52 protein-coding genes and 1 pseudogene (1 of these 53 only partly in view) are annotated in these 53,727 nt (G+C 72.2%); 22 read left to right on the top strand and 31 right to left on the bottom strand.

Annotated elements, in window-relative coordinates:
* A protein-coding gene (locus ACGFR7_RS25750) for a PIG-L family deacetylase (protein WP_393323674.1) crosses the window boundary here: on the top strand, positions 1 to 363 show its 3' portion. 471 nt of this gene lie to the left of the window's left edge; only the last 363 of its 834 coding nucleotides appear in the window; its start codon lies beyond the left edge, outside the window; the stop codon is at positions 361 to 363.
* A gap of 277 nt (positions 364 to 640) precedes the next feature.
* On the opposite strand, the gene ACGFR7_RS25745 is transcribed toward ACGFR7_RS25750, so the two are convergent.
* The 4 genes from ACGFR7_RS25745 to ACGFR7_RS25730 all read right to left on the bottom strand — a co-directional run bounded on the left by ACGFR7_RS25745 (position 641) and on the right by ACGFR7_RS25730 (position 4,977).
* On the bottom strand, positions 641 to 772 hold the full coding sequence (locus ACGFR7_RS25745; RefSeq protein WP_393323672.1) for a hypothetical protein: 132 nt from the start codon (positions 770 to 772) through the stop codon (positions 641 to 643).
* Between the two features lie 243 nt (positions 773 to 1,015).
* Complete coding sequence (locus ACGFR7_RS25740; RefSeq protein WP_393323670.1) at positions 1,016 to 2,839, bottom strand: PTS transporter subunit EIIC; 1,824 nt, start codon at positions 2,837 to 2,839, stop codon at positions 1,016 to 1,018.
* A gap of 98 nt (positions 2,840 to 2,937) precedes the next feature.
* The gene (gene murQ / locus ACGFR7_RS25735; protein WP_393323668.1) at positions 2,938 to 3,876 is read right to left on the bottom strand and encodes an N-acetylmuramic acid 6-phosphate etherase; all 939 of its coding nucleotides are present in this window, start codon (positions 3,874 to 3,876) and stop codon (positions 2,938 to 2,940) included.
* Between the two features lie 153 nt (positions 3,877 to 4,029).
* Positions 4,030 to 4,977: a MurR/RpiR family transcriptional regulator gene (locus tag ACGFR7_RS25730; protein WP_393323665.1), complete on the bottom strand. Its 948-nt coding sequence runs from the start codon at positions 4,975 to 4,977 to the stop codon at positions 4,030 to 4,032.
* 151 nt (positions 4,978 to 5,128) lie between these two features.
* On the opposite strand from ACGFR7_RS25730, the gene ACGFR7_RS25725 reads away from it, so the two are divergent.
* The 3 genes from ACGFR7_RS25725 (at position 5,129) to ACGFR7_RS25715 (ending at position 6,574) form a co-directional block, all read left to right on the top strand.
* Positions 5,129 to 5,491, top strand: coding sequence for a hypothetical protein (locus ACGFR7_RS25725; RefSeq protein WP_088802267.1), 363 nt, complete (start codon positions 5,129 to 5,131; stop codon positions 5,489 to 5,491).
* Between the two features lie 90 nt (positions 5,492 to 5,581).
* Positions 5,582 to 5,857: a DUF4031 domain-containing protein gene (locus ACGFR7_RS25720; protein ID WP_328385160.1), complete on the top strand. Its 276-nt coding sequence runs from the start codon at positions 5,582 to 5,584 to the stop codon at positions 5,855 to 5,857.
* Between the two features lie 174 nt (positions 5,858 to 6,031).
* Positions 6,032 to 6,574, top strand: a complete 543-nt coding sequence (locus tag ACGFR7_RS25715; protein ID WP_393323663.1) for a pyridoxamine 5'-phosphate oxidase family protein — start codon at positions 6,032 to 6,034, stop codon at positions 6,572 to 6,574.
* Positions 6,575 to 6,665: 91 nt separating this feature from the next.
* Here ACGFR7_RS25715 and ACGFR7_RS25710 read toward each other — a convergent pair whose 3' ends face one another.
* From ACGFR7_RS25710 to ACGFR7_RS25690, 5 genes are all read right to left on the bottom strand, one after another.
* Positions 6,666 to 8,069, bottom strand: coding sequence for a Cmx/CmrA family chloramphenicol efflux MFS transporter (locus ACGFR7_RS25710; protein WP_393323660.1), 1,404 nt, complete (start codon positions 8,067 to 8,069; stop codon positions 6,666 to 6,668).
* 231 nt (positions 8,070 to 8,300) lie between these two features.
* The gene (locus ACGFR7_RS25705; RefSeq protein ID WP_393323657.1) at positions 8,301 to 8,984 is read right to left on the bottom strand and encodes a hypothetical protein; all 684 of its coding nucleotides are present in this window, start codon (positions 8,982 to 8,984) and stop codon (positions 8,301 to 8,303) included.
* Positions 8,985 to 9,038: 54 nt separating this feature from the next.
* Positions 9,039 to 10,016, bottom strand: coding sequence for a transporter substrate-binding domain-containing protein (locus ACGFR7_RS25700; RefSeq protein WP_393323655.1), 978 nt, complete (start codon positions 10,014 to 10,016; stop codon positions 9,039 to 9,041).
* Positions 10,017 to 10,078: 62 nt separating this feature from the next.
* Complete coding sequence (locus ACGFR7_RS25695; protein ID WP_393323653.1) at positions 10,079 to 10,804, bottom strand: hypothetical protein; 726 nt, start codon at positions 10,802 to 10,804, stop codon at positions 10,079 to 10,081.
* A complete protein-coding gene (locus tag ACGFR7_RS25690) occupies positions 10,801 to 11,310 on the bottom strand; it encodes a hypothetical protein (RefSeq protein WP_393323650.1) in 510 nt (169 codons plus the stop codon). Before ACGFR7_RS25690 ends, ACGFR7_RS25695 begins: the two co-directional genes overlap by 4 nt.
* 351 nt (positions 11,311 to 11,661) lie before the next feature.
* On the opposite strand from ACGFR7_RS25690, the gene ACGFR7_RS25685 reads away from it, so the two are divergent.
* Positions 11,662 to 12,387: a copper homeostasis protein CutC gene (locus tag ACGFR7_RS25685; RefSeq protein ID WP_393323647.1), complete on the top strand. Its 726-nt coding sequence runs from the start codon at positions 11,662 to 11,664 to the stop codon at positions 12,385 to 12,387.
* Between the two features lie 173 nt (positions 12,388 to 12,560).
* Here ACGFR7_RS25685 and ACGFR7_RS25680 read toward each other — a convergent pair whose 3' ends face one another.
* Positions 12,561 to 14,540: a HelD family protein gene (locus ACGFR7_RS25680; RefSeq protein ID WP_393323644.1), complete on the bottom strand. Its 1,980-nt coding sequence runs from the start codon at positions 14,538 to 14,540 to the stop codon at positions 12,561 to 12,563.
* 652 nt (positions 14,541 to 15,192) lie between these two features.
* On the opposite strand from ACGFR7_RS25680, the gene ACGFR7_RS25675 reads away from it, so the two are divergent.
* Positions 15,193 to 15,465, top strand: coding sequence for a hypothetical protein (locus ACGFR7_RS25675; RefSeq protein WP_393323641.1), 273 nt, complete (start codon positions 15,193 to 15,195; stop codon positions 15,463 to 15,465).
* 147 nt (positions 15,466 to 15,612) lie between these two features.
* On the top strand, positions 15,613 to 16,899 hold the full coding sequence (locus ACGFR7_RS25670; RefSeq protein WP_393323638.1) for a glycosyltransferase 87 family protein: 1,287 nt from the start codon (positions 15,613 to 15,615) through the stop codon (positions 16,897 to 16,899).
* Positions 16,900 to 17,048: 149 nt separating this feature from the next.
* On the opposite strand, the gene ACGFR7_RS25665 is transcribed toward ACGFR7_RS25670, so the two are convergent.
* Together ACGFR7_RS25665 and ACGFR7_RS25660 are read right to left on the bottom strand one after the other, a co-directional pair.
* Positions 17,049 to 18,701 (bottom strand): DNA repair helicase XPB, encoded by a 1,653-nt coding sequence (locus ACGFR7_RS25665; protein ID WP_393323636.1) that lies wholly within the window; start codon positions 18,699 to 18,701, stop codon positions 17,049 to 17,051.
* 201 nt (positions 18,702 to 18,902) lie between these two features.
* Positions 18,903 to 21,524 carry a helicase-associated domain-containing protein gene (locus ACGFR7_RS25660; RefSeq protein WP_393323633.1) on the bottom strand — a complete coding sequence of 874 codons (2,622 nt, stop codon included), beginning with the start codon at positions 21,522 to 21,524 and terminating at the stop codon, positions 18,903 to 18,905.
* A 313-nt stretch (positions 21,525 to 21,837) separates the two neighbouring features.
* Between ACGFR7_RS25660 and ACGFR7_RS25655 the strand changes: the two genes are divergently transcribed.
* Positions 21,838 to 23,094: a hypothetical protein gene (locus ACGFR7_RS25655; RefSeq protein WP_393323630.1), complete on the top strand. Its 1,257-nt coding sequence runs from the start codon at positions 21,838 to 21,840 to the stop codon at positions 23,092 to 23,094.
* A gap of 121 nt (positions 23,095 to 23,215) precedes the next feature.
* Positions 23,216 to 23,863: an HAD family hydrolase gene (locus ACGFR7_RS25650; RefSeq protein ID WP_393323627.1), complete on the top strand. Its 648-nt coding sequence runs from the start codon at positions 23,216 to 23,218 to the stop codon at positions 23,861 to 23,863.
* On the opposite strand, the gene ACGFR7_RS25645 is transcribed toward ACGFR7_RS25650, so the two are convergent.
* On the bottom strand, positions 23,818 to 24,078 hold the full coding sequence (locus ACGFR7_RS25645; protein ID WP_393323624.1) for a hypothetical protein: 261 nt from the start codon (positions 24,076 to 24,078) through the stop codon (positions 23,818 to 23,820). The genes ACGFR7_RS25650 and ACGFR7_RS25645 overlap by 46 nt on opposite strands.
* 235 nt (positions 24,079 to 24,313) lie before the next feature.
* Between ACGFR7_RS25645 and ACGFR7_RS25640 the strand changes: the two genes are divergently transcribed.
* A complete protein-coding gene (locus tag ACGFR7_RS25640; protein WP_018089689.1) occupies positions 24,314 to 24,697 on the top strand; it encodes a cold-shock protein in 384 nt (127 codons plus the stop codon).
* A 49-nt stretch (positions 24,698 to 24,746) separates the two neighbouring features.
* Here ACGFR7_RS25640 and ACGFR7_RS25635 read toward each other — a convergent pair whose 3' ends face one another.
* The 4 genes from ACGFR7_RS25635 to ACGFR7_RS25620 form a co-directional block, all read right to left on the bottom strand.
* Positions 24,747 to 25,598, bottom strand: coding sequence for a 1,4-dihydroxy-6-naphthoate synthase (locus ACGFR7_RS25635; protein ID WP_393323621.1), 852 nt, complete (start codon positions 25,596 to 25,598; stop codon positions 24,747 to 24,749).
* Positions 25,599 to 25,608: 10 nt separating this feature from the next.
* Positions 25,609 to 26,376: a futalosine hydrolase gene (locus ACGFR7_RS25630; RefSeq protein WP_393323619.1), complete on the bottom strand. Its 768-nt coding sequence runs from the start codon at positions 26,374 to 26,376 to the stop codon at positions 25,609 to 25,611.
* A gap of 17 nt (positions 26,377 to 26,393) precedes the next feature.
* Positions 26,394 to 26,897: a hypothetical protein gene (locus tag ACGFR7_RS25625; protein WP_393323616.1), complete on the bottom strand. Its 504-nt coding sequence runs from the start codon at positions 26,895 to 26,897 to the stop codon at positions 26,394 to 26,396.
* A 70-nt stretch (positions 26,898 to 26,967) separates the two neighbouring features.
* Positions 26,968 to 28,470, bottom strand: coding sequence for an MFS transporter (locus ACGFR7_RS25620; protein ID WP_393323614.1), 1,503 nt, complete (start codon positions 28,468 to 28,470; stop codon positions 26,968 to 26,970).
* A 319-nt stretch (positions 28,471 to 28,789) separates the two neighbouring features.
* Here ACGFR7_RS25620 and ACGFR7_RS25615 point away from each other — a divergent pair, with 319 nt between their 5' ends.
* Positions 28,790 to 29,695: a DUF3027 domain-containing protein gene (locus ACGFR7_RS25615; protein WP_393323611.1), complete on the top strand. Its 906-nt coding sequence runs from the start codon at positions 28,790 to 28,792 to the stop codon at positions 29,693 to 29,695.
* Between the two features lie 821 nt (positions 29,696 to 30,516).
* Complete coding sequence (locus tag ACGFR7_RS25610; RefSeq protein ID WP_393324099.1) at positions 30,517 to 33,723, top strand: sacsin N-terminal ATP-binding-like domain-containing protein; 3,207 nt, start codon at positions 30,517 to 30,519, stop codon at positions 33,721 to 33,723.
* Positions 33,724 to 33,813: 90 nt separating this feature from the next.
* Here ACGFR7_RS25610 and ACGFR7_RS25605 read toward each other — a convergent pair whose 3' ends face one another.
* Together ACGFR7_RS25605 and ACGFR7_RS25600 are read right to left on the bottom strand one after the other, a co-directional pair.
* The gene (locus tag ACGFR7_RS25605) at positions 33,814 to 34,029 is read right to left on the bottom strand and encodes a DUF397 domain-containing protein (protein ID WP_393323609.1); all 216 of its coding nucleotides are present in this window, start codon (positions 34,027 to 34,029) and stop codon (positions 33,814 to 33,816) included.
* Positions 34,013 to 34,852 (bottom strand): Scr1 family TA system antitoxin-like transcriptional regulator, encoded by an 840-nt coding sequence (locus ACGFR7_RS25600; protein ID WP_393323607.1) that lies wholly within the window; start codon positions 34,850 to 34,852, stop codon positions 34,013 to 34,015. The genes ACGFR7_RS25605 and ACGFR7_RS25600 overlap by 17 nt, the downstream gene beginning before the upstream one ends.
* A gap of 162 nt (positions 34,853 to 35,014) precedes the next feature.
* Here ACGFR7_RS25600 and ACGFR7_RS25595 point away from each other — a divergent pair, with 162 nt between their 5' ends.
* A complete protein-coding gene (locus ACGFR7_RS25595) occupies positions 35,015 to 35,380 on the top strand; it encodes a hypothetical protein (RefSeq protein ID WP_393323605.1) in 366 nt (121 codons plus the stop codon).
* 39 nt (positions 35,381 to 35,419) lie between these two features.
* Here the strand turns inward: ACGFR7_RS25595 and ACGFR7_RS25590 are convergent, their stop codons facing one another.
* The 4 genes from ACGFR7_RS25590 to ACGFR7_RS25575 all read right to left on the bottom strand — a co-directional run bounded on the left by ACGFR7_RS25590 (position 35,420) and on the right by ACGFR7_RS25575 (position 38,856).
* Positions 35,420 to 35,602: a hypothetical protein gene (locus tag ACGFR7_RS25590; RefSeq protein ID WP_393323603.1), complete on the bottom strand. Its 183-nt coding sequence runs from the start codon at positions 35,600 to 35,602 to the stop codon at positions 35,420 to 35,422.
* A 220-nt stretch (positions 35,603 to 35,822) separates the two neighbouring features.
* Positions 35,823 to 36,026, bottom strand: a complete 204-nt coding sequence (locus ACGFR7_RS25585) for a hypothetical protein (protein ID WP_393323600.1) — start codon at positions 36,024 to 36,026, stop codon at positions 35,823 to 35,825.
* Positions 36,027 to 36,102: 76 nt separating this feature from the next.
* The gene (locus tag ACGFR7_RS25580) at positions 36,103 to 38,517 is read right to left on the bottom strand and encodes an HAD-IC family P-type ATPase (RefSeq protein WP_393323598.1); all 2,415 of its coding nucleotides are present in this window, start codon (positions 38,515 to 38,517) and stop codon (positions 36,103 to 36,105) included.
* Between the two features lie 66 nt (positions 38,518 to 38,583).
* A complete protein-coding gene (locus ACGFR7_RS25575; RefSeq protein WP_336050531.1) occupies positions 38,584 to 38,856 on the bottom strand; it encodes a DUF2530 domain-containing protein in 273 nt (90 codons plus the stop codon).
* Positions 38,857 to 39,129: 273 nt separating this feature from the next.
* Between ACGFR7_RS25575 and ACGFR7_RS25570 the strand changes: the two genes are divergently transcribed.
* Positions 39,130 to 40,602: an NCS2 family permease gene (locus ACGFR7_RS25570; protein ID WP_393323595.1), complete on the top strand. Its 1,473-nt coding sequence runs from the start codon at positions 39,130 to 39,132 to the stop codon at positions 40,600 to 40,602.
* Here the strand turns inward: ACGFR7_RS25570 and ACGFR7_RS25565 are convergent.
* Complete coding sequence (locus ACGFR7_RS25565) at positions 40,595 to 40,798, bottom strand: hypothetical protein (RefSeq protein WP_393323592.1); 204 nt, start codon at positions 40,796 to 40,798, stop codon at positions 40,595 to 40,597. The two genes, ACGFR7_RS25570 and ACGFR7_RS25565, sit on opposite strands and share 8 nt — an antisense overlap.
* 130 nt (positions 40,799 to 40,928) lie before the next feature.
* On the opposite strand from ACGFR7_RS25565, the gene ACGFR7_RS25560 reads away from it, so the two are divergent.
* The 3 genes from ACGFR7_RS25560 to thpR all read left to right on the top strand — a co-directional run bounded on the left by ACGFR7_RS25560 (position 40,929) and on the right by thpR (position 43,562).
* Complete coding sequence (locus ACGFR7_RS25560; protein ID WP_393323590.1) at positions 40,929 to 41,393, top strand: MarR family winged helix-turn-helix transcriptional regulator; 465 nt, start codon at positions 40,929 to 40,931, stop codon at positions 41,391 to 41,393.
* A 28-nt stretch (positions 41,394 to 41,421) separates the two neighbouring features.
* Positions 41,422 to 42,873, top strand: a complete 1,452-nt coding sequence (locus ACGFR7_RS25555; RefSeq protein ID WP_393323587.1) for an MFS transporter — start codon at positions 41,422 to 41,424, stop codon at positions 42,871 to 42,873.
* 119 nt (positions 42,874 to 42,992) lie between these two features.
* Positions 42,993 to 43,562, top strand: coding sequence for an RNA 2',3'-cyclic phosphodiesterase (thpR, locus tag ACGFR7_RS25550; protein ID WP_393323584.1), 570 nt, complete (start codon positions 42,993 to 42,995; stop codon positions 43,560 to 43,562).
* Positions 43,563 to 43,882: 320 nt separating this feature from the next.
* Here the strand turns inward: thpR and ACGFR7_RS25545 are convergent, their stop codons facing one another.
* From ACGFR7_RS25545 to ACGFR7_RS25535, 3 genes are all read right to left on the bottom strand, one after another.
* A complete protein-coding gene (locus tag ACGFR7_RS25545; protein ID WP_393323581.1) occupies positions 43,883 to 44,881 on the bottom strand; it encodes an aldo/keto reductase in 999 nt (332 codons plus the stop codon).
* A 52-nt stretch (positions 44,882 to 44,933) separates the two neighbouring features.
* Positions 44,934 to 45,137, bottom strand: coding sequence for a hypothetical protein (locus ACGFR7_RS25540; protein ID WP_393323578.1), 204 nt, complete (start codon positions 45,135 to 45,137; stop codon positions 44,934 to 44,936).
* Positions 45,138 to 45,535: 398 nt separating this feature from the next.
* Positions 45,536 to 46,249 (bottom strand): GDSL-type esterase/lipase family protein, encoded by a 714-nt coding sequence (locus tag ACGFR7_RS25535; RefSeq protein WP_393323575.1) that lies wholly within the window; start codon positions 46,247 to 46,249, stop codon positions 45,536 to 45,538.
* A gap of 179 nt (positions 46,250 to 46,428) precedes the next feature.
* On the opposite strand from ACGFR7_RS25535, the gene ACGFR7_RS25530 reads away from it, so the two are divergent.
* The gene (locus tag ACGFR7_RS25530; protein ID WP_393323572.1) at positions 46,429 to 47,424 is read left to right on the top strand and encodes a hypothetical protein; all 996 of its coding nucleotides are present in this window, start codon (positions 46,429 to 46,431) and stop codon (positions 47,422 to 47,424) included.
* Positions 47,425 to 47,590: 166 nt separating this feature from the next.
* Positions 47,591 to 48,235 carry a dihydrofolate reductase family protein gene (locus tag ACGFR7_RS25525; RefSeq protein ID WP_393323570.1) on the top strand — a complete coding sequence of 215 codons (645 nt, stop codon included), beginning with the start codon at positions 47,591 to 47,593 and terminating at the stop codon, positions 48,233 to 48,235.
* Between the two features lie 77 nt (positions 48,236 to 48,312).
* Here the strand turns inward: ACGFR7_RS25525 and ACGFR7_RS25520 are convergent, their stop codons facing one another.
* Both ACGFR7_RS25520 and ACGFR7_RS25515 read right to left on the bottom strand, forming a co-directional pair.
* Positions 48,313 to 48,750, bottom strand: a complete 438-nt coding sequence (locus ACGFR7_RS25520; protein ID WP_393323567.1) for a PPOX class F420-dependent oxidoreductase — start codon at positions 48,748 to 48,750, stop codon at positions 48,313 to 48,315.
* 37 nt (positions 48,751 to 48,787) lie between these two features.
* A complete protein-coding gene (locus ACGFR7_RS25515) occupies positions 48,788 to 49,558 on the bottom strand; it encodes a TetR/AcrR family transcriptional regulator (RefSeq protein WP_393323564.1) in 771 nt (256 codons plus the stop codon).
* 96 nt (positions 49,559 to 49,654) lie between these two features.
* On the opposite strand from ACGFR7_RS25515, the gene ACGFR7_RS25510 reads away from it, so the two are divergent.
* Entirely contained in the window at positions 49,655 to 50,725 is a 1,071-nt protein-coding gene (locus tag ACGFR7_RS25510; RefSeq protein WP_393323561.1) for an ATP-binding cassette domain-containing protein, read from the top strand.
* Positions 50,722 to 51,588 carry an ABC transporter permease gene (locus ACGFR7_RS25505; RefSeq protein WP_393323559.1) on the top strand — a complete coding sequence of 289 codons (867 nt, stop codon included), beginning with the start codon at positions 50,722 to 50,724 and terminating at the stop codon, positions 51,586 to 51,588. The genes ACGFR7_RS25510 and ACGFR7_RS25505 overlap by 4 nt, the downstream gene beginning before the upstream one ends.
* Here ACGFR7_RS25505 and ACGFR7_RS25500 read toward each other — a convergent pair.
* Together ACGFR7_RS25500 and ACGFR7_RS25495 are read right to left on the bottom strand one after the other, a co-directional pair.
* A pseudogene (locus tag ACGFR7_RS25500) lies at positions 51,585 to 52,078 on the bottom strand (integrase core domain-containing protein); the annotation flags it as partial. The gene ACGFR7_RS25505 and the pseudogene ACGFR7_RS25500 overlap by 4 nt on opposite strands.
* A 78-nt stretch (positions 52,079 to 52,156) precedes the next feature.
* Complete coding sequence (locus ACGFR7_RS25495) at positions 52,157 to 52,522, bottom strand: VOC family protein (RefSeq protein ID WP_393323556.1); 366 nt, start codon at positions 52,520 to 52,522, stop codon at positions 52,157 to 52,159.
* Between the two features lie 95 nt (positions 52,523 to 52,617).
* Here ACGFR7_RS25495 and ACGFR7_RS25490 point away from each other — a divergent pair, with 95 nt between their 5' ends.
* The gene (locus ACGFR7_RS25490; RefSeq protein WP_393323553.1) at positions 52,618 to 53,583 is read left to right on the top strand and encodes a helix-turn-helix transcriptional regulator; all 966 of its coding nucleotides are present in this window, start codon (positions 52,618 to 52,620) and stop codon (positions 53,581 to 53,583) included.
* Positions 53,584 to 53,727: the final 144 nt, after the last annotated feature.

The following is a 53,727-nucleotide window of genomic DNA, read 5'->3' as shown; positions in this document are numbered from 1 at the left end:
ATGACCGAACTGACACCGAAGGTGTACTGGACGACGATGCCCCGCTCGATGATGCAGCGGTTCGCGGAGACCATGCGCGAGTTCCAGGAGGACATGCCGGAGCCGGATCCTGCCGAGGCCGCCGCGATAGCCGAGATCGGTCTCCCCGACGAGGAGATCACCACGTGGGTGGACACCGCCGCATTCAGCGGTCAGAAGTTCGACGCGCTGGCCGCACACGCCAGTCAGGGCGAGAACATCTTCTTCCTCAAGATGGGCAAGGAGAGGTTCGGCGAGTTGATGGGCATGGAGACCTTCGTACGTGTCCAGGACGCCACCGGCGCGGCCGTACCGGAGAACGATCTCTTCGCCGGACTGCGCTGACTCGACGGTCCGGCCGGGGGCGCCCGATTCGAGTTGATCGCCAGGCTGCTCGGTGCTCCCTCGGCACCCTGGGCACTCCCCGACTTGCGTGAACTGCGCGCTGCCCGGGTCCCGGAACAGTTGCCGGCCTGTACCCGGTGTTCCTCGGCCCGCACCAAGCGCGGCGCACTCCGGCTCGGTCCCCGAACCGCGGGAGGGTGACGATCACCGGTCGACCGGCGCGGGCGGCGCTCCCGGCGACCGGTGATCAGGGTCGGTTGGCGGGAGCGCCGGTGGTTCAGCCGGTGCCTTCCTCGGTGGCGGTCCGTGCTTGCGTTTCGTCGCTGTCGCTGTCGCTGTCGCTGTCGCTGTCGCTGTCGCTGTCGGTGCCGGTGCCGGTGCCGGTGCCGGCGGCGCGCTTGCCCCCCACGTCAATGCCCTCAACTGACCTCTGGCCTCCGGCGCCGCGCCGAGCCACGGTCTTCTTCCGGGCGGGTCCGCTTCCACTGGCGCTCCTGGCCATTCCTGGCCGTTCCTGGCCGTTCCTGGCCGTTCCTGGCTGATCAGTGGGTGGTGTTGCCCTCGGCAGGGGGCATTCGGGCATTCGGGCATTCGGGCATGGTGCAGGGGGTGCCGGGAGCCCGGCAGCGCAATGACAGGCCGGGGCCTGGCCTCAGCGTGTCCCCAGGCCGGCGGGCGTGCCCGGTGTGTTCGGCGTGCCCGGTGTGGCTGTTGGCGGGGTCGGGGCTCCGGTGGTTGCGGGATCGGTGGTCTGCGGGGGGTGGGGAGCGGTGGCGGTGGCAGCGGCGTCGGGGTCTTCGGGGTCCGTGTTCAGGTCCGCCCGCAGTTGTTTGCTGAAGCCGAAGAAGTAGGTGGCGAGGAAGCCGGTGAGGTAGCCGACGGCCAGGCCCAGGGCGTAGACGACGAGGGTGGTGGTGACGGGTTGGTTGCCCTTGACCAGGGGGAAGAGGGCCCAGCCTGAAGGGCCGATGGCGGTGGAGCCGACGGCGTCGCCGAGCTGGTTGAAGAGGCCGATGAAGCCGCCGCCGCACGCGCCGCCGATGCAGGCGGTGATGAAGGGGCGGCCCAGGGGGAGCGAGACGCCGTAGATGAGGGGTTCGCCGACGCCCAGGAAGCCTGCGGGGAGGGCGGACTTGATGGTCGTACGGATCGAGCGGTTGCGGGGGAGCCGGAGGTAGACGGCGAGGGCGGCGCCGACCTGGCCTGCGCCCGCCATGGCGAGGATCGGCAGCAGGACGGTATAGCCCTGCTGCTCGATGAGGGTGGTGTGGATCGGGATCAGGGCCTGGTGGAGGCCCAGCATCACGAGGGGGAGGAAGAGACCGCCCAGGACGAAACCGGCGAAGGCCCCGCCGTGGGCCAGCAGCCAGGTGGCGAACGTCCCGATGGCGGTGGAGACCTCGCCCGCGACGAACATCAGGCCGAAGATCGTGACCAGCCCCGTGACCAGGACGGTCAGGGTGGGAGTGAGAAGCACATCCAGCGCGTCGGGGACCTTTCCCCACGCTCTCGGCTTCGCCCGGCCGGGGAAGACCCCGTTGCGGCAGCACTTCTCCACCTGGACGGCGAGCAGTGCCGCGGCGAGTGCGCCGAGTACTCCGCCCTGGCCCGGGGCGAGTTTCTGGCCGAAGGCCGTGACGTGGGCGATGCCAGGGAAGACGATGATCGCGGCGACCGCGCCGCCGAGGATCGGTGTGCCGCCGAACTCCTTCGCGGTCTGGTAGCCGACGAAGACGGCGATGAGGGACATGAAGCCGGAGGCGATGGCGGCCAGCGCCGGGACGACGGACGGCAGCCAGCCGAGGTTGGCCAGCAGGCCGTTGATACCGGCGACGATGCCGCAGCCGATCAGGGCCGGGATCAGCGGGACGAAGATATTGGCGATCCGGCGCAGGAACAGCTTTACGGGAGTGGCGTTCCGGGACTTCTGCCGGGCCTTGAGGGCGGCGCCCTGGGCGGCCAGCTCCTCGGCGGTGGTGGCGGTGAGGGCGCCGGTCGGGGTGCAGGTCGGGGCGCCGGTGGAGGTAGCGGCCTCGGGTGTGGATTCCGGTGCGGAGGGTGGTGTGGCGGCCCCGGGGGCGGCGGTCTGCGCGAGGGCCTCCGGCGCTCCGGCATCCGGTGCTCCGGCATCCGGTGCTCCGGCCTCCGGTGCTCCGGCTCCTGGCGCTCCGGCCCCCGGCGCTCCGGCCTTCGGTTCCGGGGGCGGGGCCGTGGTGCGGGCCTGCTCGACCAGGCGCTCGAACTCGGGGGTGACCCGGGCAACCGTTCCGGGGCCCAGCACGATCTGGTACGTGTCGTCCTCGACCACGCCCATGACGGCCGGGAGCGCCTTGAGGGCTTCGTCCTGGACCAGGGAGCGGTCCTGGACGCCGAGGCGGAGGCGGGTCATGCAGTGGGCGATGGAGGTGAGGTTCTTGGCACCGCCGACGAGAGGGAGGATCGCGGCGGCGGTGGCGCGGTTCTTGTCTTCGGGCATATGCGGTGCCTTGCTGTGGAGACAAACCAGGAGCAGGGGTCGGGGAACGGGGGGCGGGGAACGGGGGCGAGGTCCGGGGGCAGGGGATCCCGCGGGCCTCAGGGGTTCTTGGCGGCCTGGAGGGCTTCGCGCAGATGGCCGTTGGAGGCATCGAGAAGGCGGGCGGCGGTGGGGCCGTCGACATCGCCGAGGAGGGTGAGGATGGCGTTCTTCACCTCGCCGTCCGTGATCCTGAGCGCCGTCTCGATCTCCGGGTCGGTGGCGCCGGTGGCGAGCGCGACGATACGGCGCGAGCGGGCCCGCAGCTTTTCGTTGGAGGCGCGGACGTCCACCATCAGATTCCCGTAGGTCTTGCCCAGGCGGATCATGGTGAGGGTCGAGAGCATGTTGAGCACCAGCTTTTGGGCGGTGCCCGCCTTGAGCCGGGTGGAGCCGGTCAGCAGCTCCGGGCCGACCACGATCTCGATGCCGTGCTCGGCGGCCGCGGCCAGCGCCGAATCGGCGTTGCAGGACAGGCCGATGGTCAGCGCGCCCAGCTCGCGGGCGTACTCGACGGCCCCGATCGCGTACGGCGTGCGGCCCGAGGCGGAGATGCCAACGACGGTGTCCAGGTCGGTCAGGCCGATGCCGGTCAGATCCTCGACGGCGAATTTTGTGCTGTCCTCGGCGCCCTCGACGGCGGTGACCATCGCGGACGGCCCACCCGCGATCAGCCCGAGGACCTGGGAGGGGTCGGTGTTGAAGGTCGGCGGGCATTCGCTGGCGTCCAGCACCCCGAGGCGGCCGGCCGTGCCGGCGCCCGCGTAGATCAGGCGGCCGCCGCTCGCCATGCGCGCGGCGGTGGCGTCGATGGCGGCGGCGATCTCGGGGAGCCGCCGGGCGACGGCGGCGGGGACGGTGGCGTCCTCGTCGTTCATCGTGCGGGCGATGTCCAGGGTGGAGCGGCGGTCGATGTCCGCGAGGTCGGGCCGGAACGCTTCGGTGGTGAGGGTGTCCAACTGGGCGCGCAGATGGGCGTAGTCGGCGGTGGAGGTCATGGCAACGATGGCTCTTTTCGGGTCGGGCTCGCGGGGAGGCCGGTGCTTTCTTCGGCTGTGCTGCCTCGTCTCGGGGTTGCTGCCGCCCTCGCCGACGTCGCGGGCACGGGCCCGGCATGGGCACGGGCCCGCACAGTGGCGGGCGGCGCGAGGTCAGCGCTGGTTGTGGCGTGGTGAGTGGCGGTGGGCAAGGGCCTCGTAGGAGGCGGAGAGCGCCGGGGCCGCGGTCTCGTACGTACGCTGCGCGACCCCTATGAACAGGCAGTCCACGACCAGCAGCTGGCTCGTCCTGGACGACATCGCGGCCGGGCGCAGCTCGCTCTCGCGGGCCGTGGACGTGGTGAGGATGTAGTCGGCGTAGGAGGCGATCTCGCCGTCCGGACGGCCGGTGATGGCGAGGGTGGTCGCGCCGTGATCGAAGGCCACCCGCAGCGGCTCTATGACATCGGTGGTCCGCCCGGAGTGCGTGATCGCGATGGCGACGTCACCGGTCCGCATCTGCACCGCGTTCGTCACGGCCAGATGCGGGTCCGCGTGCGCATGCGCGATCAGGCCGATGCGCAGCAGCTTCTGGACGAGGTCCTGGCCGACGAGGTTGGAGGCCCCGATGCCGTACACATCGATGCGGCGGGCCCCGGCGAGCGCGGCGACGGCCGCTTCGAGCTGGGTGACGTCCAGTGCCGCGGCGGTGTCGGCCAGGCACTGCTGTTCCTCCTGCGCGAGCTTCGCGACGACCTCGACGAGGGAGTCGTCGACCGCTATGTCGGCGGTCACCGCGGGCGCGCCGCCGGCCGCCTGCTGCGCGGCGAGCGCGGCGAGGGCGAGCCGCAGGTCGCGATAGCCCGGGTAGCCGAGCAGCCGGGACGTCCGTACGACGGTGGCTTCGCTGGTGCCCGTGCGCTCCGCGAGGCCGGTGACGGTGAGGGCGGCACAGCCGGCCGGGTCGCTCGCCACGGTCTCGGCGACCCGCTGCATGGAGCGGGTCATCGTCGGGGCGAGGGTGCGGACCTTGGCGGCCAGTGCGGCGGGGGCGGGTGGGGCCGGGGCCGGTCGGGTCTCGACGGCCGCGTCCTTGAAAGTTTCCTTCACGCTGCTGCTCACGATTGAAAAGTAATTTCATCGCCGCGCGGCGTCAATACCCTCGGTGAGTGCTGTGGACAGAGCGCAGGATCCGCACGGGGCGAGCGCGGGATGTGTGCCGGGGCTGTGGACAACGTCTTCGCCGGTGGGTGGCCGGGGGACAATGGGCAGCATGGAGCTGGAACAGGCATTGCACGCCGCGCGGGCGCTGGTGCTCGCCGACCTGATGGCGGATGAGGTGGCCGACGCCGACATCGTCTCGCTCGTGGAGGACGCGGTCGTCCACCGCCGGTGGTGGGTGGAGCAATGGCCTGAAGGCGCGGCATTCGTCGCGGGACTGATAGCGCAGGACGTCCAGGATGCCCTGCTGGACCGGTACGGCCGCTGGCCGCTGTGCCCCGTGTGCACGGAGTCGGGCGATCCCCATGCGCTCGACGTCGAGCCGGAGTTGGGACCCGACCCGCATTGGGTCTGCCCCAAGACGGCGGTCGCCGTGGCCCGGGTCGGGCGGCTCGGCACTTCCCTGGAGGGGTGAGGTGGTGGATGGCGCGAGGTGGTGCATGGAGCGAGGCGAGGCGGTGGACGGTGCGGCGGGCTGACCCAGTGACCCGGCCGGAGGACTGACGTGGCGATCTATATCGATCCCCCCACCTGGCCCGGGCACGGCCGGATGTGGTCGCACCTGGTCAGCGACCACTCCTTCGACGAACTGCACGTCTTCGCGGCGGGGATCGGCGCGCCCCGGCGGGCGTTCGAGCGCGACCACTACGACCTGCCGGCGGAGCGGTACGGCGATGCGGTGCGGGCCGGCGCCGTGGAGGTCGGCAGCAAGGAGCTGCTGCGCCGCCTGACGGCCGCGGGGCTGCGCCGCCCCAAGAACCGGCCGGCGCCGCGCGTGTGAGCGCCGGCCGGTGGATGGCCCGCCGGATGGAGCCGGCCCCCCGGATGGAGCCGCACTCGTAGAGCCCCCCCCGGTGGCCCCCTGCGGCGCGTCGTAGCGGGGGCGGGACGGGGGGCCGCCGGACGATGGGCCTGACCGTGCGCCGTACGGAAGCCGTATGGGAAGGGGACAGCCATGTCCGTCAGCGAACCGGGCCGGGAGCCGGCCACCGATCTCGACCCCGACTACAGCAGTGAGGACGCCACGGCGACCGGATGGCCCACGGCCGTCGGCGGCATGACCGAGGCGGAGATCTTCTGGCTCACCACCGTCCGGCCCGACGGCCGCCCGCATGTCACCCCGCTGCTCGCCGTCTGGTCGGACGGCGCCCTCCACTTCTGCACCGGCCCCGGCGAACGCAAGGCCAAGAACCTCGAAACCAACGCGCACTGCGTGCTGACCACCTCGACGGCCGGCGGCAACGATCTGCACGCCGGGCTCGATGTGGTGGTCGAGGGCGACGCGGTGCAGGTCAGGGACGAGCCGACGCTGCGCCGACTGGCCGGTCTGTACACCGAGAAGTACGGGAGCGACTGGCATTTCGACGTCCGCGACGGCGCGTTCCAAGGGCAGGGCGGCCGGGCCGTGGTCTTCCGCGTCGAGCCGGTCACGGCCTTCGGATTCGGGCGGGGAGAGACCTACAGCCAGACGCGGTGGAGGTTTGACGGCGGGGCGTAGGACGCTGCGGTGGGGGCACGGGGGCGGGCGCCGGCTCAGGGACTCAGGAGCTCAGGGACTCAGGAGCTCAGGGACTCAGGAGCTCAGGAGCTCAGCGCCGTCCCGTCGCATCCCCGGCCGCCGCTGTCTTTGATGCTGTCGCCGCCGTGGGCGCCCCCGTGGGTGCCGTCGTGGTCTGCATTGCCTCCGCTGCCGCCACTGCCTCCGCTGCCTCCGCTGCCTTCATTGCCCCCACTGCCGCTGCTGTCTTGTGTGCCGCCGTTGCGGCATTGGCGCCAGTGGCGGCTGCCGAGGAGGCGATCAGCCGGGAGCGGCTTGTCGCGCGGTGCAGCCGGAAGGCGAGGGCGGTGGTGACGACGGCCGCCGCGGCCAGCGCGGCACCGGTCCAGGCGACGGACGGGTAGCCCCAGCCCGCGCCGATGGCCAGGCCGCCGAGCCAGGGGCCGAGGGTGTTGCCGATGTTGAAGGCGGCGGTGGTGGTGGCGCCGGCCAGCGTCGGCGCGGCGTTCGCCACGTTGAACATCCGGGCGTTGAGTGCCGGGGCCGTGGTGAACGCGGTCACCCCGAGCATCAGCGAGAGCGCGATGGCGGCGACCGGGCTGTGCGCGGTCAGCGCCAGGACGGCCAGCACGACCGTGGAGGCGCTGATGCCGCCGAAGAGCGTCCCGAAGAGGTGCGCGTCGGCGATCCGGCCGCCGATGAACGTACCGATCAGTGCGCCGACGCCGAACAGCGCAAGCACCGTCGGCACCCAGCTCTCGGCGAGGCCGGCGGTGCCGGTCAGCAGCGGTGACAGGTAGGAGAAGAGCGCGAAGACCGCGGCGCCGTTCAGCGCCGTGGCGGTCAGCGCCAGCCAGACCTGCTTGTCCTTGTAGATGGCCAGCTCGCGGCGGAGCTGCGGGCGGTCGTCGCCGGTGGGCACGGCCGTACGCGGCACCAGCGCGACCACGCCGATCAGGCCGATCGCGGCCAGGCCGGCCACCGCCCAGAACGCGGCGCGCCAGCCCGCGTGCTGGCCGAGCAGCGCGCCGGCCGGGACGCCCGCGATATTGGCGATGCTCAGGCCGCCGACCATCACTGCCATCGCGCGGGCCCGTGCGGTCACCGGTACCAGCGAGACGGCGACGGCCGCGCCGACGGCCCAGAAGCCGGCGCAGGCCAGCGCGCTCACGACGCGTGAGACGAACAGCACGCCGTAGGAGGGTGCCAGCGCGCCTTCCACCTGGCCCAGGCCGAAGGCGGCGAGCAGCGCGATCAGGGTGGTCCGGCGCGGGAGGCGGAGCGTTGCGGCGGCGAGGACCGGTGCGCCGACCACCATGCCGATCGCGAAGGCGGAGACCAGGAGCCCGGCCTGCGGAATCGAGACGTGCAGGTCGCGGGCGAGCGGCTGGAGGATGCCGGAGAGCATGAACTCGGACGTGCCGAGTGCGAAGACGGACAGGCCGAGGACGTACACGGCTATGGGCAGGCGGGCGCGGTCGGACGGTGCTGGCATGTCAGCTACTAACAGCGGTAGGACGGCTTACATTCCCGGGCGCATTCCCGGTCCCTTTCCTGGTTCGCGTCCCCGGCTCGCCTTCCCGGTTCGCCTTCTCGGTCACATCCCGGCTCGCTTCGCCGGTCACATCCCCGGGCGCATTCCCGGTCAGGTTCCTGATCGCATTCCCGGTAGCTGGTGATAGGGGAGGCACCCCCTCTGGCGTCAGCGGAAGCACCTCCTGAAGCCCTACGCCCCGCGCAGCAGATCCAGCTCCGTGGCGAGGTTGCGGCGGGCGAGGTGTTCCCAGCGGTCGTAGCCGCGGGGGGTCCGGAACAGGCGGGGGAGGGAGAGGAGTTGGGACAGTATGGCGGAGCGGCCGGCGAGGAAGTCGGGGTCGGGCACGAAGGAGTACTCGGCGCGGACCGCGGCGGCGTAGGCCGCGTACTCGTCGGGGGAGCCGGCGAGCACGGCGAGGTCGGCGTCGCACAGGACCTCGCCGTCGGGGTCGTCGGGCGCCGGGTCATGGGTGACGGTGAGCCGCACCAGGCGGGCGACCTCGGCCGTGCGGGCCGGGCCGATGCCCAGCTCGGGCAGCGCGCGCTCGGCGAGGGCCGCGCTGCGCTCCTCGTTCTCGGAGCGGTCCGGGCGGTAGACGGCGTCGTGGAACCAGGCCGCCAACTGGACGGTGGGCAAGTCGTCGGCGTGCTGTGCCAGTTCGTCGATGCGGTAGAGGACCGCGGTCAGATGCTCGACGGTGTGGTAGCGGCGTTGCGGTTCGCGCCAACGGGACAGGAGGTTGTCCGCGTACGGGGCGGGGTCGGGTGCCGTGGGGTTCTTGGTGCCGCGGGCCTTGGCGACGGTCACGGCCCATCGCTGCCGCAGCTCCTGCGCCGGGTCGGTGGTGTCTGCCGTACGGGACACGGAGGTCATGCCCGCCATTGTGCCTCGCGCGCCGGGAAACCGGGGCGGAGGGCGATGCGGCGGTCAGGTCTGGGGCTCGTCGTGGCACGAGAGGGCGTCGATCATCTCGACGCTCGGCTTGTAGTTGTTCTCCCACCTGGGGTCGGCCTTGGGAATGGACCAGAGGGACGTGGAGAAGTCCTGGTTCCAGGTGTTGTCGGTGACGTAGTCCCGCAGGGCGTCACGCAGCTTCAGGCAGTCCTGGCGGTGGCCCTTGGCCATGGCGATGCCGTAGTGGTTGGCGGAGCCGTAGGTGAGGCCCGGGACGACCTTGAGGTCCCGGTTCTCCTGCGTGAAGCCGTAGAGGATCATCTGGTCGGTGGAGACCGCGTCGGCGAACTTCGTTTCCTTGAGGTCCCTGATGCAGCTGGAGGCATCCGGGGCCTGGTAGAGCTGGATCCGGCTGTATGCCGGGCCGTCCAGTGTCGTGAAGGAGGTGGTCCCGGGCCAGGCGCAGACGCGCTTACCGACGAGGTCTTGGGGCTTGCGGATGCGGTGGTCGTTCTTGCGGACCATGATGCCCTGGTAGGTGGAGGCGTACGGTCCGGCGAAGTCCAGCTTCTTCATACGGTCGGCGGTGATCGAGAACGTCGCGGCGACCAGGTCCTTCTTCTTTTCGGTGAGCACCGTGCCGCGGTCCTCCGACGGCACGATCCCGAAGTCGGGCTCGGCCCCGACGGCTTTGAGGATCTGTCGGGTGACGGTGATGTCGAAGCCGGAGAACTTGTAGACGTGGACGACGCCGGTGCCCGGCTGGTCGTTCTTCGTGCCGACCGATGTCCTGCCGCTCGCGAAGAGTGAGGGCGGCTGCGAGGCGCCGCAGGCGGTGGCGGTCAGGGCGGCGAGGCCGAGGAGTGCCGCGAGCGGGACGGTGCGGCTGCTCCTGCTCCTGCTCCTGCTCCCGCTCCTGCTGCTGCTCCTGCTGCTGTTGCCGCGGCGGAGGCGGCCTGTGCTTCCGGGTGCGTGCGTGGTCATGAAGGTCATCAGAGTCATCAAGGTCATCAAGGGCCCCCGTTCGTGTCGGTTGTCGTCGGTGCTTCCACGGCCGGCTTCGGGCCGCCGGATCACCTGTCGTGCAGCACCGCGTCCGTCGCGCTGATGTCCATCCGGCAGCCGCGGTCGGTGTGCAGGGTGACGTTGATCCGTACGGTCCTGGCCCCCGCGCCCAGGGCGAAGTCGACAGTGCCGCGGGAGCTGATCCGCTGTGGCTGGGCCGCGACGCCCGAGGTGAGCACGGAGACGGTGGCGGAGTCCGGGAGGCAGGTCGGGCCGGCCGGGTCGTGGTCCTTGATGGCCAGCGTCAGGCGCAGGGCGTCACGTGCCTCCTTCAGGGCGGGGGTGTCGAGGAGGAGCGTGAGCGTCCGGTTCGTGTCCCCGTTCAGCGGCTGTGTGCCCCGGATACGGACGGCCCCGGTCACATCGATCTCGCCGTGCGTGACGACGTGCTGGAATGCCAGCCAGCTCCCGACCGTCGCCAGGACGGAGGCGAGGGACAGGGTGCCGACGACGCGGGCGTCGCGGGGTCGTCGGTTGAGGACGCGGGCGGCGCCGGTGAGGAGCGCCAGCCCGGAGAGTGTGCCCCAGAGGGTGTACTGGCCGGCCGGTCCGCCCGGCTGGGTGCTTCCGGCGATGACCACGGCGGCGCAGGCCAGCAGGAGCGGCAGCCAGCGTGCGCTGGGGTGCATCACCCACTTGACGATCACGTTCTTGATGTCATTGGCCGCGATGGAGTGGTCGCCGTGTGCCGTCGGACTGTTGTGGACGTTGCCACCGTCTCCGAGGCGGGTCATGAGCCGTTCCGGGGGGCCGGGCCGCCCCCCATGTGGATGTCGCCGTGGATCTCGATGGCCGCGATGGAGCCCTGGCCGGTCGCGGTCGGGGTGTTGTGGACGGTGTGTGTGCCCGCGGCTGGGGCGAGCCGGGTGACGTGTTCCAGGAAGTGGGGGGCGTCGCGGCGGTCGGCGGGGGACCTCAGCCAGGCGGTCACGGCGGCGGACAGCAGGTGCCGCTCCTGATCGTCGAGGCTTGCGAGCAGTTCGTCGAGGGTGTCCGCGCGCCGGGTGTCCAGGAGCGGCCGGGCGGTGCCCTCGCCGGGGCCGGGGGCGGCGCCTTCGCCGAGGCCGGAGCCGGTCCCGTCGCCGCGGCGCAGCAGCCGTCGGAAGAAGCCCTCGCCGGCGGTCACGGTGCGTTCGGCGATCCGCTGCTGGGCGGCGGTGATCACGGAGGTGCCCATACTGTTCGCCGCCAGGGCGAGATAGGGGGCGATTTCCGCGGACACATTCGCTAATTCGGACATCCGATCTCCCCCTGCGCCTGGATGGGCGCCATGCCGTAACGCCCTTACGAGGAGGGCGTGTTACCCCCGCGAGGGGTGGTTCAAACTCGCGTCAATGGGGCGTTTCGGGCTGGGGTGTCGTGGTCGGCCGGCCAGCCGGCTGGTCGGTCGGTCGCCTGGCCGGCTGGTCGGTGGCCGGTGGCCGGTCGCCCGGCCGGGCGTACGGGTAAGGCGTATGGGCGGACTCCGGTCGTGGCGGTGCGGGGGTGGCCCCGGGGCGCCGGGTGGCCCGTAGTCTGGGATATTGGACTAGACCTGTTGCCCGGTCGAGGCGGTCCGTCTCGACACGTCGTCATCGAAGGATGAGGTCATATGAGCAAGCGCGCGCTCCTGGAGGTGATCGCGCTCGGCCCGCGGGACGCGGTCGCCGCCCAGGCCGGCGGGGCCGACCGCCTGGAGCTGGTCACGGACATGGCGGCCGACGGGCTCACCCCGCCCCGCGCGGCGTTCGCGGCGATCCGGGCGGCCGTCGACCTTCCGCTGCGGGTGATGCTGCGGTCCGCCGCAGGTTTCGCGGCCGGCGAGGTGACGGCGCTGTGCGAGGAGGCCGCGGCGCTGCGGGCGGAGGGCGCCGAGGAGTTCGTCCTCGGGTTTCTGACGCCGGACGGGCGGCCGGATCTCGATGCGGTGGCGGCGCTGGCCGAGGTGATCGACGGCTGCCGGTGGACCTTCCACCGGGCCATCGACCGGGCCGCCGACCGGGACGCGCTGCGCAAGGAGCTGTCGGCGGCGGCCGGCACCGCCGGGCTCGACACCTATCTGACGGCCGGTGCCGCGCAGGGCGTCGGCGCGGGGGTGCCGACGCTGCTGGCCGAGCAGGCACGTACCGCAGCGGGTGAGCCCGGGTACGTGCCGCGGATCCTGGTCGGCGGCGGGCTCGGGCTCGGTCATCTGCCGAAGCTGCGTGCGGCCGGTCTCGACGCGTTCCACATCGGGAGCGCGGCCCGGTCCGCCGGCTGGTCGGCACCCGTGGACGCGGCGGCGGTACGGACGTGGCGGGAGGCGCTGGACCGGCCGGTCGCGCAGGGGGCTGAGTAATCGACCGCCGGGTCTGCGGCGTCGACCGGCGGGGCTGAGGCGTTGACCGGGGGGCGGGGCGGGCTCGCCGGGCGTCCCCGCCCTCCGTCTCAGCGTCCGGTCCTCAGCGTCCGGTCCTCAGCGTCCGGTCCTCAGCGTCCGTCCCTCAGCGTCCGGTCCTCGGCGTCCGTCCCTCAGCGGTCGGCCAGCGCTTCCGGCAGCGGCGCCCCATGGACCACCGTCAGGCCGGACACCGGCCGGGTCAGGCAGACGTACAGGCGGCGCAGGCCGGTGCGTTCGTCCGGTTCGCCGTCGACGATCGCGGCGGGTTCCTCCAGGACGACGTAGTCGTACTCCAGCCCCTTGGCGAGGGTGGCGGGTACCAGCGTCAGCCGGGCCTCGGCCGAGGTCTCCTCGCCGGGGGCCAGGCAGGTCATGCCCGCTGCCGCCAGGGCCGTGCGCAGCGTCGGAATACGGGCCTCCGCGGCGATCAGGCCGATCGAGCCCTCCTTCGTCAGCGCATCGTTGCAGGCCGCGAGGGTGGCGGCGGTCAGGTCCGCCGGTTCGACCGGGCGGATCTCGAAGTCACCCGCCGACTCGCGGATGGAGGTGGCCTCCGTCAGGTCCGGGGCGATGGCGGGCAGCAGCCGGGACGCGTAGGCGATGACCTCGCGCGGTACGCGGAAGCCCTGGGTGAGTTCCTCGACGGCCGAACCGGGCTTGCCCAGGTGGGCCAGCGCCTCTTCCCAGGTGTGGGTTGCCCAGGGGGTGGTGCCCTGGGCGATATCGCCGAGGATGGTCGCGGAACCCGTCGTGCAGCGGCGGCCGACCGCGCGGTACTGCATGGGGGAGAGGTCCTGTGCCTCGTCGAGGACCACATGGCCGAGGGAGTGGGTGCGCGCGACCAGGTCCATCGCCTCGTCGATCAACACCGCGTCCGCGGACGACCACTTGGCGCTCTTCACGCTGCGGGGCGGCTTGGTCCACAGGATCGCCTTCTGCTCCTCGGCCGTCAGGATCCCCTCGGCCTGCTCGGCCAGGAACTCCGCGTCGCCCAGCAGCCTCAGCACCAGCTTTGCCGGGTCGACCGGCGGCCAGACCGCCTTGACGGCGGCTTTCACGGCGGGGTTACGGGCCACCGCGTCCTGTACCCGGTCGTCCGGGGCCTCGCCCGCCTGCTCCATCCGGACCAGTACGGCGTGCGCGATCCGCTGCGGCAACGCCTCGCGGGCGGCACCGTAACGGATGTCCCGGTCCATCAACTCCTGTACGAGCTCTTCGAGTTCGTAGGCCGGTACGCGCCAGCGGCGGGAGCCGCGGACGACCACGCAGGGCTCCTTCGGCATGGTGATGTGCGAGCGGACCGCCCGCCGCAGCACCTCAGCCATGCGTGCGTCGCCCTTGACCGTCGCGGCGGCCGCCTCGTCCGTGCCGCGTACGTCCACGTGACCGACCAGGTCGTCGACGGTGGCCTGCTTGACCTCCAGCTCACCGAGGGCCGGCAGCACCTGTTCGATGTAGTGGAGGAACGAGCGGTTCGGGCCGATGACGAGGGTGCCGGCACGGGCCAGCCGCTCGCGGTGCGCGTACAGCAGATACGCGACACGGTGCAGGCCGACCGCCGTCTTACCGGTGCCCGGCGCACCCTGTACGCAGACCGAGCCGCCGATGCCGGCGCGCACGATCTCGTCCTGCTCCGGCTGGATCGTGGCAACGATGTCCCGCATGGGGCCGACGCGCGGGCGCTCGATCTCGGTCTGGAGGAGCCGGCTGGTCCGTTCCGCCTCCGCGGGGTCGGTGAGGTGTTCGTCCTCGTAAGCGGTCAACTCGCCGGCCGTGTAACCGAAACGGCGGCGCAGCCTGAGGTCCATCGGGTCCTTCTTGGAGGCCCGGTAGAACGGCTGGGAGACGGGCGCGCGCCAGTCGATGACCATGGGGTCGCCGTCGGTGTCGTGGACGTGCCGCCGCCCCACGTAGAAGTTCTCTCCCGTGGCGCCTTCGGCAAGGTCGAGGCCGGGGGCGTGGAGATAGTCGAGGCGGCCGAAGAAGAGCGGGGTGTGGGAGAGGTCGGCGAGAGCCTTGATCCGGGCGTCGACCTCGCCCTGGAGGACTTCGGCGTTGACCCAGTTCGCGGTGACATCGGCGATGTTCAGCGCCTCGGCGTCCTCGCGCATGGCACGCAGGGCCGCGCGGGAGGCGGCCAGGTGGGACTTTTCGCGCTGGAGGGGGTCGGGGGCGGAGTCGGGGTTGGGAGTGGGGGTGGGGGTGGGTGACGGGGGATGGTTTTCGGTGCGTAGCGCCGGCGTTGAGGGGTGGTGGTCGGGTGACGGGGGATGGTTTTCGGTGCGTAGCGCCGGCGTTGAGGGGTGGTGGTCGGGTGACGGGGGATGGCTTTCGGTGCGTAGCGCCGGCGTTGAGGGGTGGTGGTCGGGTGACGGGTGGGCGTGCGAGGACACGGCGTTGCCTCCGGTGGCGGGTACTTCGGCGGGCGCGCCAGGGTGAGCGGGCGCGGCGGACCGGTGTCGGTGCGTAGCGCGGGTCAGGCGGTGCGCGGGTCAGCGGTGTGAAGCGAAGGACCGTCCGGTTTCCGACCGGTCGGCGGCACTCCTCGACGGGAGGCAGGCAGACGCGCGATTGTAGTCAGCGGCTCAGGACGGCGCCAACGGATTTCCTGCGGCATCGCGGCGGTCGTTTCGGAGCGAACGAACCCCGAGGGCGCCGTAGGCCCCCCGTAGGGGGCCGGGTGGGTCTGGAGACTGACGTCCGGCCCCAGGGATGGAACTATGGACCGATGTGCTGCAATCGCGTGAATTTCATCATGGAGACATGAGCAGCGCAGCGATTCCCCCAGGTCCTGTCCACCCGATCTCTGTCCACCCGGTCAAGGGCGCCACCGCCCTCGGCGCGGACCCCGGAAGCGGGGCGGCGGTCGTCCACGAGCACCGCTATGTCATGGGCAACGTACTCCGCGCGATCAAGGTCTTCGCCACGGCCGCGTTCAGCGTCGCCGTCATGGGTGAGTACGCGGACGACGCACGAACGCCCGACACCACGAACGGCCGGCACGACCACGACCACGGCCACCCCGCGCACGCCTGAGTCCGCGAACAACCCCGCACCGCACCGCCCGACCCCGCACCGCCCCGTCGCCATCCGGTTGTCCGGAAACCGTTACGGCCCGTCGGCCTCGATCCATTAGCGTCGCCGAAAGAGAGCGCACTCAGGGCTACGGGGAGGGGACAACGGGTGTCTGCCGCCGACGGGACGCGGACGCGGACGTGGAGACGGAGCTGGGGGCAGGGTGCCGCCCGCCCCGGCCGCTTGGTGATCGCAGCGGCGCTGCTCATCGCCTCACTCGCCGGACTATGGCTGCTGTACCAAGTCCTGCCGCTGCCGATGTCCGACATAGCGGTCTACCGTGCCGAGGGGCAGGCGGCCTCGTCGGGCGGTGATCTCTACGGCTTCACGGTCACCAAGTGGGCACTTCCGGCCACCTATCCGCCCTTCGCGGCCGTGCTCTTCATACCGACCACCTGGCTCTCGCTCGGCACGCTGATAGTCGTGGGCGTGCTCGTCAACGCGGCGCTTCTCGCGCTGCTGATCCATCTCTCCTGCAAGGCGGCCGGCCTGCGCAAGGCTTCCCGCACCGCACCGGTCATCCTCGTCACCACCGCGCTCGGCCTCTGGCTGGAGCCGGTCTTCCAGACCTTTGTCTTCGGTCAGGTCAACCTCGCACTGACCTGCCTGGTCCTGTGGGACCTCTCCCGTCCGGACGGCGCCCGCTTCAAGGGGTTCGCCACCGGCATCGCGGCGGGCATCAAACTCACGCCCGCGATCTTCGGCGTCTACCTCCTCGTCACCGGCCGGGTGAAGGCCGCCTTCACCGTCCTCGGCGGGTTCCTGGCCTCGGCGCTGCTGGGCTGGCTGGTCCTGCCCGATGCCAGCATCGAGTACTGGACGCGGCGGATGTTCGAGACCGGCCGGGTCGGCAAGGCCTGGATCGTCGACAACCAGTCGCTCCAGGGCCTGATCACCCGCGTGCTGCACCAGCCCGAGCCCCGCCTCCTGTGGGCGGTGCCCGCGCTGCTGACCGCCGCGGCGGGGCTCTACACCGCCCGCCGGGTGTATCTGCGGCGCGGTCTGGACAGCTGGGGTGTGCTGTGTACGGCGATCACGGCGCTGCTGGTCTCGCCGATCAGCTGGTCCCACCACTGGGTCTGGTGTGTGCCGCTGCTCGTCGCGCTCGCCGCCCGTACCCGGCGCCGCCCGTGGCGCCGGGTGCTGCTGGCCGCCGTCACCCTCGCCTTCGCCGCCCGCACGATGTGGATCATCCCGCACACCGGTGATCTCGACCTGCACTTCGCATGGTGGCAGCAGCCGTTCGCGGCCCCGTATCCGCTGCTGGGTCTCGCCCTGCTGGCGGCCGTGGTCCGGTGGACGCGGAAGCCCCCCGGCGTCCCCGGCGCGGCGGTCGGCCGCTTCCCGGCACCGCGCGCCGAGCAGCGGGTGCCCAGCGGGGCCCGGGCGGTCTGAGCGGACCCCACCCACCGGGGCAGCGATGCCCACCGCGGCGCCGCCGCCCCTCCGACGTTCGCGTTCGCCGCGGCGCCGCCGCCCTCAGGCCGACGTCCACCCAGGCGCCGCCGCCCTCAGGCGCCCGCGCCCACCGTGGCGCCCCCGGCTCAGACGTCCTCGTCCGCCGCCAGGAGCTCATTCGCATCCACGATGCGGTACGCATAGCCCTGCTCGGCCAGGAAGCGCTGGCGGTGTGCCGCAAAGTCCTGGTCGATGGTGTCGCGCGCGACGACCGAATAGAACCGCGCCTCGTGCCCGTCCGCCTTGGGGCGCAGCACCCGGCCCAGCCGCTGGGCCTCCTCCTGGCGCGAGCCGAACGTGCCGGACACCTGGATCGCGACCGTGGCCTCCGGAAGGTCGACCGAGAAGTTCGCGACCTTCGAGACGACGAGCACCGAGATCTCGCCCTCCCGGAAGGCGCCGAAAAGCTTCTCGCGCTGTGCGTTGGTGGTCTCGCCCTTGATCACCGGCGCGTTCAGATGCTCGCCCAGCTCGTCCAGCTGGTCGATGTACTGCCCGATGACCAGCGTCTGTTCGCCCTGGTGGCGGCGGACCAGCGCCTCGGTCACATGCTGCTTGCTGGCGGTGGTCGCACAGAAGCGGTACTTCTCCTCGGTCTCGGCGGTCGCGTACGCCAGCCGCTCCGAGTCGGTCAGGTTGACCCGTACCTCGACACAGTCCGCGGGGGCGATGTACCCCTGCGCCTCGATCTCCTTCCAGGGCGCGTCGAAGCGCTTGGGCCCGATGAGGGAGAACACATCCGACTCCCGGCCGTCCTCGCGCACCAGCGTCGCGGTCAGCCCCAGCCGCCGCCGCGCCTGCAGATCGGCGGTGAACTTGAAGACCGGCGCGGGCAGCAGATGCACCTCGTCATAGACGACCAGACCCCAGTCGCGGGAGTCGAACAGCTCCAGGTGCGGGTAGACGCCCTTCCGCTTGGTCGTCAGCACCTGGTACGTGGCGATGGTGACCGGCCGGATCTCCTTCTTCGTCCCGCTGTACTCGCCGATCTCGTCCTCGGTGAGCGAGGTCCGCTTCACCAGCTCGTGCTTCCACTGCCGGGCCGAGACCGTATTCGTCACCAGGATCAGCGTGGTCGCCTTGGCCTGCGCCATCGCGCCCGCCCCGACCAGCGTCTTGCCCGCGCCGCAGGGCAGCACGACCACACCCGAGCCGCCGTGCCAGAAGCCCTCGACCGCCTGCTGCTGATACGGCCGCAGCGCCCAGCCGTTCTCGTCCAGCTCGATCGGATGCGCCTCGCCGTCCACGTAGCCGGCCAGGTCCTCGGCCGGCCAGCCCAGCTTGAGCAGCGTCTGCTTGATCTGTCCGCGCTCCGAGGGGTGCACCACGACCGAATCCGGGTCCAGCCGCGCTCCGACCAGCGGCTGCACCTTCTTCGAGCGCAGGATCTCCTCCAGCACCGGGCGGTCGGTGCTGGTCAGCACCAGACCATGTGCGGGGTGTTTGGTGAGCGTCAGCCGCCCGTAGCGGGACATCGTCTCGGCGATGTCGACGAGCAGCGCATGCGGCACCGGGTACCGCGAGAACTGCACCAGCGCGTCGACGACCTGCTCGGCGTCGTGCCCGGCGGCCCGGGCGTTCCACAGCCCCAGCGGTGTCACCCGGTAGGTATGGATGTGCTCCGGCGCCCGCTCCAGCTCGGCAAAGGGCGCGATGGCCCGCCGGCAGGCGTCCGCCAGTTCGTGGTCCACCTCCAGCAGCAGCGTTTTGTCGCTCTGGACGATGAGGGGTCCGTTCACGCGCCTCGCCTTTCACTTCCCGGCATTCGCCGCCGGTACCGGCCGCAAGACCTCGACCGTTGATCACGGCCACAGCCCTCGGCTGCGGACCTCGACCGCACATACGGCCAAACGTCCAGTGTGCCGCATTGCGCAGCGGGCGTCAGCGAGGGAATGACAGGCCCTCCTCAAGGGCCCCGGAGCACGGGGGCCGCCCACCGCTCAGACCGAGTCGTCCGCCAGCTCCGCGACTCCGGTGATCCGGTGCAGCGGGTAGGTCCGGACCTCGTCGGAGGTGTGGTCGTAGGCCGTCACGAAGCCGCCTTCGACGCGTACCGGGGCGATGACGCGCTGGCTGGCGGCGCCGTCGGCGTTGACGTACCCGATCCACAGGGCGGAGTGGGTCAGCACCGCGGCCTGCATGGTGGCAAGGGTCTCGGCGGAGGTGGTGCGGGGAAGGGCGCCGGGGGCGGCCGGAGCGGGGGCGTGGACCGGCTTGCGTTCCGCGGTGGCGGCGAGGTCGCCGGCCCGGATGGCGCGTACCGCCGCGGTGAGCAGGGTCGCGTCGGGGGTCGGCGGGCCGTCGGGCACCGGGGTGGGGGCGGTGCGCGGCGGGGTGCGGTGGGTGTCGGCGCGGGCGATCAGTACGTCGCCTGCGGTGGACTCGGCGGCCGGGGCGTAGCCCATCGCCCGGAGGCCGTCGAGGAGTTGGTCGGGGGCGGTCTGGGCGGCGAGCACGGTCGGGGCGAGCCGGCGCAGCCGGAGGGTGGCGGCGCGGCGGTCGGCAAGGATCTCGGAGAGCAGCGCGTCATCGTCGCAGCGGACGTAGGCGGTGGCCGCACCGATCCGCAGCCGGCCGTGCTTACGGGCCACATCGTCGATGAGGTAGGCGAGTGGCTGGGGGACCGGGGTGCGGGAGTGGGCGGTGAGGAATTCCTGCAGCTCGGCGGCGGAGCGGCCGGCGTCCAGGGCACGGCGTACCGAGGCGGGGGTGAAGCGGTAGACCGTCGCGCCGCCCTTGGACTCGATGTCGGCGAGGATGCCGAGCGCGTCGGAGAGCGGGCGGTGCAGCGGGCCGGGGGCGACGGCGGTCAGGTCCGCCTGGAGGAGGACGTGGTCGACGGGCTCGGGGAGGAGGGGGGCGAGGAGCGCGGCGGCGCGGGCCGCGGCGGCTTCGGTGTCCGCGGGGGAGGGGGCCGCGGCGGGCGCGGGGGAGGGAGCCGCGGTGGACTGCGGGGTGGTGTCGGTCAGTGCGCGGCCGTGGGTGGAGAGGGCGCCGCGGCCGGTCACCCCCAGCAACTCGGCCTCGGTCAGCGTCCATTGAGCGAGCCGCGAGCGGAGGTCGTCGGCGGGGACGGGGCCGGCGGGGGCGTGGGCGGAGCCGGCGAGGCCGGGAGCGGAACCGGACGGGCCGGGCGACGGCGCGCCGCCGTCGACGGCCCCCGCCCCGGCCGGAGTCCGGCCGGTGGCCGGTGCCGGGACCTGGCCCGCGGCCCCGGCGCTGCGCAGCGGACGCTCCCACTGCAGCCGGGAGCGGACCGCCGCCGCCGGCACGGAGGTGCCGGGCGGCAGGCCGGCGAGGAGGGCGAGGGTGCGGCGGCGGACCTCGGGGGCGGGGGAGCGGTCGAGGTGCGGGCCGAGGGCGGCCAGCGCGCGGCCCTTGGCATCGGCGCTGCCGACGACGCCCGCGGTGCGGGTCGCGGAGAGCCAGCCGGCCGCCAGCACGGCCCAGCGCTCGTGGTCGGGCAGCTGCAGCCACTCCTCGGCGGCCGGGGTGGCCGCGAACCGCTCGTCGGCCTCGCCGTCGGAGGCGATCAGCCCGGCTCCGTAGGCGAGTTCGAGCCAGAAGGCGGCGAGCTGTTCGGTGGTGTCCAGGGCGGCGGCGGTGCGCTTGAGGTCGCGGACGCTCATCCCGCCGGCGCGCAGGACGCCCGGCCCGCCCAGGTCCCACTCCTTGAGCAGTTCCTCGACGGTCGCCAGCGCGGTGAAGGCCTGGCTCGCGGCGGCGTTGTCCACAAGCTGTGGATCACGTTCGGTGGCGGGGGAGAGCGCGGGCGGGACCGGCTCGGGGGTGTGATGGGCGCGCCCGGCGCGCAGGTGGAGCGCCGCTTCGCGCGGCAGGACGACATTGCGGGCGCCCGCCGGGAGCAGCAGCCCCCGGTCCAGCAGCCACTGCAGATGCGGGGCCGGACGGTCGGTGACCCCGCCGTACGGCGGGCCCCACAGCAGCTTGTCGAGGACGGCGACGGATTCGGCGGGCGCGGTGTCGAGCAGCGCCGTCATCCGGGCGCGGTCGGAGAAGAGCGCGGTGAGCGCGGCGGCCGCGGTGACCGGATCATGGGTGGTGGGCAGCCCGGCCGCGGCGATGATCTCCTGCAGCCGCCCCGGCGACATACCGGCCGCGGCCTCGGTGACGGTCGGCCCCAACCCGGTCGGCGACGGATGCGCGGGGCTGGGACTGAGTAGTTCACGGGCCGTACGCACCAGCCGCAGCCGGTCGTCCGGGCCCCACACCAGCGCCTGCGCCCGCAGCTCGGCCACCGCCCTGGGCAGCTCGGCGGCGACCGCCGCGTCCCCGGTGTCCCCGCCCATCAGCGCGCCCAGCGTGTCGTACGGGCACGGGTCGGGCGCCACCGCCAGCGCCTCGGCGGTCTGCAGCACGAACCGGTCGAGCCGTTCCACCGCGCGGACGACCGACGCGCGGGTCCCGGCCCGGGTGGCGAGCTGGGTGACGTCACCCGGCACCGGATTGAGCAGGTCGGGGCGTGCCCGCAGCAGCCCGACGAGCCCGCGGTCGGTGCGGGTCCTGAGCTCCTCGGCGAGGGTGCGGGGTGTACCGGTCATTCGTCCTACGTTAGCGGGGCGGGGGCGGACGGGGGACCGAGCGGCGGCACGGTATCGACGGAACGCCGCCACACCAGGGGTACGCCACCCCGGCCCACCCCGCCTCCGGACCCCCACGCCCCGCCTGCAGCGCTCCGCCACGCCACGCGTACAGCCACCCGCCCGGCCGCGTACTCCACCCCGGCGCCCCGCGTACTCCGCTCCGGCACGTCCCGAGTACGCCACCTCGCCCCGGCCCCCGCGGCCTCCGGCCCGCCGGGCGGCCGAGGCGGTACCGTCGGGGCAGCAACCAGCGGACGCCGCAGGGGATTTCGTGGGGATCGAGAGCGATCAGCTCGTCTATGACTATCTGAGCCGGGTGGGTGACCTGGCCCAGCAGCGGGGACTGCCCTCCGCCACGCGGATGCGGCTGGTCACCGGGCTCCGGGCCGAGATAGACGGACAGCAAGCCGATTCGGTATCCGGTGTGAAGCGGGTGCTGGCGCGGCTGGGGACGCCGGAGGCGGTGGTCGCGGCCGCGGGGAGAACGGACGACCGGGTGCCGGGCGCGTCCTGGGGCGGATCGGAGCCGGGGCGCGGGCCGGAGTCGCGGCAGGGACCGGAGGCCGGGAGCGCCCCGGGAGCCGGCCCTTCCGGGCCCCTCGGCCCGACGCCGACCGCGGACCCGTCGCGGCCCGCCGGGCCCCCGCGCCCGTGGAGCGCGGCACGCGAAAAGCTCACCGGCCTGGCCTGGCGCGGCGGGCTGACGGGCAAGCCGCCGGGGAACGGCAAGGACGCCCCGCACGGCAAGGACGGTCCGTACGGTGCGGTGCCCGCCCCGCGCGACGGCGGGCCGGAGACCGCGCCGTCCGTCGGCCTGCCACCGCATCTGGCCGGCGCGGACGAGCTGGGCGACGACGGTGACGCGCCCGACTGGTGGCGGGTGGAGCCGGCGCCGTTCGGGCCGGGCGAGACCGTTCCGGGGTTCGTCGGCGGGATCGAGATCCCGGAGATATGGGACCGGCCGGAGAACGACCCGGTGTCCTCGGTGTCGATGAAGAAGGACGGGGCCGGGGGAGCCGGGCAGCAGGGCGCGGACGAGGAAGCGGAGGCGGGTGGCGCGGCGCCGGGGGAACGTCCGCTGCGGCGGATGGTCCGGCGGGTGCTCGACCGGAGGCGCGGTGACCGGCCCGGTGCGGCGCCCGCGGCCGGGGCCGGGGCCGGGGAAGACACCGTGGTGGTGCCGGCGCGGGCACCACTCAGCCCGGTGCTGACGCTGGCCGTGCTGCTGCTGGTGGCCGGTGCGGCGCTGGGGTCGTGGCTCGCGCTGGCGGGGGGCTGGGGGCTCGCCTACGTCTCGCGGCGGCTGAGCCGGACGGAGGCCAAGTTCGCGGCGCTCGGCGTGCCGGGGACCGTCGTCGGCGGGCTGGTGGTGTGGCTGTGGGGCCGGTTCGACGGGCGCTGGGGCGAGCCGATCGCGCAGGGGCGGCTGGGGCAGGAAATGATCGACGGGCTGCCGGGAGTGGTCCGGGTGGCGGCGGTCGCGTCGGCGCTGTTCCTGGTGTGGCGGATGCGGCGGGTGCCGCGCTGAGGAGGCGGGACCACGGGGGGCTGCCCCTCCGGCCGGGGACCCATTCCTCCGGCAGGCCCCCGGCCGGAGGAGCCAGGGGCCTCCCTCCGGCCGCAACGCGCCCGCAGGCACAATGGCAGGCATGGCTGCGCACTCTCTGACGGTCGGCTTTGACCTCGACATGACGCTGATCGACTCCCGCCCGGGCATCAAGGCCGCGTACCAGGAGCTCTCGGCCAGGACCGGCACCGTGATCGACGCCGACCTCGCGGTGAGCCGGCTGGGGCCCCCGCTGGAGGAGGAGATCCGCCAGTGGTTCCCCGCGGCGCGGGTGGCGGAGATCGCCGAGCTCTACCGCGCGCTGTACCCGGAGTACGCGATCGCCGCGTCGCCCGCCCTGCCGGGCGCCCGGGAGGCCATCGAGGCGGTGCACTCGGCGGGCGGCCGGGCGATCGTGGTGACGGCGAAGTACGAGCCCAACGCCAAGCTCCACCTGGAACACCTCGGCCTCGACGTGGACGCCCTGTTCGGTTCCCTGTGGGCCGAGCGCAAGGCCGAGGCGCTGCGCACGCACCGCGCGCCGGTCTACGTCGGCGATCACACCGGCGACGTCGTGGGGGCGCACACCGCGGGCGCGCTGTCCGTCGCGGTCGCCACCGGCCCGTGCGACGCCACGGAGTTGCGCGACGCCGGTGCCGAGGTGGTGCTCGCGGACCTGACGGAGTTTCCGTCCTGGCTGGCGCGCTATGTGGCCGAGGGCGCGGACGGGGGCGACTGCGCCGCCACCTGACGGCGCTGAGCCGTGGCGGAACGGATCACTCCGGCTGCCGCGACGAGAAAACCGAGCCCCATCAGCATGCACAGCCAGTAGAAGACGGACGGCAGCGTTTCGGTCCCCAGGAACAGCGGCGCCACGGTGGCGAGAGTGGCCACTGCGCCAACTAGGAACATGATCGCGCCGATTCGGACCAGTAGATCCCCGGCCTGGGGAGTTTCGTCAGACACCTGACCAGGGTAAGTCGGGGCGAGAGGCACCGAGGATCCACCCGGCTGCGTCTTGTCACCGGCCTTGGGACCATTAGCCTGGGTGATGGCGGGTCCTGCGGCCCGCTGCACTGCTTTCCAGCCCCTCCCCGCTCTCGGCACCGCTCGAGCGGGGGACACCCACCCCGCAGTCTCCGCAGTAGACCCGGCCCAGTTATTTCCGTTTTTTCCGACGAGTACGAGGACGAGGACAGACGTGCCTACCGGCAAGGTCAAGTGGTTCAACAGCGAGAAGGGCTTCGGCTTTCTCTCCCGCGATGACGGCGGTGACGTCTTCGTGCACTCGTCGGTGCTGCCCGACGGCGTAGCCGCACTCAAGCCTGGCCAGCGCGTCGAATTCGGCGTCGTCGCGGGCCAGCGCGGCGATCAGGCGCTGACCGTGACGCTCCTCGACCCCGCACCCTCGGTGGCCGCGGCGCAGCGCCGCAAGCCCGATGAACTCGCCTCGATCGTCCAGGATCTGACCACGCTGCTGGAGAACGTCACCCAGCAACTGGAGCGCGGCCGGTACCCGGACAAGGTGCACGGCGCGAAGATCGCCGGCATGCTGCGCGCCGTCGCCGACCAATTGGACGTCTGAGCACGCCTGCCCGCGGGCAGCCGACCCCGGCCGTCACACGCAGCACACCTCACACGAAGCGCAACGCATCGCGGCCGAGGGGCGGAACCAGCCCCTCGGCCGCGGCGCGGGTGAGCAGTCCGCGCACCGCGGCATAGCCGTCCTCGCCGAGGTCGGCGGTGAATTCGTTGACGTACAGCCCGATGTGCTGGTCGGCGACCTTCGGATCCATCTCCTGGGCATGCTCCAGGACGTACGGCCGGGAGGCCTCGGGGTCGTCCCAGGCCATCAGCACGGAGCTGCGGACCGCCGCCGCGAGCTCGCGCAACGCCTGCCCGCCCAGCGACCGCTTGGCGATGATCGCGCCGAGCGGGATCGGCAGCCCGGTGGTGAGCTCCCAGTGCTCGCCCATGTCGGCGAGCCGGACCAGGCCGTAGTTCTGGTACGTGAAGCGCGCCTCGTGAATGACCAGACCCGCGTCGACCTTGCCGTCGCGCACGGCCGGCATGATCTCGTGGAACGGCAGCACCACGATCTCCCCGACGCCGCCCGGTACCTCGGCCGCCGCCCACAGCCGGAACAGCAGATACGCGGTGGAGCGCTCGCTGGGCACCGCGACCGTCTTGCCCGCCAGATCCGCGGCCGGCCCCTGCTCCCTGGTCAGTACCAGCGGCCCGCAGCCGCGCCCCAGCGCCCCGCCGCAGGGCAGCAGCGCATAGTCGTCGAGCACCCACGGCAGCACCGCGTACGACACCTTCAGCACATCGAACTCACCGCGCTCGGCCATGCCGTTGGTGATGTCGATATCGGCGAAGGTGACCGCCAGCTCCGGCGCGTCCGCGACCCGGCCGTGCGCCAGCGCGTCGAAGACGAAGGTGTCGTTCGGGCACGGCGAGTACGCGATGTTCAGCGGCCGGGTCACGGGGGCCTCCTCAGGGATGGTGGGGATCCGGAGCGGGCGCCGGAGCCGGTGCGGTGGCGGCCGTCAGGGCTCCGGGAAGCGTACGGAAGGCACCGGTCAGGGCGGTGAGCGCGGGGCCGATGCGCCAGGCGGCGCGGTCGCGCGGGCCGACGGCGTTGGAGACCGTACGGACCTCCAGCACCGGCACCCCGTGTGCGGCGGCCGCCTCGGCGACCCCGAAGCCCTCCATCGCCTCGGCCAGCACCCCGGGGTGACGCTCCGCCAGCTCGGCGGCGCGGGCCGCGCTGCCGGTGACCGTGGAGACGGTCACGACGGTGCCGGATGCCGCACCGGCCGCCGCGGCGACGGCCGTGACCAGCGCCGGGTCGGGGCGGTGCGCCACCGTCCCGAAGCCGAGGTCGGTGACCGGGAGGAAGCCGTCGGCGGTCTCGGCGCCCAGATCGGCCGCGACGATCGCGTCCGCGACCACCACGGAGCCCAGGGCTGCGCCGGACGCGGCGAAGCCGCCGCCGATACCGGCCGAGACGACCAGGTCGTACGGCGCCGTGGCGAGCGCGGCGGCGGTCAGCGCCGTGGCCGTACCGGCGGCCGCGGCGGCCGGGCCGACACCGGCGGCCAGCACGTCGAGCGCCACCGGCGAAGCCGCCCCTGCCACCGGCGTAGCCGCCGCGCGTCGCAGCGCGTACCCGCCGGGCAGCGCCGTCTCGTCGCAGGGCCCTGCCGCGGCGGCCACCGCGTCGCGTTCGGCGGCCACCGCCGTGACGACCAGGACCCGCATCGAACGGCCCTCCCGCCCTAGTCCTTCTGCTTCAGCGTGAAGTGCCACAGGGTCTTGGGGCCGTCGCTGCCGCCCAGCTCCGCGACCTGGAGGGTGACGTCCTTGCTGTAGGAGGTCTGGCCGGTCTGCGGGTTCTGCTGCATGAAGAGGGTGTCCGCGTCGAAGCTGCGGTACGTCTGCTTGCTGGGGGCGCGCATGACGGGGCCGGCACCGATGACGATCCAGCCGGACTTGGCGACCTCGGGGTCGACGCCGACGCGCACCTTCTCACCGGGGTGGACGGTGATCGTCTTGCCGCCCTTCTTGGTGATGCAGGCGGCAACGGCCTTCTTGGAGAGGACCTTGCCCTCGCCGTCGCAGCCGGGGGTGGCCTCGGCCTGCACCGTCGTCGAACCGACGGACACGGTCGCGAGCGACGTCGGCTTCTCGCAGGCGGAGAGGGTGAGGAGACCCAGGGACACGGCACCGATGGCGGCAGCGGCACGGCGGCCCTTGCCCCAGGAGATCAACGCAGCGGTCATACGGGCAGGCTATCTGGCGCCCCAGCTCACGCCACGCCCGGGTACGGCGTGCCGCGTTGCCCTTCGGATCTCAGGCCACCCGGGGGGCCGGCGTACCGCCCCGCCGGGCCGCGCTCAGCAGTCCCCGTACGGCCAGCACCACGCCCAGCGCCACCAGCGCCGCGGCCACCGCCATCCCCAGCGGGCCGATCAGCGGCAGCGAGATCCCGATCGCGCCGCCCACCACCCAGGACATCTGCAGCGCCGTCTCGGACCGGGCGAACGCGGAGGTGCGCACCCCCTCCGGCACATCGCGCTGGATCATCGCGTCCAGCGACAGCTTCGCCAGCGCCTGGCACAGCCCCGCGACGGCCGCCGCGGCAGGGACCACGACCACCGCCAGCACCGGGTAGAACACCGCGGCGAGCACCGTCGCGCACAGCGCCACCCCCAGCATCGCCGCGACGATCGGCTCGGGACCGCGGGCCTTGAGCCAGGCGCCGACCGCCGTCCCCAGCGCGTTTCCGGTACCGGCCGCCACCACCACCAGCCCCAGCGAGGCCGCCGCGCCCAGCCCGCCCAGCGGATGCTCGCGCAGCATGAAGGCCAGGAAGAACGTCAGGAAACCGGAGAGCGCCCGCAGCGCGGCATTGGCCTGCAGGCCGTGCAGCACCGACGGGCCGACCGTACGCAGCCCCGGCTTCCGCCTCTCGCCCCCCGCCTGCCGCGCCGATGCCTCTCTGGACGCCAGCCGGGCCCGGACCTCGCCCTTCGCCGAGTCGACCTTGTGCGGCAGGGAGAACGACAGGACCGTCCCGGCGGCGAAGACGGCACATGCCCCGTACAGCGGCCAGCCGGGCCCGAGCAGTTGCAGCCCGGCCCCCATCGGCGCCGCCACCCCGGTTGCCAGCAGCCCCGCGAGCGTCACCCGTGAATTGGCCTTGACCAGCGAGATCCGCGGGGGCAGCAGCCGCGGCACCACCGCGCTGCGGACCACGCCGTAGGCCTTCGACGCGACCAGCACCCCCAGCGCCGCCGGGTACAGCTGCAGTCCGCCGGTCGCCACCGCGCCCGACATCGTCAGCGCCAGCAGCGCCCGCGCCAGCATCGCGCCCGCCATCGCCGCCCTGCGGCCGTGCGGCACCCGGTCCAGCAGGGGCCCGACCACCGGCGCGAGCAGGGCGAACGGGGCCATCGTCACGGCCAGATACAGCGCCACCCGGCCCCGCGCCTGATCCGTCGGCACCGCGAAGAACACCGTCGAGGCCAGCGCGATGGTGATCATTACGTCGCCCGCGGAGTTCACCGCGTGCAGTTCGATCAGCTTGCCCAGACCCGATTCGCCCGCGCCGTGCGCATGCGTGGCACGCCGCAGCCCCCGCGCCGCGCCGGTGACGGGTCTGCGCAGCGCGCGCCCCAGCACCCGGCCCGCCCGGCGGGCCCGTCCGGCCCCGTACCCGCCCCGGGTCGAGGCGCGCGACACCTGTGACGACTTCCCTGAGGTCCTGGACACCCTCGACACCTTCGACGCCCTTGCGGCAGCCACCTGGTCATAGTGCCCCAACTCGCCCAGGAGAGGGCACTTTCTCCGCATTGGCGCGCGAGGCGCAGCGGCCCGTGGTCGCCGGCGCTGACATTTGCCCTCCCACCGAGGGGTCGTACACCGTTGAAGGGGTAGCGTGTGTAGCGCGCCACCGGCGGTCGTTCTTGGCCGCGTGCCTCCGCGCGATCCCGCAGAATGGGATGCAAGAGGTGCGCTCGACCGAAACGACCGGGCGCGGACGTCGACGCGGTCCCCTGGTCCGCTCCGCCCGCCCCGGTACCGCCGGTCGTCCGGACAGGACAAGGACAGCTCCGGCTGGCGCACTCGTGAGACGGCGTAGAAGAGAGAATCGATTCTTGTGAGTGCTGCGATGCGAAGCCGTACCCCTGACCGCCTGTGCGCCGAGGCGGTCGACCTTGCGCGGGAGGCGGCGGAGGAAGCCGCACTGCCCGGCATGGTCGGCGAGCACATCGATGCGGTGGCCGACGGAGACCGCGTCGTCACCCACCTCTTCGCCTGCAATGAGCCCGGCTACCGCGGCTGGCGCTGGGCCGTGACGGTCGCCAGGGCCTCCCGCGCCAAGCTCGTCACGCTCGACGAGGCGGCCCTGCTGCCCGGCCCCGACGCGCTGCTCGCACCGGAGTGGGTGCCGTGGAGCGAGCGGCTGCGCCCCGGCGACATGGGACCCGGCGACCTGCTGCCCACCGAGGCCGACGACCTGCGCCTGGAGCCCGGTTACACCGGTGAGGACGCCCCGCCGCCGAATTCCCCCCTCGCCGAGGGCATGGCGGCCGAGGTCGCCGATGCCGAGGAAGCGGACGTCGTCCCCGGCTCGCCCGCGATCCAGCCCGCCCCCGAGCGCGGCAGCATCGCCGCGGTCGCCGAGGAGCTGGGCATGCGCCGCGCCCGGGTGCTCTCCCGCTACGGCCTGCACACTGCCGCCGACCGCTGGGAAGAGGCCTTCGGAGCCAAGGCCCCGATGGCCCAGGCGGCCCCCGCCACCTGCGTGACCTGCGGCTTCCTCACCCTGCTCCCCGGCTCCCTGGGCCAGGCCTTCGGCGTCTGCGCCAATGAGTTCTCCCCGGCGGACGGCCGGGTCGTCTCCCTCGCGTACGGGTGCGGAGCGCACTCCGAGGCTGCCGTGATGCCGAAACCGCCGCGGCCGGCCGCGCCGGTTATTGACGAGACGGTTGTCGAGCCGTTGTCGCTTCGTCCCGAGCGGGACGGGGGGTCGGTCGAGGAGACCGGACCGGCCGAGGAGCTCGGCCACAGCTAGGCGCGCTGGTGCGCTGGCGCGCTGGCGCGTTGGTGCGCTGCTGCGCTGGCGCGCTGGGCCTCCCGCCCCACGTTGATTTCTGCGGCGCCGTGTCGCCTCTCGTCTTTCGCCTCCGGCGGGTGGGGTGGTGGTGGGGCGGGGGCCGCGTTTGCTGTGTGGTGGGTGACGGTGGCGGGCCTCCGGGGCCTGTGTTGTGGACTGCTTCGCTTTACGTCCACAACACAGGCCCCTCCGGCCCACCCCCTCCCGCCAGGATGGCGACCCCCGCCCGGCGGGGGTGAAGGATTCCAAAGACCAGAAGCTCGCCGGCGCCGTGGCGTAGCTGATGCTTGGGGCTGGTGTCTTTCCCTGCTCCCCCACCGGGGCGGGGCCCCACAAACGGCGGGAGGGGGCGGGGCCGGAGGGGTGGGGGGGGGGGGGGGGGGAGGACCCCGCCGCCCCACCCCCCCACCCCCGCCCCCCCCCCCCCCCCCCCCCCCCCCCCCCCCCCGCCGCGGGGGGGGCCCCCCCCCCCGGGGGGGGGGGGGGGGGGCCGGAGGGGTGGGTTGTCGGACGTAAAGCGAAGCAGTCCGACAACCCACCCCGGAGGCCCCGGACCCGGCACCCACCACCCAGCCCGGGCCCCGCCCGAACACCCCCTCCCGCCGAAGGCGGACACCCCCCCGCCGGGGGCGGGCGCAGACACGGCGGGGCACCCGCATACGTGGGGCGATACCGTCGGCCCACCGACACACGCTTTAGGGAGACGGACAGTGACAGCTACGTCGTTGGTGCGAGGCGCAGCCGGAGACCCGTTCGGGACGGCGCGGCTGCGGCGTGGCGTGCTGGATGCCTGGGCCACCTCGCCGGCCCGGTTCCGGGAGGATGCCAACGCCGAGGAGGACCTGGCGCTCGGCGGCTACCGCGACCGGCTCGCCGTGGAGCTGGCGCAGAACGCGGCCGATGCGGCGGCCCGGGCCGGCGTCCCCGGCCGGCTGCGGCTGACCCTGCACCCGGCGAACGGTGAAGCGCCCGCCGTACTGGTCGCGTCCAACACCGGCGCCCCCCTGGACGCCACCGGTGTCGAGTCGCTGTCGACGCTGCGGGCCTCCGCGAAGCGGGAGCCCAGCGTGGCGGCCGGGGCGGTCGGCCGCTTCGGCGTGGGCTTCGCCGCGGTGCTGTCCGTGAGCGATGAGCCGGCGCTGGTGGGCCGCACCGGCGGCGTCCGCTGGTCGCTGGCCGAGGCGCGGGCGATGGCGGAGGAGGTCGCGGCGCACAGCCCCGGTCTGGGCGGTGAGTTGCGCCGGCGCGACGGCCATGTACCGCTGCTGCGGCTGCCGCTGCCCGCGGAGGGCGGGGCGCCCGAGGGGTACGACACGGCCGTCGTGCTGCCGCTGCGGGACGTCGCGGCGCAGGATCTCGCCGAGCGGCTGCTGGACGCGGTCGACGCGGCGCTGCTGCTGACCCTGCCGGGGCTGTCCGAGGTCGTGATCGAGACCCCGGAGCACGTACGGGAGTTGAGGCGGAGCCTGGACGGTCCCTACGTCCTGATCGAGGACAGCGAGCGCGGTGCCACCCGCTGGCGGGTGGCGAGCGACGGCGGTCCGCTGGACCCGGCACTGCTGGCGGACCGGCCGGTCGAGGAGCGGCTGCGGCCGGCCTGGTCGGTGACCTGGGCGGTGCCGGTGGACGGCGAGGGCGCACCGGCGCAGCCGGGAACCGCGGCGGTGGTGCATGCGCCGACGCCCACGGACGAGCCCCTGGGGCTGCCCGCGCTGCTGATCGCCTCCTTCCCGCTGGAGCCGACCCGGCGGCATGTCGCGCCGGGCCCGCTGGCGGACTTCCTGGTGGAGCGGGCGGCCGCGACCTACGCGGCGCTGCTGGGCGACTGGCAGCCGGTGTCCGTCGGCACGCTCGACCTGGTGCCCGGGCCGCTGGGCAAGGGCGGCCTGGACGGTGAGCTGCGCCGGCGGGCGCTGGAGCTGCTGCCGCGGGTGCGGTTCCTGCCGAGCGCGGCCGCGCCCGGTGGCCGGCCCGCCGAGCCGGGGGCGCCGGCGGCGGGCGAGTGGGACGAGGACGACGGCGGGGTGGACCGCTTCGTCCTGCGCCCGGTGGACGCCGAGCTGGTGGAGGGCGCGGGCGCGGCGACGGTCGGCGTCCTGGCCGAACTGTTCCCGAGCCTGCTGCCGGCCGGCCTCGAACGCCGTCCGGAGCTGCGGGCGCTGGGTGTGGCCCGGGTGGGGCTCGGCGAGATGGTGGACCGGCTGGCCGGCGTCGAACGCTCGCCCGGCTGGTGGTGGCGGCTCTATGACGCGCTGGCCGGCACCGACCCGGACCGGCTCAGCGGGCTGCCGGTCCCGCTGGCGGGCACCGCGGGCCGGGGGCCCGGCGGGGGCGGCGGCGTACGGACCACGATCGGGCCGCGTCAGGTGCTGCTGCCGCTGCCCGGCGGCGGTGACGAGGACGCCGCGGCCCGGCACCGTACGCTGGCGCGGCTCGGACTGAAGGTCGCCCACCCCGACGCGGTGCACCCGCTGCTGGAGAAGCTGGGCGCCACCCCTGCCGCCCCGCGCGCCGTACTGACCACGCCCCAGGTGCGCGCGGCCGTGGCGAACTCGCTGGACGCGGACGAGGACGCCTACGACGTCTTCGCCGACGAGATCGGGGGCGGTCCTGGAGCCCCGCTGGGCGCCGAGGAGCTGGCGGAGACCGTGCTCGGGCTGGTCAGGGACGCCAACCTCGCACCGGGCGACGAGGCCTGGCTCGGGGCGCTGGCCCTGCCCGACGAGGACGGCGAGCTGGCGCCCGCGGGTGAGCTGGTGTACCCGGGCAGCGCCTTCGAGCGGGTCATCCGGGAGGGTGAACTCGCCGCCTGTGAGGGTGAGTTGGCCGAACGCTGGGGTGAGCAGCCGCTGACGGCCGTGGGCGTCATGGCCGACTTCGCGCTCGTCCGGGCCACCGATGTCGTACTCGATCCGGACGAATTGGAGCCCCGGGAAGGGGACTTCGCCGAGCCGGATGACGTCGGGCTGCTGGACGCGGTCGACGTGTGGTGCGAGGACATCCTCGACGCCCTGCCGGAGACCCCCGTACCCCCGGTGGTGACCGAACTCGTGGCGGTGCGCGACCTCGACCTGGTCGACGACGACGCCTGGCCGGACGTGCTGGCCATGCTCTCCCGCCCGCCGCTGCGCGACGCCCTGACCGCACCGGTGCGGGTGCTGCTCCCCGACGGCACCACCGAATCCGTCCGCCCGTACACCGCCTGGTGGCTGCGCGGGCACCCGGTCCTCGACGGCCGCCGCCCCGCCGGCCTGCGTTCGGCGGGCGGCGATCCGCTGCTGGCCGGTCTGTACGAGTCCGCGGACGCGGGCGAGGTCGATGCGCAGGTGCTGCGGGCGCTCGGCGTGCGCACGTCCGTCGCCGCGCTCCTGGACGAGCCGGGCGGCGCGGCGGAGCTGCTGACCCGCCTGGCGGACCCGGAGCTGCCCGTCGGTGCCGCCCAACTCCACGCGATCTACGGCCTGCTGGCGGACCTGGACCCCGAACAGGTGACGCTGCCCGACGAGCTGCGGGCCGTGCGCGACGAAGAGGTGCGGGTCGTGGACGCGGCGCACGCGGTGGTCGCCGACGCACCGGACCTGGTGCCGCTGGCGGCCGGCCGCGCGCTGCTGCCGGTGCGCCCCGCCCGCGCCGCCGAGCTGGCGGAGCTGCTGCAGGTCACGCGGCTGAGCGAGGCGGTCGGCGCCGAGGTCCGCTCCGCGGGCGTACGCCACGAGGTGCCGGACGCCGTCCGCGTACTGCTCGGCGCCACCACCCCCGCGGCGTACGTGGAACACGAGGAGTTGCTGGTCGACGGTCCCGACGGCCCCACCGAGCTGGACTGGCGCCGGACCCCGGACGGCACCGTGCACGCCGCGACCCTGGAGGGTGTGGCGGCGGGCCTGGCCTGGGCGGCGGGCCAGTGGCCGCGCCGCTTCGAGGTCGCCGCTCTCCTGGAGGACCCGGAGCGGGGCGAGGAGCTGGCGCGGGCGCGGTGGTTCGACTGACCGTCCTGGGCCGGCCCCCGTCGCGGCGGGTGTGACGGGGGCCGCCCGGACGTGATCCGTGGTGCGTGCTGCGCCGGTTCGGTTGGTGGATCAGTGGGCGAACTCGCCACGCTTGACGGCATCGACGAAGGACGACCAGCCCGCCTCGGGAAAGACGCAGGCGGGCCCGTGCGGGTTCTTGGAGTCACGGACGGGGACGGCGCCCGGGTGGCCGTCGGCGATCTCGATGCACTCGGCTCCCTGGCCGTTGCTGTAGCTGGACTTGCGCCAGCGGGTCAGAGTGGACGCGTCAGGAATCGTCTTCATCCTCGTACTTTCTCAGGTATCCGCGAATCAGGTCGAGAGATTCCCGCTCCGGAAGTGCCTTGGAGCGAGCGACGTCAAACATGTGCGTGAGCTCAAGAACCTTTGCCGGTGACTCCACCGACTCCCCGGAAAAGAAGCTCTCGACGTATCCGATCGTGGCCCCGTTGGGGAGGGTGAGCAGGCTCAGGCTGCCACCCAGCATGGGGTGCTCTCCCTGTGCGAAGGGCAGCACCTGAGCCGCGACCTGGGACGACGCAACTGCCGCGAGTACATGGCGGAGTTGATCGCTCATACATGCCGAGCCCCCGATGGGGCGCCTTAACGCTGCTTCATCCATGATTGCCCAGTAATAGGGTGCTTGCTCCTTCTCGAAGACCCGCTTGCGGCGCATTCGCGTGGCGACCCGCTCGTTTATGCGTTCCTCGGATTCACCGGGAAGCGACTCGCGGAAGAGCGCGTGGGCATAGCCCTCGGTCTGCAGAAGTCCCGGGATCAGGCTGCTGCCGAATACCTGAATACGGGCCGCCTTGCTCTCGCCGTCGACAACGACCCGGCCGTAATCGGGAATCGAGGCGTCCTGTGCCAGGGAAAGCAACTCGACGAAGAGGCCGTCCGTGGCGAAATGCGCGTCCAGGGCCTCGGCGAGTGCTTCCGACGGCAACTGCTCGCCCCGTTCCACCCGGCTGAGGTACGTGTGCGGGTAACCGACCTTGTCGGCGAGGGCTCGTTGGGACAGGCCGGCCGACTCCCTGAGGCGGCGCAGGCGCCGTCCCAGCACCGTGCGCGGGGTGGCCCTGCCGTCGTCCTCGTTGTTCAGCTCCATTGCTCGAACACACCTTCAACTCGCTGTCCACGTATGGACTTTGGTGACACCTGCGGCGTGCGCCCAGCGTATTTCTTCGGCAATGCTGAGTAAGGACGGAAGGCCCCCGCGACCGCGGCAACGGTCCGGGGGTGTGGTCATCAGCCCCATGAGGTCGACGACATGCATCACGCTATCGCGAAGTATTTCGAGCGTTCGCCCGGAGACGGCGACGCGGCCGGACATTCCGGCTCCGCACGCCTGCTGCCCTGGGCGAACGCGGACGGCAACCCCTGCTATCTGATGGGCGACGGCACGGGGTACGTCTCCCGTATCGCCGACAGTGTCGAGTGCATGCAGCTCGACATGGCGGACGGGCTCCTCGGGCATGCGGAGGACATGCTCGCCTGCCAGCGGGTCACGCCCCCGGAACTGCGCTTCCTCGCCCGCGGCTTGACCGACGCGCTGCGGGACGTACGGCGCATCGCGGAGAGCCGGGGTGCGCGGCTCCCCGTGCCGGATACGGGCCTCGGCGAAGGTGAGGGCTAGGCCGTCTTCGGGGGCCCGGCCCCCGCCCGCGGCGTCTGCTCAGTTCGAGCGGAATCTGTTGACCAGGCTCCAGATGACGACGATCGCGGAGAGGGCGAGGAGCGGCCACACCCACCAGTCGAGGGTGCCGTCGCCGGTGCCGCCGTAGTGGCTGCCGGTGTGGTGGTAGTGGCGATGCGAGCTCGCCAGCGCCTTGTACGCCAGGTCCCCGTGGAGTGTCATGAGGCCGGAGCGTAGTACGGCTGCGGCGCCCGGGGTATCGGCCGGGCAGGTTCTCTTCGGCCCTTCGCGCCGCGCGGGGCAGGGGTGCGTGTGCCTCCTGGGGCCGGTCGCGGCGACGGCCGGCCCGGACGGGTGAGGCCCTCGCCGGGCTTCGCCGTCCAGGCCGCCGCGCCGTCCGCCACCGTCGTTCCGTCCGCGGGCGAGGCGCCGTGGTGCTCGGTCACCCGGAGCGGAACCGCCGCTTCACGAACACCCAGGCGACCCCGAGCACGGTGCCGAGCGGGATCATCCACCACGCGCCGCCGAACGAGACGCCGGGGGAGTGGTTGCTGTAGTGGCCGCCGTAATGGCTGGTGTAGTGGCTGATGCTGTGGTGCGAGCGGGCCAGGATGTCGAAGGTGCGGGGCCCCGGGGCGAATGTCATGGACATGGACTCTAGGGGAGGCGGGGCGGGCTGAAGCGACGGGCCCACGGTGTCAGGTGGCGCGCCCGCCCGTTCGTCACGCCGGGAAGCGCCGGCCCACCCGCCGCCAGGTGATCTCCAGCAGCACCGCCGCCACCACCGCGAGGGCGACGGCCGTCCACGGCATCGTCGTGCCGACCAGGCGCAGGTCGAAGAACCTCTGCAGCCAGGGGGTGGCGAGGACCGCGAGGAAGGCCAGGCCCATCGCCAGGACCAGGCCGATCCGCCACCAGGTGTAGGGGCGGGCGATGATCGCCAGTACCCACATCGCGGCGAGGAAGAGCGTCAGGGTGGCCGCGCTGGTCTCGGCGGACAGGGAGCCCGGGCCGGTGTAGTAGGCGCGGGCGAGCAGGTAGGTGGTGAAGGCGGCGAGGCCGGTGATCAGGCCGGAGGGCACGGCGTAGCGCATCACCCGGCGGACGAAGTGCGGCTGGGCGCGCTCCTTGTTGGGGGCCAGGGCGAGGAAGAACGCCGGGATGCCGATGGTCAGGGTGGAGAGCAGGGTCAGGTGCCGCGGCAGGTACGGGTAGGGAATCTGGCAGCAGGCCACCAGGATCGCCAGCAGGACGGAGTAGACGGTCTTGGTGAGGAAGAGGGTGGCGACGCGGGTGATGTTGCCGATCACCCGGCGGCCCTCGGCGACGACCGAGGGGAGCGCGGCGAAGCTGTTGTCGAGCAGGACGATCTGGGCGACGGCGCGGGTGGCCTCGGAGCCGGAGCCCATGGCGACGCCGATGTCGGCGTCCTTGAGGGCGAGGACGTCATTGACGCCGTCGCCGGTCATCGCGACGGTGTGACCGCGCACCTGCAGGGCGGCGACCAGCTCACGCTTCTGCTGCGGGGTGACCCGGCCGAAGACCGCGGACCTTTCGACCGCGGCCGCCATGGCGTCGCGGTCGCCGGGCAGTTCGCGCGCGTCCACCGCTCCGCCCGCGCCCGGCAGCCCCAGTTTGCCGGCCACCGCGCCCACCGACACCGCGTTGTCGCCGGAGATCACCTTGGCCGCGACGCCCTGCCCCGCGAAGTAGCGCAGGGTGTCGGGGGCGTCCGGGCGCAGCCGCTGCTCCAGGATGACCAGCGCGGCGGGCCGCAGGCCCCGGGTGACCTCGGGGTCGTCCAGCTCCCGTGCGGCGCGGGCCAGCAGCAGGACGCGCAGGCCCTGGGCGTTGAGGCCGTCGGTCTCGGTGAGGTGCTGGTCGCCGGGCGGCAGCAGCACGTCCGGGGCGCCGAGCAGCCAGGTGCTGCTCTCGCCGTCCGGGCCGTTGAGGGCGGCGCCGCTGTATTTGCGGGCGGAGGAGAACGGCAGCGCCCTGGTGCAGCGCCAGGCGGCGTCCGCCGGATACGCCTCGATGATCGCCTGGAGGGAGGCATTGGGCCGTGGATCGCATTCACCCAGTGCGCCCAGCACCTTCTCGACGTGCGGCTCGTCGCCGTCGAGGGACCGCAGCCCGTGGACGTCCATCCCGCCCTCGGTCAGCGTGCCCGTCTTGTCCAGGCACACCACATCGACCCGGGCCAGCCCCTCGATCGCGGGCAGCTCCTGGACCAGGCACTTCTTGCGGCCGAGCCGGATGACACCGATCGCGAAGGCGACGGAGGTGAGCAGCACCAGGCCCTCGGGGATCATCGGCACGATGCCGGCGACCATCCGGCGGATGGCCGCGTCGCCCGGCAGGCCGAGGGTGAGCAGATGGCTGAGGATGAGGCCGATCGCGGTCGGGATCATCATCCAGGTCACGTACTTGAGGATCCGGCTGATGCCGCTGCGCAGTTCGGAGTGGACCAGGGTGAAGCGGCTGGCCTCCTCCGCGAGCCGGGCCGCGTACGCCTGCCGCCCGACCTTGGTGGCGGTGAAGGCGCCGCTGCCCGCGACGACGAAGCTGCCGGACTTCGCCGGGTCGCCGGGCTTCTTGAGGACCGGATCGGCCTCGCCGGTCAGCAGCGACTCGTCGATCTCCAGGCCGTCGCTCTCCCACACCTCGCCGTCGACGATGACCTTGTCGCCGGGCCCCAGTTCGATGACGTCGTCGAGGACCACCGCGGAGGTGGGGATCTCGGTGGCGATCCCGTCGCGCCGGACGGTCGGCCGCGCCTCGCCGATGACCGCCAGGCTGTCCAGGGTCCTCTTGGCACGCAGTTCCTGGATGATGCCGATGCCGGTGTTGGCGACGATGACGAAGCCGAACAGGCCGTCCTGGATCGGGCCGACGATCAGGATGATCACGAAGAGCACGCCGATGATGGCGTTGAAGCGGGTGAAGACGTTGGCGCGGACGATCTCGGCGGCCGAGCGGGAGGACCGTACGGGGACGTCGTTGACCTCACCCCGGGCGACCCGCTCCGCGACCTCGGCGGCGGTCAGTCCGGGGTCGAACGGTGCCTGAGCGGTCCGCCGGGCCGGCGCGCGGCCCGGTCCGGAGTGCTCGGGTCCGGCGCTCGCCCGCTCCGTCATGCCCTCGACGTTACGGGCGGACGGGGCAATGCACCCGTTGTCGTGCGCTGTGCCGGGGGCGGGCGCTCAGTGCTGGTCGGCGGGCTGCCCGGCCGTCGCGGCGGAGCGCTTGATCGCGGCGTCCCGGGCCCGTACGTACCAGATGCCCACCAGCCCGAGGCCGCCGCCGGCCAGGCAGGTCCACACCCACCAGCTGTGGCCGTGGTCGGCGAACCAGCCGTAGAAGGGGAGCTGGCCGAGGAAGAGCACGAACCAGATGATGGTGCCGCCGGTGATCGTGCCGACGACGGGGCCCTCAAGAGGCGCCGGGGCCTCGCGCAGTTCGGACTTCTTCCACATGACGGCCAGCTTACGGGGAGCGGGCCCGGGGGCCGCGGGCGGCGGTGGGCAGGGCCCGGAACCCGGTGGGGCGGCCTGCCCGGCCGTTGCGGCACAAGGCTCTACGCGCGGAGATAGCGATCAGCGGATTGTTTATTCATACTGAACCTTTCTGGATACGGCCGGTTCTGCTCGTCTCTTCGTCCAAGCCGATCCGGTTGTTCCTGTTTCTGTATGTGTTCCGGGCCCCCGGGCCCCCACGCCTGCCCAGGCCCGTCCGACTGAGGTCCCCGCATGCCCCCCTCGGCCACCACGCCGGTCGACCCCCTCAAGAGCCCAGGTCCGAAGGGCCCCGAGAACGGCTTCGACCGCTTCTTCAAGATTTCCGAGCGGGGGTCGACGGTCGGTCGTGAGCTCCGCGGCGGCCTGGCGACGTTCTTCGCGATGGCCTACATCATCGTGCTGAACCCGATCATTCTCGGCTCCGGAGTCGATAAGTTCGGCCACCATCTCGACAACGCCCAGCTGGTCACCGCCACCGCGCTGATGGCCGGTCTGAGCACGGTGCTGATGGGCGTCGTCGGCAATGTCCCGATCGCCATCGCCGCGGGCCTGGGCATCAACGCCGTGGTGTCCCTGCAGCTCGCGCCCAAGATGAGCTGGCCGGACGCGATGGGCATGGTCGTGCTCGCCGGTCTGGTGCTGATGGTCCTGGTCGCCTCGGGCCTGCGGCAGCGGGTGATGGATGCGATCCCGGGCGGGCTGCGGCGGGCCATCGCCATCGGCATCGGCCTGTTCATCTCGCTGATCGGCCTGGTCGACGCCGGCTTCGTGACGCGCAACCCGGACGCCGCGCACACCACCGTGCCGATGAGCCTGGGGCAGGGCGGACAGCTCAAGGGCTGGCCGGTGCTGGTCTTCGTCCTCGGCCTGGTGCTGATGTTCGTGCTGGTCGTGCGGAAGGTCAGGGGCGCGATCCTGATCGGCATGGTCAGCATGGCCGTGGTCGCGATCGTCATCAACGCGCTGGTGCAGATCCCGGACGCGTCCTGGGGCCTGGCGGTCCCCAACCTGCCGGACAAGATCATCGACACCCCGGACTTCGGTCTGATCGGTCAGATCAGTCTCTTCGGCGGCTTCAAGGAAGTCGGTGTGCTGACCGGCTGCCTGTTCGTCTTCACCGTGCTGCTGTCCGGCTTCTTCGACGCGATGGGCACCATCATCGGCGTTGGCGAGGAGGCCGGTCTGCTGAACAACGAGACCGGCCAGCTGCCGAACATGGGCCGGATCCTCATGGTCGACGGCATCGCGGTCGCGGGCGGCGGCTTCGGCTCCGCCTCCGCCAACACCTGCTTCGTGGAGTCCACGGCCGGTGTCGGCGAGGGCGCCCGCACCGGTCTGGCGAACCTGATGACCGGTGGCCTCTTCCTGCTCGCGCTGGTCTTCACGCCGGTGGCGACCGTCGTCCCCTCGCAGGCCGCGACGCCCGCCCTGCTGGTCGTCGGCTTCCTGATCATGGCCTCGAACGTCCGGGACATCGACTGGGGCGACTTCACCATCGGCATTCCCGCGTTCCTGACGATGGTCTCGATGCCGTTCACCTACAGCATCACCAACGGCATCGGCATCGGCGTGCTGGCCTTCGTCCTGCTGCGCACGGCGACCGGCCGCTTCAGGGAGATCCCCTGGCTGCTGAACGTGGTCGGCCTGTGCTTCCTGGTCTACTTCCTGCTCGACCCGATCGAGCAGGCACTCGGGGTCAAGTAGCGGGCCGGCGCGCCCTCAGCTTCTCCGTCAGCTTCTCCGTCTCGTCGAGAGACGACTGGAAGCGCTCGTCGAAATCCTCGCGGATGAGCGTCCGGACCACATAGTCCTGGACGCTCATTCCGCGTTTTGCGGCGTGCTGCCGTATCCGGTCCAGCAGCTCCCCGTCCACGCGCAGGCTGAGCACTTGCGATCCCATGCGGACACGGTCCCGTCCGTACGCGGTCAGGTGCGTCGCATTCGGCCGCGTCCTCACCCGTATGGGTGAAGCCCGATGGGCGGCGCCCCCTGGCTTTCCTTAGAAAGGGTAATGAGTTATGCTAAAGACCATGCCGGAACTGTCCCGCCCCCTGCCTGACGGCCTGGAGGCGCCCCCAGACGACGCGGCCGCGGTGAACGCTCTGCGGTCCGCCGTGATGCGCCTGTCGCGCCGACTCAAGCACCAGCGGGTCGACGAATCGCTGAGCCCCACCGAGATGTCGGTGCTCGGCACCCTGTTCCGCTGCGGCAGCGCCACCCCCGGTGAGCTGGCCCGCAAGGAGCATGTGCAGCCGCCGTCGATGACCCGCATCGTGGCCATGCTGGAGGCCAAGGGGCTGGTCCGGCTCGAACCGCACCCCGACGACCGCCGCCAGAAGGTCGTCACGCAGACCGAACAGGCCGAGGCGATGCTTGAGGAGAGCCGCCGTAAGCGCAACGCCTGGCTCGCCGAGCTGGCCTCCGGGCTGGACGAGGACGAGTGGGCGAAGGTGCGGGCCGCCGCGCCCGTGCTGGAGAAGCTCGCACAGCTGTAGAACCCGAGGCCGAGGAGGCGAACCGACTTTGAGTACGGGATCCGGAGCACACTCCGCCCCCGCACCGAACTCCCCACACGACACGGTTTCCGACGACGCGACCGCGACCCCCCAGGGCCCCGCCCGGGACGTCGCCACAGGCCCCGCCGCCACACCGCGCAAGGGCACGTTCAGCTCGCTCCGCATACGTAACTACCGCCTCTTCGCCACCGGCCAGATGGTGTCCAACACGGGCACCTGGATGCAGCGCATCGCCCAGGACTGGCTGGTGCTCAGCCTCACCGGCTCGTCCGGCGCGGTAGGCATCACCACCGCGCTGCAGTTCCTGCCGATGCTGCTCTTCGGGCTCTACGGCGGCGTCATCGCCGACCGTTTCGCCAAGCGCAAGCTGCTCCTGTTCACCCAGTCCGCCATGGGCCTGACCGGCCTCGCCCTCGCCGTGCTCACACTGAGCGGCCAGGTCCAGGTCTGGCACGTCTACCTGGTCGCCTTCGTCCTCGGCCTGGTCACCGTCGTCGACAACCCCTCCCGGCAGGCCTTCGTCTCCGAGATGGTCGGCCAGGACGAGCTGCGCAACGCCGTCAGCCTCAACTCCGCCAACTTCCAGTCCGCGCGGCTGATCGGGCCGGCCGTCGCCGGTGTCCTGATCACCGCCTTCGGCAGCGGCTGGGCCTTCCTGCTCAACGGCCTCTCGTTCATCGCCCCGCTCACCGGGCTGCTGATGATGCGGACCGCCGAACTCCACAAGGTCGACCGGATCCCGCGCAGCAAGGGCCAGCTGCGGGAGGGGCTGCGGTATGTCTCGGGGCGCCCCGATCTGCTGTGGCCCATCGTCCTGGTCGGCTTCATCGGGACCTTCGGCTTCAACTTCCCGATCTGGCTGACCGCGTTCGACTACCACGTCTACCACCAGGGCGCCGGCACCTACTCGCTGTTCAACGGGCTGATGGCGGCGGGCTCACTGATCGGCGCGCTGCTTGCCGCCCGCCGCGCCGGCTCCCGGCTGCGGCTGCTCGTCGGCGCGGCGATCCTCTTCGGCGCCCTGGAGATCGCCGCCGCGCTCGCCCCGTCGTTCTGGGTCTTCGCGGCGCTTCTCGCCCCGATCGGCATGGTCGGCCTGACGGTCAATGTCACCGCCAATTCGAGCATCCAGATGGCCACCGATCCGCTGATGCGCGGCCGGGTGATGAGCCTGTTCATGATGGTCTTCGTGGGCGGCACCCCGCTGGGCGCACCGGTGGTCGGCTGGATCACCGACGCCTTCGGCGCCCGGATCGGCTTCCTGGCCGGCGGTCTGGTCTCCATGGTGTCCGCGGTCGTCATCGGCCTGATCCTCGCCAGGATGGGCGGCTTGCGCCTGAAGATCGATCTGCGCCGGGGCCGTCAGCACGTGGCGTTCGTGCCGCGGGTCTCCGCCGCTGCCGCTGCCGCTGCCTCCGCCTCCGCCTCCGCGGAGAGGAGCCTGACTCCGGCGGCGTAGGGACGGGACGGGTGGCGTGGGGCGGCGCGCTTCCGGGCCGCGATCTGCCGGACGGCACGAGCCCTGCGCCACACTGCCGCGATCTGCGGACGGCACGAGCCCTGCGCCACACTGGCCGCATGAGACTCTTCGCCGCCGTCCTGCCGCCCGCTCCCGCGATCGAGGAACTGGCCGCCGAGGTGGCGCAGTTGAAGAAGCTGCCGGCCGCCGAACGGCTGCGGTGGACGGGCCGGGACAGCTGGCATTTCACCCTTGCCTTCTACGGCGAGGTGCCCGAGGAGATCGTCCCCGACCTGCGGGAACGCCTGGGCCGCGCCGCCGCTCGCCGCGATTCCTACCCCCTGCGGATCGCCGGCGGCGGCCGCTTCTCGGACCGGGTGGTGTGGGCCGGGGCCGACGGCGACCGGCCCGCCATGCGCACGCTCGCGGGCGCGGCGTCGGCAGCGGGCCGCCGGGCGGGCGTGGCCATGGAGGAGGAGCACCGCCCGTACACCCCCCATCTCACCCTCGCCCGGAACCGCGTCCCCGACCTGGACCTGCGCCCGTACGCGGCCGCCCTCAAGGATTTCGCCGGTTCGCCCTGGACGGTCGACGCCCTGGCCCTGGTGCGCAGCCATCCGCCCGTCCCCGGGGTGGCCGGCAAGCAGCCCCACTACGAAACAGTGGGGTCCTGGCCGCTGGGCCACTGAAGTCTGCTGGGTGCTGATGGGGCGCCGGGCCGCTGGACGGCCGCTGGAGGGCCGCCGGATCACGGATCGGCCGCCGCCCCCTCTGTCCGGCCGCCGGGCCGCCGAAACGTGCGGACCGGTCCCGGTTACGCTCAAGGGGTGGACCCCAAAACCCGTAACCGGATCATGTCCGGCCTGCTCGCCGTCCTGCTCATCGTCGTGGTCGTGGCGGCGGCGTTGCACTGAGCGATGCTGTCGCGGCGGCGCCGCACCGAGTGCTGCCGTGGCCGCTGCCGCGCGCCAGGCAGCCGATCAGACCGGCCGCCGGGCGCGCGGACCGTTCACCAGGCGAAGGCCTCCGGGCTCGGGCCGGGGCCGGGGAAGATCTCGTCGAGCGAGGCGAGGAGATCGTCCGGGAGGGTCAGTTCGACGGCGCGCAGCGCGGAGGCGAGCTGGTCCGTCGTACGGGGGCCGACGATCGGCCCGGTGACGCCGGGCCGGGTCAAAAGCCAGGCCAGCGCGACCTCGCCGGGCGCCAGGCCGTGCTTGTCGAGCAGGTCCTCATAGGACTCGATCTTGGCGCGGATCGCGGAGTTGGCGAGGGCGTCGGCCGAACGCCCGATGCCCGAGCGGCCCGCGCCGCCCTCGCGCTCCTTGCGCAGGGCCCCGCCCAGCAGCCCGCCGTGCAGCGGGGACCAGGGGATGACGCCCAGGCCGTAGCCCCGGGCGGCCGGGATGACCTCCATCTCGGCGCGCCGCTCGGCGAGGTTGTAGAGGCACTGCTCGCTGACCAGGCCCAGCGAACCGCGGCGGGCGGCCGCCTCGTTCGCACGGGCGATGTGCCAGCCGGCGTGGTTGGACGAGCCGGCGTAGAGGATCTTGCCCTGCTGGACGAGGACGTCGATGGCCTGCCAGATCTCGTCCCAGGGGGTGTCCCGGTCGACGTGGTGGAACTGGTAGAGATCGATGTAGTCGGTGCCCAGCCGCTTCAGGCTGGCCTCCACCGAGCGCCGGATGTTGACCGCGGAGAGCTTGTCGTGGTTGGGCCAGACCTTGTCGCCCTCCGTCCCCATGTTGGCGTAGACCTTGGTGCCCAGCACGGTCTTGTCCCGCCGGCCGCCGCCCTTGGCGAACCAACTGCCGACGATTTCCTCGGTACGGCCCTTGTCGGCGCCGAATCCGTAGACGTTGGCGGTGTCGAAGAAGTTGACGCCCGCGCCCTGCGCCGCGTCCATGATGGTGTGACTGGCGGCCTCGTCCGTCTGAGGCCCGAAGTTCATCGTCCCGAGGACGAGTCGGCTGACCTTGAGTCCGGTGCGTCCGAGCTGCGTGTACTTCATGGTGGTCCAGCCAACGCCCTGGAGTGCGCTCGAAGCAAGGACCGTTCGGGCGTCAGGGCGTGTCCGAGGGTGGTGTGGTGGGTGGGACGAAGTCCCGTACCGGTGGAGCGGTGGCGCGGCCGGCCGCCCGGTGCCCGGCGGCGGTGAAGAGCGGCAGCGCGACGGGTGCGCAGCAGGCCGCCGCCACCGGCAGGGCGCCGGGGCCGTACGTACCGAGCGGCCGGCCGCCGAGTGCGCCGCCGAGAGGCGCCGACATAGACCGCGCTGCTGGTGAGCGCGAGCACCTGTGGCCCGTGCGCGGGACCGGCCAGTGCCAGTACCCGGGTCTGTACGGCGGGCGGCACCGCCCAGGCCGCGGCCGCCCAGACCACGAGCAGGGGAACGACGAGGGCGAGCGGGGCGGGATCCGGCACCGGCAACTGCCCCACCGAGGGCTGGGACGACACCACCCGCGGCATCGGGGCTATCGTGCGGGACTCCTGGCGGCGCCATCTGGAACCGGAGAACATCGGCGCGTCCCGGCTCATCCCCGAGATCGAGGGCCTGGCGGCGGCAGGCCGGCTCGGCGGCCGGGTCCCCGCATTCCTCGCGGACCGCGCCGAGTTCGTGGCCGGCACCGGGCCAGTGAGCGGACCGGCCCGCGCGCCGGGTAGCTCACCCGGCCGGCACCGCCGCCCCGGATGCCACCTCGGCGCGGTACGGCCCGCCGACTCCCCACGCCTGATGCATCGCCCCGGCGAACGCCCCCGCGAGCAGCCGCTCCCCCCGCTCCGACGGATGCGTCCCGTCGTAGGTGGCGCGATCGATCTCCCAGCCGTCCGGCACGGAGGCCAGCAGCAACGGCGAGGCGGGGGTGGAGAGGTCGGCGACGGCCTTGGCCAGCAGCTCGTTGAAGCGCTCGCACTCCGCGCCGAACGCGGTGTCCGCCACCGCCCGCACATTGGGTATCACCGGCATCAGCACCGCCCGCACGTGCGGCGCCGCCGCCCGGGCCCGCGCCACGAACTCCCGCACGTTCTCCGCGGTCTGCCCGGCGTTCGTATAGAAGCCGAGGTCGATCAGGCCGAGCGAGACCAGCAGGGTGTCGGCCTCGTACCGGCGCACCACGTCGCCGATCAGCGGCGCCATGTGCAGCCAGCCCTCGCCCCAGCCGGCGAGGTGGCGGCGGGCCCCCTCGGGGAAGCCGGGGTCGGCGTAGGCGGTGGAGGCGGGGGCGCCGGTGGCCGGGTCGTGGAGCGTATGGCGTGGTCCGACGATGCGGTACGGGCCGTCGAACGTCGCGTTCAGGTGCTGCCACATCCGGTAGCGCCAGGTGAACTCGCCGGTGCTCCCAATGGTCATCGAGTCACCGACGAACATGATCCTCATCCGGCCATGATGGCCGAGATCCCCTACCGCTCGGTACGTGACGCTGGACACGCCCCGGCCCGTGGTGCGGTGACGGCGTGACCGGCCAGGCGCGGGTGGCGGCGGGGAAGTGCGGGTGGCGGCGTGGAGGCCGGTGGCTTGCGCCCCCGCCCGGTGGTCCCAGATGGCAGTCTGTGCCCATGCGTTCGCTTCTGTGCGCGGCCGGTGCCGCGGGAATCCTGTGGTCGGCGGCCGTGGTGCCCGCCGCCGCCGACGAGCCCGACGGCTTCACCATCGGCGATCCCCGGATCACCGAGTCCAGCGGCCTGGCCGCCAGCCGGGCGCACCCCGGGATCTACTGGACCCACAACGACAGCGACGACGGCCCCTACGTCTACGCCGTCGACGGCCGCACCGGCCGCACGGTCGCCCGGATCACCCTGCGCGGCATCGGCAGGCCGCGCGATGTCGAGGCCATCTCGACCGGCCCGGACGGCAACATCTACGTCGGCGACATCGGCGACAACCTCGGCGGCAGCTGGAGCCACGTCTGGATCTACCGCTTCCCCGAACCGAAGAAGCTGCGCGACGCGACGGTCACGGCGACCCAGTTCGACGTGAAGTACGCGGACGGGCCACGGGACGCCGAAGCGCTGATGGTGCACCCCAAGACCGGCCGGGTCTATATCGCCAGCAAGAAGCAGGACGGCGGTGGCGCCCTCTACGCGGGCCCGCAGCGGCTCACCACCTCCGGCACCAACGTCTTCCGCAAGGTCGCGCCCATCGATCTGTGGGTGACCGACGGTGCGTTCTCCCCCGACGGCACCCGTCTGGTGCTGCGCAGCTACTTCGGCGCCCGGATCTACCGCTGGCAGGACGGCCGTCCCAAGGACCTCGGCAGCGTGGGCGTACCGATCCAGCAGCAGGGCGAATCGGTCACCTTCACCCCCGACGGCCGCACCCTCATGTACGGCTCGGAGGGCAACGACAGCGAGGTCAAACCGGTCGGCCTGAGCGACGCGCAGCTGCCGGACTCGGCGAAGGACGACCCGGCGAACGGCGACGGCGCGGGCGGCCGGGGCGGCAAGGGGAGTGCGGGGACGGACCTGGACCCCGGCTTCATCAAGGGGGCGGTGGTTCTCGCGGTGGCCACGGCGCTGGTCGTCGGGCTGCGCAGGCTGGTGCGACGGCGGTAGGGCGGGGCCTTTGCGGCAGCGGCAGCGGCAGCGGCAGCGATGAGTCTGCCCGGCCCCGGCGGTCTCACCGATACCGATACGGAGATCGATACGGAGATCGATACCGACAGGTACAGATACAGACACCGATATCGACCTCGGTACCGACAACGGCAGGAGGAAACACGTGGCTCAGCTGCTGAGGGTCCAGAACTTCAATGTCTCGCGTGACGGATTCGGTGCCGGCGAGCACCAGAGCCTGGAGCGGCCGTTCGGCCACGCGGATCCCGGGGAGCTGTTCGCCTGGGCCGGCGCCACGGCGAGCTGGCCCATGCGCACCGACCCCGGAGGCAGCCGCGGCCTCGACGACTACTTCACGCGGGACTTCGCACGCAACATCGGCGCCGAGATCATGGGCCGCAACAAGTTCGGGCCCTATCGCGGGCCCTGGAGCGACCACGAGTGGAACGGCTGGTGGGGTGACGAGCCCCCGTTTCACACCCCGGTGTTCGTCATGACCCACCACGAGCGTCCTTCGCTCACCCTCTCCGACACCACGTTCCACTTCGTCGGCGGCGACCCGGCCACGGTCCTCGCGCAGGCACGGGAGGCCGCGCAGGGCAAGGACGTCCGACTCGGTGGCGGGGCCACGACCATCCGGCAGTTCCTCGACGCCGACCTCGTGGACACCCTGCACGTAGCCGTCTCGCAGGTGGAGCTCGGATCCGGGGTACGGCTCTGGGAGTCCCCCGAGGAACTGCTCGACCGGTTCCACCTCGACGTCGTGCCCAGCCCCAGCGGCGTGACGCACCACCTGTTCTGGCGAAGGTGACACACGGGCCCACTCGGGACGCCGGCGCGGTGGCCGCGACCGTCTCAGTGGGCCCCGGCCCCGGCCGGTGCCATGGGTTAGCCCTCTTCCCTGACCCAGCCCTGCTCCCCGGCCCCGCCCTCGACCAGCCGCAGCTCGTAATGCAGGGTCCGCTCCTTCTTCAGCCGGTGCAGCAGCGGCACGAAGAGCCCGTGGATCAGGGGGTACTTCCGGGTCAGTGAACGCTCGGCCCGCCGGTACTCCCGGGTCTGCGGATCCAGCAGCCGCACCCGCGCCGGGACGGTGGGCCCGGTGGGACGCCCCCGCCAGGTGGAGGCGCAGATCTCCACCTCGGGAAAGTTCCGCATCCGCTTCGCCTTCCAGGCGCTGCCGTACGTCCGCAGATAGGCGTGATCGCCGTCGACCGCGAGGTTCATCGGCGTGCCGACACCGGTGCCGTCCCGCTTGTACGTGGTCAGCAGGATCGCCCCTTGCCGTTCGAAGGGGGCGAGGCCGGGGCTCGGGGGGTTCGTCATGGCTCCCATACAGGCATATCCGGCCTGTTTCGTCACTTCATGGTGCGTCCGTTCGGGCGGTGCGGTTGGCGATAAGCGCCTCGAATCCGTCCAGGAGCGCGGTCAGGCCCAGTTCGAAGACCGGGGTGTCGTCACCGGTGAACGTGTCCTGGTCCAGGCCGGCGAGGGCGGGGTAGCGGCCGCTCAGCATCGCCTTGGACAGGGCCGGCTCCTGTGCCTGCCAGAAGTCCGCGTTGCTGATGCCGGTCCGCTTCTCTGCGAGGGCGGAGTTGAGCTCGGTACGGGCGGTGCCGGTGATGAAGCCGCCGAAGGACACCATCACGTGGATCTTCTCGCGGTCGGTCAGGCCGGTGCCGGCCAGGGCGCGCAGCGCGTACTCCAGTGAGTCCAGGGCGTTGGGGCCGAGCAGTGGGCGGGCCTGGTCGACCTGGAGCAGCCAGGGGTGCCGCTGGTGCAGCTGCCAGTTGTCGCGGGCGAGGGCTTCGAGCGCGGGGCGCCAGCCGGCGGCGGGGTCGGGGTGGGCCTCGGCGTCGAACGCGGAGACCTTGTCGAGCATCAGGTCGAGGAGTTCGGCCTTGCCCGGCACATAGCGGTAGAGGGACATGGTGCCGACGCCGAGTTCGGTGGCGACGCGGCGCATGGACAGTGCGCCGAGCCCGTCGGAATCGGCGACCGCCACCGCTGTGGTGACGATGCGGTCGAGGGTGAGGCCCGGCTTGGGGCCACGGCTGGGCCGGTCGCCGAGACCCCAGAGCAGTTCCAGGCTGCGCGGGATATCGCCGCCGCCGCTGTGTTCTGTCGTCGTCATCGTGCGGTCATCCTATGCCGCCCGGGCAAAAACTGAGTACGACGTACGCGTAATCGAGTACGGTGTACCCAGTTTCCGACCGGAGGGGGTCCGACGATGACCGGCAAGACGAACGGGGCACGGCGCGGGGCAAGGGGAGGGGCGGGGCCGGCTGCTGCCGCGCCGGCGCCACCACCGCCGGATGCGGCGGATGTGACGGATGCGGCCGTCCTCGCGGAGGGCCTGGAGAAGCGGTACGGCGACAAGCGGGCACTGGACGGCCTCGACCTCACCGTCCGGCGCGGCACGGTGCACGGCCTGCTCGGGCCGAACGGCTCGGGCAAGACCACCGCCGTCCGCATCCTGGCCACCCTGCTGCGACCGGACGGCGGACGGGCGACGGTCGCCGGACACGAGGTGACGCGGTCGCCGCAGCAGGTGCGCGCCAGGATCGGACTGGCGGGCCAATACGCCGCCGTGGACCAGATATTGACCGGGCGGCAGAACCTGGAAATGTTCGGCAGGCTCTTTCATCTCGGCGCACACCGGGCGCGGACGCGGGCGGCGGAGCTGCTGGATCAGTTCGGGCTGGGCGACGCGGCCGGGAAACCGGCGGGGGGTTACAGCGGCGGGATGCGCCGCCGTCTCGACCTCGCCGCGAGCCTGATCCTCGCACCCCAGGTGCTCTTCCTGGACGAGCCGACCACCGGCCTCGACCCGCGCGGCCGCAATGAGGTCTGGGCGGCGCTGCGCCGGCTCGCCGAGACCGGCACCACCGTGCTGCTGACCACCCAGTACCTCGACGAGGCGGACCGGCTGGCCGACCGCATCTCCGTCATCGAGCACGGGCGGACGATCGCCGACGGGACGCCCGCCGAACTGAAACGGCAGGTGGGCGGGGACAGCCTCCAGGTGGTGCTGAGCGACCCCGCCGACCTGCCACACGCGGCGCGCACCATGGCCCGGGTCGCCGCGGACGGTGTGCCGCCCACCCGGGACGAGGCCGAGCGGCGGGTGGGGGTGCCGGTGAACGACGGTGTGGCGGCGCTGACCGAGGTCGCCCGCACCCTCCAGGACGACGGCATCGGTGTCGAGGACATCGCCCTGCGCCGGCCCACGCTGGACGAGGTCTTCCTGCGGCTCACGGGACACCGTTCGGCCACCACCGGACAGGAGGCGGCCGCATGAGCGCCGGCACTTTGCCCCACACCCCGGACGCCGGCTCTCCGGGCCCGGCCGGCGGCCGGGGCCACGGCCCCGCGCGCCGTCTCCACTGGGCCCTCGCCGACTGCTGGACCATCGTCCGCCGGGACTTGACCCACCTGGTCCGGCAGCCCGTCAACATCGCCTGGCAGCTGGGCTTCCCGGTCGTCTCCGTTCTGCTCTTCGTCTATGTCTTCGGCAGTGCGATGGATGTCGGCAGCGGTGTGGACTACCCGACGTTCGCGATGCCCGGCATCTTCGCGATGACCATGTCCTTCGGCTTCATGAACACCGCACTGCTCGTCGTCATCGACCGGGACCGTGGTGTCACCGACCGCTTCCGCTCCATGCCGATGGCGCCCTCGGCCGTGGTCAGCGGGCGCGGGGTCTCCGATGTGGTCAGTGCCGGCATCGACCTCGCGGCGCTGGCCGTGATCGCCGTGCTCGTCGGCTGGCGCTCCCACGGCGATCCGGCCGCCACCCTGGCCGCATTCGGGCTGTTGCTGCTGCTGCGCTTCGCGCTCACCTGGATCGGCGTCTTCCTCGGCCTCTGGGTGCGCAACCAGGAAATGGCCGGTGGGCTCTACGCCCTCGCCTTCCCGTTCGGCATGATCTCCAGTGTCTTCACGCCGCCGTCGATGATGCCGGACTGGCTGGGCGCGATCGCCATGTGGAACCCGGTCTCCTCGACGGCCGGTGCCATCCGCACCCTCTTCGGAAACCCGGCCACCACGGGAAGCAGTTGGGTCGAGGCGCATGCGGTGCTGATGGCGGTGCTCTGGCCGCTCGCCATCACGGCCGTCTTCCTGCCGCTGGCGGTACGGCGCTTCCAGCGGCTGAACCGCTAGGTGTACTGACCGGGCACGTTGATCAATCGTGAGAACGGCGGCAGGCTCCCGCATGCCGTATGGGGTCTGTGGTGGTTGTAGTAGTGCAACCAGCTTTCCCACTCACTTCGGCGTTCGGCCTCGGAGGCGTGGCAGCGGGCGTAGGCCCAGCCGTCTGCCATGGTGCGGTGGAAGCGTTCGACCTTCCCGTTGGTCTGCGGACGGTAAGGGCGGGTGTACTTCGGCGTGATCGAGAGGGCGTCGCACGTGTCGCGCCACAGAATAGGAGCGATAGGCGCCTCCATTGTCCGAGAGCACCCTCGCGATGACGACGCCGCGCTCGGCAGAACCACTCCGCCGCGCGATGCAGTACGCCGACTGCGGTCACGGCAGTTTCGTCATCGTGGACCTCGGTGAAGGCGACGCGGGAGTGGTCGTCGATGACCGTGTGCACGAACGCATAACCGAGCTTCGGGCTGCCGTAGGCATTGCGGGACTTGCCCGGTGCGCTCCTGGACAGGCTGAAGGGCCGGCCATCGTGTGTGGCCGGCCCTTCGACAACGTGAGGTGTGGAGAGGGGACGTACAGCTCAGTCGACCGGGGAGACCCGGATGAGGTTTCCATCGGGGTCAGTGATCACGAACGTGCGGCCGAAGACAGCGTCGTGCGGCTCCTCGACGACATGGACCCCCTTCGAGACCCAACTCGTGAAGACCTCGTCAACTGCGGACGATGGTCCCGGCATCATCAGTCCGACTTCGCTCGTGCGAGGAGTGCTCGGGACAGCGTGCTCGTTGTATCCCGTCCACAGCGCGAACAGGACGCCGGGGGCAACCTCGAAGGCCACGTAGTGGGGACTGGTGAAGGTCGGTTCGAGCTCGAACAGGTCGCTGTAGAAGGCGGTAGCGGCCTGGGCGTCGCGAACGCCGATCAGGAACAGGTTCGGTGCGGCCATGGAGCGCTCCTCAACTAGTTGATTTCTTGGTACTGCTCCAGCGGATCGTGTGATCGCGACAGAACCTGTCACCTTTTCTGCGAACATTGGCGAGCATGAAGGCTTCGCGGCTCTTGCACCTACTGCTGCTCCTGCAGACCCGTCAGCGCATCACCACCAGCGAGCTCGCCAAGCGGCTGGAGGTGTCTCGGCGGACTGTGCTGCGGGATGTGGAGGCACTCTCAACTGCGGGTGTGCCTGTTTATGCAGAACGGGGGCGGAACGGCGGGATCATCTTGCTCCCCGGTGCGCGGCTCAACGCATCCCATCTGGACCCACCAGAGCTGGAGGCGCTCTCCGTGGCTGGCTTGGACAGCGCGCAGCTTGAGGGCATGGGCCTGTCTGGGGTGTGGGAATCGGCCGCGCGCAAGATCGCTGCCCGCCAGGCTGGATCACCTGAGCCACCGAACTTGCTGCGATTGGCGGACCTGGTGCTGGTGGAAAGCACCTCGTGGTTCGCTGGCTCAGAGGCGGCGATCGACGTAGCGGATCTGGCTACGGCACTGCGGCACCGCCGTCGGCTGCGCATCCGGTACCGGCGCAGCGCCGAGAATCGGGCCTCGACGCGAGTGGTCGACCCGTACGGGATCGTGGCGAAGTCAGGCCGCTGGTATCTCGTCGCCGACGACCAGGGGGACGGTCGGCTGTTCGCTCTGGAACGACTCTCGGCCTACGAACAGCTCAACGCGCCGGCTGTTCTTCGACCTGGTGAGACCCTTCACACCAGGTGGGCCGCGTTGAAGGCACGCACCGAGGCGCAAGGCCGCGTGAGCGTGACCATCCGCCTGCCAGAAACTGGCATCGACCTGGCGCGGCGCATACTCGGCAACCGCATCCACGAAGTTTCCGACCCAGAAGATGGTTGTTGCACCGTCGTCGTGCGCTATCCCAACATCGAGTCAGTGCGCCAGCTCCTCCAATTCGGTGACCATATCGAGGTGCTCGCCCCAGAGAGGGCCCGCGAACGCATCAGTCAGCTCGCCGGAGACCTGCTTGAACGCCACTCGGCCCCCACCTCGTAACTGCTGATCGGAGCGCCGTGCTTTCAATCAACGTCTCCGGTCAGTACAGCTAGATGAATGAGTCCGATGTTCTCAGTGGTCGAAGGCGATCAGGGATCGTTTGATCTTGGCGCCGGTGGTCCAGTTGTGCCAGATGCCGGCGGC

Source organism: Streptomyces sp. NPDC048516, assembly GCF_043199875.1.
Lineage (GTDB): Bacteria > Actinomycetota > Actinomycetes > Streptomycetales > Streptomycetaceae > Streptomyces.
Note: the sequence above shows the minus strand (reverse complement) of the source record. Positions and strands in the feature narration are given on the sequence as shown.

Excerpts from the sequence above, each read along its gene's own strand:
- ACGFR7_RS25510 (WP_393323561.1), top strand. The coding sequence starts at position 49,655 with ATGACCGGCAAGACGAACGGGGCACGGCGCGGGGCAAGGGGAGGGGCG.
- ACGFR7_RS25590 (WP_393323603.1), bottom strand. The coding sequence starts at position 35,602 with ATGACACTCCACGGGGACCTGGCGTACAAGGCGCTGGCGAGCTCGCAT.
- ACGFR7_RS25685 (WP_393323647.1), top strand. The coding sequence starts at position 11,662 with ATGAGCAAGCGCGCGCTCCTGGAGGTGATCGCGCTCGGCCCGCGGGAC.
- ACGFR7_RS25565 (WP_393323592.1), bottom strand. The coding sequence starts at position 40,798 with ATGGGATCGCAAGTGCTCAGCCTGCGCGTGGACGGGGAGCTGCTGGAC.
- ACGFR7_RS25515 (WP_393323564.1), bottom strand. The coding sequence starts at position 49,558 with ATGACGACGACAGAACACAGCGGCGGCGGCGATATCCCGCGCAGCCTG.
- ACGFR7_RS25585 (WP_393323600.1), bottom strand. The coding sequence starts at position 36,026 with ATGACATTCGCCCCGGGGCCCCGCACCTTCGACATCCTGGCCCGCTCG.
- ACGFR7_RS25600 (WP_393323607.1), bottom strand. The coding sequence starts at position 34,852 with ATGGAGCTGAACAACGAGGACGACGGCAGGGCCACCCCGCGCACGGTG.
- ACGFR7_RS25595 (WP_393323605.1), top strand. The coding sequence starts at position 35,015 with ATGCATCACGCTATCGCGAAGTATTTCGAGCGTTCGCCCGGAGACGGC.
- ACGFR7_RS25725 (WP_088802267.1), top strand. The coding sequence starts at position 5,129 with ATGGAGCTGGAACAGGCATTGCACGCCGCGCGGGCGCTGGTGCTCGCC.
- ACGFR7_RS25660 (WP_393323633.1), bottom strand. The coding sequence starts at position 21,524 with ATGACCGGTACACCCCGCACCCTCGCCGAGGAGCTCAGGACCCGCACC.
- ACGFR7_RS25630 (WP_393323619.1), bottom strand. The coding sequence starts at position 26,376 with ATGCGGGTCCTGGTCGTCACGGCGGTGGCCGCCGAACGCGACGCGGTG.
- ACGFR7_RS25540 (WP_393323578.1), bottom strand. The coding sequence starts at position 45,137 with ATGTCGGCGCCTCTCGGCGGCGCACTCGGCGGCCGGCCGCTCGGTACG.
- ACGFR7_RS25705 (WP_393323657.1), bottom strand. The coding sequence starts at position 8,984 with ATGACCTCCGTGTCCCGTACGGCAGACACCACCGACCCGGCGCAGGAG.
- ACGFR7_RS25490 (WP_393323553.1), top strand. The coding sequence starts at position 52,618 with ATGAAGGCTTCGCGGCTCTTGCACCTACTGCTGCTCCTGCAGACCCGT.
- ACGFR7_RS25710 (WP_393323660.1), bottom strand. The coding sequence starts at position 8,069 with ATGCCAGCACCGTCCGACCGCGCCCGCCTGCCCATAGCCGTGTACGTC.
- ACGFR7_RS25580 (WP_393323598.1), bottom strand. The coding sequence starts at position 38,517 with ATGACGGAGCGGGCGAGCGCCGGACCCGAGCACTCCGGACCGGGCCGC.
- ACGFR7_RS25535 (WP_393323575.1), bottom strand. The coding sequence starts at position 46,249 with ATGAGGATCATGTTCGTCGGTGACTCGATGACCATTGGGAGCACCGGC.
- thpR (WP_393323584.1), top strand. The coding sequence starts at position 42,993 with ATGAGACTCTTCGCCGCCGTCCTGCCGCCCGCTCCCGCGATCGAGGAA.
- ACGFR7_RS25740 (WP_393323670.1), bottom strand. The coding sequence starts at position 2,839 with ATGCCCGAAGACAAGAACCGCGCCACCGCCGCCGCGATCCTCCCTCTC.
- ACGFR7_RS25680 (WP_393323644.1), bottom strand. The coding sequence starts at position 14,540 with ATGCGCGAGGACGCCGAGGCGCTGAACATCGCCGATGTCACCGCGAAC.
- ACGFR7_RS25675 (WP_393323641.1), top strand. The coding sequence starts at position 15,193 with ATGAGCAGCGCAGCGATTCCCCCAGGTCCTGTCCACCCGATCTCTGTC.
- ACGFR7_RS25695 (WP_393323653.1), bottom strand. The coding sequence starts at position 10,804 with ATGACCCGCCTCGGAGACGGTGGCAACGTCCACAACAGTCCGACGGCA.
- ACGFR7_RS25625 (WP_393323616.1), bottom strand. The coding sequence starts at position 26,897 with ATGACCGCTGCGTTGATCTCCTGGGGCAAGGGCCGCCGTGCCGCTGCC.
- ACGFR7_RS25570 (WP_393323595.1), top strand. The coding sequence starts at position 39,130 with ATGCCCCCCTCGGCCACCACGCCGGTCGACCCCCTCAAGAGCCCAGGT.
- ACGFR7_RS25495 (WP_393323556.1), bottom strand. The coding sequence starts at position 52,522 with ATGGCCGCACCGAACCTGTTCCTGATCGGCGTTCGCGACGCCCAGGCC.
- ACGFR7_RS25520 (WP_393323567.1), bottom strand. The coding sequence starts at position 48,750 with ATGACGAACCCCCCGAGCCCCGGCCTCGCCCCCTTCGAACGGCAAGGG.
- murQ (WP_393323668.1), bottom strand. The coding sequence starts at position 3,876 with ATGACCTCCACCGCCGACTACGCCCATCTGCGCGCCCAGTTGGACACC.
- ACGFR7_RS25650 (WP_393323627.1), top strand. The coding sequence starts at position 23,216 with ATGGCTGCGCACTCTCTGACGGTCGGCTTTGACCTCGACATGACGCTG.
- ACGFR7_RS25615 (WP_393323611.1), top strand. The coding sequence starts at position 28,790 with ATGCGAAGCCGTACCCCTGACCGCCTGTGCGCCGAGGCGGTCGACCTT.
- ACGFR7_RS25620 (WP_393323614.1), bottom strand. The coding sequence starts at position 28,470 with ATGCGGAGAAAGTGCCCTCTCCTGGGCGAGTTGGGGCACTATGACCAG.
- ACGFR7_RS25605 (WP_393323609.1), bottom strand. The coding sequence starts at position 34,029 with ATGAAGACGATTCCTGACGCGTCCACTCTGACCCGCTGGCGCAAGTCC.
- ACGFR7_RS25700 (WP_393323655.1), bottom strand. The coding sequence starts at position 10,016 with ATGACCTTGATGACTCTGATGACCTTCATGACCACGCACGCACCCGGA.
- ACGFR7_RS25690 (WP_393323650.1), bottom strand. The coding sequence starts at position 11,310 with ATGTCCGAATTAGCGAATGTGTCCGCGGAAATCGCCCCCTATCTCGCC.
- ACGFR7_RS25560 (WP_393323590.1), top strand. The coding sequence starts at position 40,929 with ATGCCGGAACTGTCCCGCCCCCTGCCTGACGGCCTGGAGGCGCCCCCA.
- ACGFR7_RS25715 (WP_393323663.1), top strand. The coding sequence starts at position 6,032 with ATGTCCGTCAGCGAACCGGGCCGGGAGCCGGCCACCGATCTCGACCCC.
- ACGFR7_RS25575 (WP_336050531.1), bottom strand. The coding sequence starts at position 38,856 with ATGTGGAAGAAGTCCGAACTGCGCGAGGCCCCGGCGCCTCTTGAGGGC.
- ACGFR7_RS25530 (WP_393323572.1), top strand. The coding sequence starts at position 46,429 with ATGCGTTCGCTTCTGTGCGCGGCCGGTGCCGCGGGAATCCTGTGGTCG.
- ACGFR7_RS25505 (WP_393323559.1), top strand. The coding sequence starts at position 50,722 with ATGAGCGCCGGCACTTTGCCCCACACCCCGGACGCCGGCTCTCCGGGC.
- ACGFR7_RS25545 (WP_393323581.1), bottom strand. The coding sequence starts at position 44,881 with ATGAAGTACACGCAGCTCGGACGCACCGGACTCAAGGTCAGCCGACTC.